At 61.2% G+C, this 56,401-nt stretch carries 54 protein-coding genes and 1 tRNA gene (1 of these 55 cut by a window edge); 23 read left to right on the plus strand and 32 right to left on the minus strand.

Annotated features, from left to right (window positions below; all coding sequences use genetic code 11):
- Positions 1–232 precede the first annotated feature (232 nt).
- The gene (locus tag EGN72_RS04345) at positions 233–1,321 is read left to right on the plus strand and encodes a calcium-binding protein (protein ID WP_127045429.1); all 1,089 of its coding nucleotides are present in this window, start codon (positions 233–235) and stop codon (positions 1,319–1,321) included.
- Positions 1,322–1,325: 4 nt separating this feature from the next.
- Here EGN72_RS04345 and EGN72_RS04350 read toward each other — a convergent pair whose 3' ends face one another.
- The 7 genes from EGN72_RS04350 to EGN72_RS04380 all read right to left on the minus strand — a co-directional run bounded on the left by EGN72_RS04350 (position 1,326) and on the right by EGN72_RS04380 (position 7,979).
- Positions 1,326–2,225 (minus strand): alpha/beta fold hydrolase, encoded by a 900-nt coding sequence (locus tag EGN72_RS04350; RefSeq protein WP_233587025.1) that lies wholly within the window; start codon positions 2,223–2,225, stop codon positions 1,326–1,328.
- Between the two features lie 33 nt (positions 2,226–2,258).
- Positions 2,259–2,765 carry a DUF1643 domain-containing protein gene (locus tag EGN72_RS04355; protein WP_127045430.1) on the minus strand — a complete coding sequence of 169 codons (507 nt, stop codon included), beginning with the start codon at positions 2,763–2,765 and terminating at the stop codon, positions 2,259–2,261.
- 228 nt (positions 2,766–2,993) lie between these two features.
- Entirely contained in the window at positions 2,994–5,126 is a 2,133-nt protein-coding gene (gene pnp / locus EGN72_RS04360; protein ID WP_127045431.1) for a polyribonucleotide nucleotidyltransferase, read from the minus strand.
- A 246-nt stretch (positions 5,127–5,372) separates the two neighbouring features.
- A complete protein-coding gene (locus EGN72_RS04365; RefSeq protein ID WP_127045432.1) occupies positions 5,373–5,711 on the minus strand; it encodes a hypothetical protein in 339 nt (112 codons plus the stop codon).
- 189 nt (positions 5,712–5,900) lie between these two features.
- Positions 5,901–6,272 carry a pyridoxamine 5'-phosphate oxidase family protein gene (locus EGN72_RS04370; RefSeq protein WP_233587026.1) on the minus strand — a complete coding sequence of 124 codons (372 nt, stop codon included), beginning with the start codon at positions 6,270–6,272 and terminating at the stop codon, positions 5,901–5,903.
- 78 nt (positions 6,273–6,350) lie between these two features.
- On the minus strand, positions 6,351–7,277 hold the full coding sequence (locus EGN72_RS04375; RefSeq protein ID WP_127045433.1) for an alpha/beta hydrolase: 927 nt from the start codon (positions 7,275–7,277) through the stop codon (positions 6,351–6,353).
- Positions 7,278–7,979, minus strand: a complete 702-nt coding sequence (locus EGN72_RS04380) for a DUF4336 domain-containing protein (protein WP_127045434.1) — start codon at positions 7,977–7,979, stop codon at positions 7,278–7,280.
- A 74-nt stretch (positions 7,980–8,053) separates the two neighbouring features.
- Between EGN72_RS04380 and EGN72_RS04385 the strand changes: the two genes are divergently transcribed.
- Entirely contained in the window at positions 8,054–8,722 is a 669-nt protein-coding gene (locus EGN72_RS04385) for a TetR/AcrR family transcriptional regulator (protein ID WP_233587027.1), read from the plus strand.
- A 38-nt stretch (positions 8,723–8,760) separates the two neighbouring features.
- Here the strand turns inward: EGN72_RS04385 and EGN72_RS04390 are convergent, their stop codons facing one another.
- Complete coding sequence (locus EGN72_RS04390; protein WP_127045435.1) at positions 8,761–9,417, minus strand: peroxiredoxin; 657 nt, start codon at positions 9,415–9,417, stop codon at positions 8,761–8,763.
- Between the two features lie 200 nt (positions 9,418–9,617).
- On the opposite strand from EGN72_RS04390, the gene EGN72_RS04395 reads away from it, so the two are divergent.
- The 3 genes from EGN72_RS04395 to EGN72_RS04405 all read left to right on the plus strand — a co-directional run bounded on the left by EGN72_RS04395 (position 9,618) and on the right by EGN72_RS04405 (position 14,105).
- Complete coding sequence (locus EGN72_RS04395; RefSeq protein ID WP_127045436.1) at positions 9,618–11,063, plus strand: aldehyde dehydrogenase family protein; 1,446 nt, start codon at positions 9,618–9,620, stop codon at positions 11,061–11,063.
- Positions 11,064–11,445: 382 nt separating this feature from the next.
- Complete coding sequence (locus EGN72_RS04400) at positions 11,446–13,416, plus strand: FAD-dependent oxidoreductase (RefSeq protein ID WP_127045437.1); 1,971 nt, start codon at positions 11,446–11,448, stop codon at positions 13,414–13,416.
- A gap of 71 nt (positions 13,417–13,487) precedes the next feature.
- Complete coding sequence (locus tag EGN72_RS04405; protein WP_127045438.1) at positions 13,488–14,105, plus strand: hypothetical protein; 618 nt, start codon at positions 13,488–13,490, stop codon at positions 14,103–14,105.
- A 66-nt stretch (positions 14,106–14,171) separates the two neighbouring features.
- Here the strand turns inward: EGN72_RS04405 and EGN72_RS04410 are convergent, their stop codons facing one another.
- The 3 genes from EGN72_RS04410 to EGN72_RS04420 form a co-directional block, all read right to left on the minus strand.
- Positions 14,172–14,627 carry a universal stress protein gene (locus EGN72_RS04410; protein ID WP_127045481.1) on the minus strand — a complete coding sequence of 152 codons (456 nt, stop codon included), beginning with the start codon at positions 14,625–14,627 and terminating at the stop codon, positions 14,172–14,174.
- 84 nt (positions 14,628–14,711) lie between these two features.
- Positions 14,712–15,404, minus strand: coding sequence for a site-2 protease family protein (locus tag EGN72_RS04415; RefSeq protein ID WP_127045439.1), 693 nt, complete (start codon positions 15,402–15,404; stop codon positions 14,712–14,714).
- A 17-nt stretch (positions 15,405–15,421) separates the two neighbouring features.
- Positions 15,422–16,288 (minus strand): branched-chain amino acid aminotransferase, encoded by an 867-nt coding sequence (locus tag EGN72_RS04420; RefSeq protein WP_127045440.1) that lies wholly within the window; start codon positions 16,286–16,288, stop codon positions 15,422–15,424.
- A gap of 263 nt (positions 16,289–16,551) precedes the next feature.
- Between EGN72_RS04420 and EGN72_RS04425 the strand changes: the two genes are divergently transcribed.
- On the plus strand, positions 16,552–16,866 hold the full coding sequence (locus EGN72_RS04425; RefSeq protein ID WP_127045441.1) for an antifreeze protein: 315 nt from the start codon (positions 16,552–16,554) through the stop codon (positions 16,864–16,866).
- On the opposite strand, the gene EGN72_RS04430 is transcribed toward EGN72_RS04425, so the two are convergent.
- From EGN72_RS04430 to trpS, 3 genes are all read right to left on the minus strand, one after another.
- Entirely contained in the window at positions 16,863–18,119 is a 1,257-nt protein-coding gene (locus EGN72_RS04430; RefSeq protein WP_127045442.1) for an Hsp70 family protein, read from the minus strand. The genes EGN72_RS04425 and EGN72_RS04430 overlap by 4 nt on opposite strands.
- 73 nt (positions 18,120–18,192) lie before the next feature.
- On the minus strand, positions 18,193–18,681 hold the full coding sequence (locus EGN72_RS04435) for a VOC family protein (RefSeq protein ID WP_127045443.1): 489 nt from the start codon (positions 18,679–18,681) through the stop codon (positions 18,193–18,195).
- Positions 18,682–19,156: 475 nt separating this feature from the next.
- Positions 19,157–20,203 (minus strand): tryptophan--tRNA ligase, encoded by a 1,047-nt coding sequence (gene trpS / locus EGN72_RS04440; protein WP_127045444.1) that lies wholly within the window; start codon positions 20,201–20,203, stop codon positions 19,157–19,159.
- An 88-nt stretch (positions 20,204–20,291) separates the two neighbouring features.
- Between trpS and EGN72_RS04445 the strand changes: the two genes are divergently transcribed.
- Entirely contained in the window at positions 20,292–20,978 is a 687-nt protein-coding gene (locus EGN72_RS04445; protein WP_127045445.1) for a rhomboid family intramembrane serine protease, read from the plus strand.
- 60 nt (positions 20,979–21,038) lie between these two features.
- Here EGN72_RS04445 and efp read toward each other — a convergent pair whose 3' ends face one another.
- Positions 21,039–21,605 carry an elongation factor P gene (efp, locus tag EGN72_RS04450; protein WP_127045446.1) on the minus strand — a complete coding sequence of 189 codons (567 nt, stop codon included), beginning with the start codon at positions 21,603–21,605 and terminating at the stop codon, positions 21,039–21,041.
- A gap of 103 nt (positions 21,606–21,708) precedes the next feature.
- On the opposite strand from efp, the gene epmA reads away from it, so the two are divergent.
- Entirely contained in the window at positions 21,709–22,755 is a 1,047-nt protein-coding gene (gene epmA / locus EGN72_RS04455) for an EF-P lysine aminoacylase EpmA (RefSeq protein ID WP_127045447.1), read from the plus strand.
- A 142-nt stretch (positions 22,756–22,897) separates the two neighbouring features.
- Here the strand turns inward: epmA and EGN72_RS04460 are convergent.
- Positions 22,898–22,973: transfer RNA gene (locus EGN72_RS04460), tRNA-Lys, on the minus strand.
- A gap of 103 nt (positions 22,974–23,076) precedes the next feature.
- Here EGN72_RS04460 and dapF point away from each other — a divergent pair.
- Together dapF and mtaB are read left to right on the plus strand one after the other, a co-directional pair.
- A complete protein-coding gene (dapF, locus tag EGN72_RS04465) occupies positions 23,077–23,916 on the plus strand; it encodes a diaminopimelate epimerase (RefSeq protein ID WP_127045482.1) in 840 nt (279 codons plus the stop codon).
- Positions 23,913–25,166, plus strand: coding sequence for a tRNA (N(6)-L-threonylcarbamoyladenosine(37)-C(2))-methylthiotransferase MtaB (gene mtaB / locus EGN72_RS04470; RefSeq protein ID WP_127045448.1), 1,254 nt, complete (start codon positions 23,913–23,915; stop codon positions 25,164–25,166). Before dapF ends, mtaB begins: the two co-directional genes overlap by 4 nt.
- A gap of 99 nt (positions 25,167–25,265) precedes the next feature.
- On the opposite strand, the gene EGN72_RS04475 is transcribed toward mtaB, so the two are convergent.
- The 3 genes from EGN72_RS04475 to EGN72_RS04485 all read right to left on the minus strand — a co-directional run bounded on the left by EGN72_RS04475 (position 25,266) and on the right by EGN72_RS04485 (position 28,804).
- A complete protein-coding gene (locus tag EGN72_RS04475; protein WP_255417415.1) occupies positions 25,266–26,297 on the minus strand; it encodes a LacI family DNA-binding transcriptional regulator in 1,032 nt (343 codons plus the stop codon).
- Positions 26,298–26,410: 113 nt separating this feature from the next.
- Positions 26,411–27,637, minus strand: a complete 1,227-nt coding sequence (gene manD / locus EGN72_RS04480) for a D-mannonate dehydratase ManD (RefSeq protein ID WP_127045449.1) — start codon at positions 27,635–27,637, stop codon at positions 26,411–26,413.
- A gap of 27 nt (positions 27,638–27,664) precedes the next feature.
- On the minus strand, positions 27,665–28,804 hold the full coding sequence (locus EGN72_RS04485) for a Gfo/Idh/MocA family protein (protein WP_127045450.1): 1,140 nt from the start codon (positions 28,802–28,804) through the stop codon (positions 27,665–27,667).
- A gap of 269 nt (positions 28,805–29,073) precedes the next feature.
- Between EGN72_RS04485 and EGN72_RS04490 the strand changes: the two genes are divergently transcribed.
- From EGN72_RS04490 to EGN72_RS04500, 3 genes are all read left to right on the plus strand, one after another.
- Positions 29,074–30,066, plus strand: a complete 993-nt coding sequence (locus EGN72_RS04490; protein ID WP_127045451.1) for a TRAP transporter substrate-binding protein — start codon at positions 29,074–29,076, stop codon at positions 30,064–30,066.
- A gap of 141 nt (positions 30,067–30,207) precedes the next feature.
- Positions 30,208–30,696: a TRAP transporter small permease gene (locus EGN72_RS04495; protein WP_233587028.1), complete on the plus strand. Its 489-nt coding sequence runs from the start codon at positions 30,208–30,210 to the stop codon at positions 30,694–30,696.
- 3 nt (positions 30,697–30,699) lie between these two features.
- Positions 30,700–31,980, plus strand: coding sequence for a TRAP transporter large permease (locus EGN72_RS04500; protein WP_127045453.1), 1,281 nt, complete (start codon positions 30,700–30,702; stop codon positions 31,978–31,980).
- A gap of 67 nt (positions 31,981–32,047) precedes the next feature.
- Here EGN72_RS04500 and EGN72_RS04505 read toward each other — a convergent pair whose 3' ends face one another.
- The 6 genes from EGN72_RS04505 to EGN72_RS04530 form a co-directional block, all read right to left on the minus strand.
- Positions 32,048–34,270 carry an NADP-dependent isocitrate dehydrogenase gene (locus EGN72_RS04505; protein WP_127045454.1) on the minus strand — a complete coding sequence of 741 codons (2,223 nt, stop codon included), beginning with the start codon at positions 34,268–34,270 and terminating at the stop codon, positions 32,048–32,050.
- A 137-nt stretch (positions 34,271–34,407) separates the two neighbouring features.
- On the minus strand, positions 34,408–35,091 hold the full coding sequence (locus EGN72_RS04510; RefSeq protein WP_127045455.1) for a fumarylacetoacetate hydrolase family protein: 684 nt from the start codon (positions 35,089–35,091) through the stop codon (positions 34,408–34,410).
- Positions 35,092–35,183: 92 nt separating this feature from the next.
- A complete protein-coding gene (locus tag EGN72_RS04515; protein WP_233587030.1) occupies positions 35,184–35,756 on the minus strand; it encodes an outer membrane lipoprotein carrier protein LolA in 573 nt (190 codons plus the stop codon).
- 260 nt (positions 35,757–36,016) lie between these two features.
- Complete coding sequence (locus tag EGN72_RS04520; protein WP_127045457.1) at positions 36,017–39,175, minus strand: DNA translocase FtsK; 3,159 nt, start codon at positions 39,173–39,175, stop codon at positions 36,017–36,019.
- Between the two features lie 3 nt (positions 39,176–39,178).
- Complete coding sequence (locus tag EGN72_RS04525) at positions 39,179–40,366, minus strand: aminotransferase class I/II-fold pyridoxal phosphate-dependent enzyme (RefSeq protein WP_127045458.1); 1,188 nt, start codon at positions 40,364–40,366, stop codon at positions 39,179–39,181.
- Between the two features lie 156 nt (positions 40,367–40,522).
- Positions 40,523–41,854, minus strand: coding sequence for an amidase (locus EGN72_RS04530; protein ID WP_127045459.1), 1,332 nt, complete (start codon positions 41,852–41,854; stop codon positions 40,523–40,525).
- A gap of 99 nt (positions 41,855–41,953) precedes the next feature.
- Here EGN72_RS04530 and EGN72_RS04535 point away from each other — a divergent pair, with 99 nt between their 5' ends.
- Complete coding sequence (locus EGN72_RS04535; RefSeq protein ID WP_127045460.1) at positions 41,954–43,180, plus strand: UbiH/UbiF/VisC/COQ6 family ubiquinone biosynthesis hydroxylase; 1,227 nt, start codon at positions 41,954–41,956, stop codon at positions 43,178–43,180.
- Positions 43,181–43,184: 4 nt separating this feature from the next.
- Here EGN72_RS04535 and EGN72_RS19280 read toward each other — a convergent pair whose 3' ends face one another.
- From EGN72_RS19280 to EGN72_RS04545, 3 genes are all read right to left on the minus strand, one after another.
- Entirely contained in the window at positions 43,185–43,352 is a 168-nt protein-coding gene (locus EGN72_RS19280; RefSeq protein WP_199743697.1) for a hypothetical protein, read from the minus strand.
- A 63-nt stretch (positions 43,353–43,415) separates the two neighbouring features.
- Entirely contained in the window at positions 43,416–44,033 is a 618-nt protein-coding gene (locus EGN72_RS04540) for an enoyl-CoA hydratase/isomerase family protein (protein WP_127045461.1), read from the minus strand.
- A complete protein-coding gene (locus EGN72_RS04545) occupies positions 44,030–44,776 on the minus strand; it encodes an SDR family oxidoreductase (protein ID WP_127045484.1) in 747 nt (248 codons plus the stop codon). The genes EGN72_RS04540 and EGN72_RS04545 overlap by 4 nt, the downstream gene beginning before the upstream one ends.
- Before the next feature lie 214 nt (positions 44,777–44,990).
- Here EGN72_RS04545 and EGN72_RS04550 point away from each other — a divergent pair, with 214 nt between their 5' ends.
- The 3 genes from EGN72_RS04550 to EGN72_RS04560 all read left to right on the plus strand — a co-directional run bounded on the left by EGN72_RS04550 (position 44,991) and on the right by EGN72_RS04560 (position 48,735).
- Positions 44,991–46,511 carry a DUF2125 domain-containing protein gene (locus EGN72_RS04550; protein ID WP_158623136.1) on the plus strand — a complete coding sequence of 507 codons (1,521 nt, stop codon included), beginning with the start codon at positions 44,991–44,993 and terminating at the stop codon, positions 46,509–46,511.
- 114 nt (positions 46,512–46,625) lie between these two features.
- Positions 46,626–47,969: a TldD/PmbA family protein gene (locus EGN72_RS04555; protein WP_127045463.1), complete on the plus strand. Its 1,344-nt coding sequence runs from the start codon at positions 46,626–46,628 to the stop codon at positions 47,967–47,969.
- Positions 47,956–48,735 carry a 3'(2'),5'-bisphosphate nucleotidase CysQ gene (locus tag EGN72_RS04560; protein ID WP_127045464.1) on the plus strand — a complete coding sequence of 260 codons (780 nt, stop codon included), beginning with the start codon at positions 47,956–47,958 and terminating at the stop codon, positions 48,733–48,735. Before EGN72_RS04555 ends, EGN72_RS04560 begins: the two co-directional genes overlap by 14 nt.
- An 81-nt stretch (positions 48,736–48,816) precedes the next feature.
- Here the strand turns inward: EGN72_RS04560 and EGN72_RS04565 are convergent, their stop codons facing one another.
- Complete coding sequence (locus EGN72_RS04565; protein WP_127045465.1) at positions 48,817–49,452, minus strand: GDSL-type esterase/lipase family protein; 636 nt, start codon at positions 49,450–49,452, stop codon at positions 48,817–48,819.
- Positions 49,453–49,595: 143 nt separating this feature from the next.
- Between EGN72_RS04565 and EGN72_RS04570 the strand changes: the two genes are divergently transcribed.
- The 4 genes from EGN72_RS04570 to EGN72_RS04585 all read left to right on the plus strand — a co-directional run bounded on the left by EGN72_RS04570 (position 49,596) and on the right by EGN72_RS04585 (position 51,881).
- On the plus strand, positions 49,596–50,507 hold the full coding sequence (locus tag EGN72_RS04570; RefSeq protein ID WP_127045466.1) for a co-chaperone YbbN: 912 nt from the start codon (positions 49,596–49,598) through the stop codon (positions 50,505–50,507).
- 26 nt (positions 50,508–50,533) lie between these two features.
- Positions 50,534–51,187 carry an LON peptidase substrate-binding domain-containing protein gene (locus EGN72_RS04575; protein ID WP_127045467.1) on the plus strand — a complete coding sequence of 218 codons (654 nt, stop codon included), beginning with the start codon at positions 50,534–50,536 and terminating at the stop codon, positions 51,185–51,187.
- Positions 51,184–51,369 (plus strand): Trm112 family protein, encoded by a 186-nt coding sequence (locus EGN72_RS04580; protein WP_127045468.1) that lies wholly within the window; start codon positions 51,184–51,186, stop codon positions 51,367–51,369. Before EGN72_RS04575 ends, EGN72_RS04580 begins: the two co-directional genes overlap by 4 nt.
- Positions 51,370–51,431: 62 nt before the next feature.
- Positions 51,432–51,881: a TspO/MBR family protein gene (locus EGN72_RS04585; RefSeq protein ID WP_127045469.1), complete on the plus strand. Its 450-nt coding sequence runs from the start codon at positions 51,432–51,434 to the stop codon at positions 51,879–51,881.
- A 174-nt stretch (positions 51,882–52,055) separates the two neighbouring features.
- On the opposite strand, the gene yaaA is transcribed toward EGN72_RS04585, so the two are convergent.
- From yaaA to EGN72_RS04600, 3 genes are read right to left on the minus strand one after another with little or no spacing between them, the layout of a single operon-like run.
- On the minus strand, positions 52,056–52,817 hold the full coding sequence (gene yaaA, locus EGN72_RS04590) for a peroxide stress protein YaaA (protein WP_127045470.1): 762 nt from the start codon (positions 52,815–52,817) through the stop codon (positions 52,056–52,058).
- Positions 52,818–52,848: 31 nt separating this feature from the next.
- On the minus strand, positions 52,849–54,894 hold the full coding sequence (recQ, locus tag EGN72_RS04595) for a DNA helicase RecQ (protein WP_127045471.1): 2,046 nt from the start codon (positions 54,892–54,894) through the stop codon (positions 52,849–52,851).
- A 6-nt stretch (positions 54,895–54,900) separates the two neighbouring features.
- The gene (locus EGN72_RS04600; protein WP_127045472.1) at positions 54,901–55,188 is read right to left on the minus strand and encodes a YggT family protein; all 288 of its coding nucleotides are present in this window, start codon (positions 55,186–55,188) and stop codon (positions 54,901–54,903) included.
- A 128-nt stretch (positions 55,189–55,316) separates the two neighbouring features.
- On the opposite strand from EGN72_RS04600, the gene EGN72_RS04605 reads away from it, so the two are divergent.
- The gene (locus EGN72_RS04605) at positions 55,317–55,850 is read left to right on the plus strand and encodes an acyl-CoA thioesterase (protein WP_127045473.1); all 534 of its coding nucleotides are present in this window, start codon (positions 55,317–55,319) and stop codon (positions 55,848–55,850) included.
- Between the two features lie 97 nt (positions 55,851–55,947).
- Positions 55,948–56,401: the start of an MFS transporter gene (locus EGN72_RS04610; protein WP_127045474.1), read on the plus strand. It continues 884 nt past the right edge of the window; 454 of the gene's 1,338 nt are visible here — the first part of the coding sequence; its start codon is at positions 55,948–55,950; the stop codon falls past the right edge of the window.

The raw sequence follows: 56,401 nt of genomic DNA on the forward strand, positions 1-56,401 counted from the left end.
TTCGTCTGGACAAAGTCGGCGCAAGACATCCTTACCCGCGAACGCCGCGCGCTGGACAAACTCGATGAAATTCGCGGAAATCGGTAACAAGCGTCAGACTCAGAACACTAGCTTTGGCAGCATTTTTGTGCCATGATAAAGGCGGATAAATACAATCACGTCAAATCGTTAACAGCAAAATTGGTTAACGCGCGAGACGAAGATTTTGTCTGTAATCGAAAGGGCAATCGCCGTGCTGGGACTTTTGGGTTTATTTGGTGCGCTTTTCGGCGGCTTTGTCGCAGATGGCTTTTTGGCAGCTACGCAAAAAGCAAACGGCGACGAAACTGACAATGAGGATGCGACGGATCAGACCACGGACGCGGATGGCGACGCCGAGGAGGCTGTCGACCTGCTGCATATGGTGATGCCGTCTTACATCCCCACCGCGCATGTTGACGTGCCAGACCCTTCTGCAACGCCCGATCCTGAAACCGAAAGCAGTGATATTCCGCCGCCTCCGCCAGTAGATATCGAGCTGACGGGTGAGGATGGCGATGATGTTTTGACTGGAAACGCCGGAGCAGATACCGTTGTTGGTGGTGCAGGTAATGATTTGCTTGGTGGGCGTGATGGTGACGATTTGATCGAAGGCGGTTCGGGCGAAGATTACATCGACGGCGGGGCGGGCAATGATACCGTTTCGGGCGGGGATGATAATGACGTCATGCGCGGCCATGATGGCGATGATGCCATGCGTGGCGGTGCCGGGAATGATTCACTCACCGGCCATATGGATGATGATGCCATTTACGGTGATGATGGAGACGACACACTTCTGGGCGGTTCCGGTGACGATACGCTGGATGGTGGTAATGGGGATGACTGGCTGGCAGGCGGTTTCGGCAATGATGCGCTGCACGGCGCGACCGGGTCAGACACGCTGGACGGCAACAACGGCAATGACACGCTTTGGGGGTTCGACCCGAACGATCCCAGCGGCGATGATGTCGACTTCCTGAATGGTGGCGAAGGTGACGATACCCTGATGATCGGCGCGGGCGATTATGCCCATGGCGGCATGGGTGCTGATACTTTCACCATCGGCGACTGGATCGGTGAAGGGGAATATGCACATATCACCGATTACAACCCGGACGAGGATGACATCGTGGTGCTTTATGATGCAGCCGCACATCCCAATCCGCTGGTGGAACTCGTGACGGAAGAAGGGTCGGATGATGCCACGGTGCTGCTGGACGGCATCGCTCTGGCCACCATTGCAAATGGGGCGGGCCTCAGCCTTGATGCGCTGACCTTGCTGCCGTCTAACAGCCTGTAAACCGCTAACCCCTGCCGTTTTGAAAAAACGGCAGAAAGGCCGAAAGAACTGCCGCCGGGTTTTCCTCCATGACGAAATGCCCACTTTCACAGACTGCAGAAGTCACCTCCGTGGCCCAGTTGCGCCAGATTTGCGCAGGGTCGCCGGTGCGCGCGGGAAAGCCATGGTGCCCATACAGAAAATGCAACGGGGCTGTAATGCGGCGGCCTGCATTGCGATCTTCTTCATCATGGCGCCGGTCGGTAAAGGCCCCGGCCCGGTAATCCGCGCACATGGCATGAACCCGCGCCGGGTCGCGCGCTTGGGCACGATAGCTTTCCAGCGCTTCCGCCGGAAAAACCTCCAGCGATTTGGACAGTGTCCAACTCGCCAAGGTCCAATCGACATAGGCAACCGGATCGGCATTGATCATCCGCTCTGGCAAAGGCGCAGGCTGGGCCAGAAAGGTCCAGTGATAGGCTGCCATCGCCATCTCTGCCCCCCATGCTGCCCAATAATCAGCCGTGGGTGCAATCTCGATGATCCCCAGCCGTGACACCAAAGCCGGATGATCCAACGCCAGCCGATAAGCCACGCGCGCACCCCGGTCATGCCCCAGAACCATGGCTTGCGGGATCGACAGCGCCGCCATCAAACCCGCAATATCGCGGGCCATCTGCCGCTTGGAATAGGCGTGATGCCCGGCATCATCGGCGGGCGCATCGCTTTGCCCATAGCCGCGCAAATCAGGGATGATGACCTGAAAGGCCTGCGCCAGTTGCGGGGCCACCTTGGCCCAACACATCCCGTTCTGCGGATAGCCGTGCAAACAGATCAACGGTTGCCCCTGCCCCGCCACCTGCACCGACAGGCGCAGATCACCACAGTCGACCATCATCCGCTTAAACCCGGCGATCTCGGCCATTCTAAACCTCCTCAGGGGTGCAGACCCAGGGCCTTAAACCCACGGCTCGGGTTGTCTGTCATAGGCAATATAAAGCGGATGCTTTGGCTGTCCAAATTTCGTCAGACCCAACTGATAGAGCGGCACCCCCAAGGGCCGCAACAAGCCCTCCACCGCCACACCCCGGTCTAGATGGGCACCATGGCTGCCCCATGCGCAAACCAACCGGTCCGCCCATGCCGCCGCCGCCAAAATCGCCGCATCATTGCCCGCGCCCACCGGGTCCGCCTGCGCCCGCATCACCCGCGGGTCCGTGGCCCGATAGGCAAAGATATTCACCACCCGAAACGCACCATAGCCCAAAGCCCGCGCCCGCCGCTCGCAGCGTTCCACCGTCGGGTCATTCTGCACCTCGGTCGCGGTCGAAGGGTTCAACATCACAAACGCAATCTTGCCCCCCTCCACATCCCAAACCCGCGTCAGGGCATAGCGATAGGCCTCACAGTCGGAATACTCGGCCACGCTTTCCGCATCGCCTTTGGTGAACCGCTTGATAATCATTCCCGCCCCCATCTTCCGCCTGCAACCCTACGAAATCCGCAACGCAAACAGAACCACCCTCATTTCATCTATTCAAAAATATCCCGGGGGTCATTGCATTGCAGCGCAATGCAATGTAGGGGGCAGCACCCCCCTTCTTACCAAAAAGGCTTATGCCGTAGGCATTCCGCCGGATACGAAAAAGGCCCCGGCGTTTCCACCGGGGCCTTTTCCATTAATCCCGAAAGATCACGCTTCGGCAGCAGCCTCGGTGATCTCTTCGCCGGTTTCCTGGTCCACCATCTTCATGCCCAGGCGAACCTTGCCGCGATCGTCAAAGCCCAGCAGCTTTACTTTCACTTCCTGACCTTCTTTCAGCGCCTCATTCGGGTGCTGCAAACGCTTGTTGGCGATTTGGGACACATGGACCAAACCGTCACGCTTGCCAAAGAAGTTCACGAAGGCGCCGAAATCGACCAGTTTCACAACCTTACCGGTGTAAACCTTGCCTTCTTCCGGCTCTGCCACGATCGACCAGATCATGTCATAGGCCTTCTTGATCGCATCGGCGTTGTTGGATGCGATCTTGATCACGCCATCATCGTTGATATCAACCTTGGCACCCGACACTTCGACGATCTCGCGGATCACCTTGCCACCCGAACCGATCACTTCACGGATCTTGTCGGTGGGCACGGTCATGGTTTCGATCTTCGGTGCATAAGCGCTGAACGCCTGTGCCGAGGTCAACGCCTTGGCCATTTCGCCAAGAATGTGCATCCGGCCATCCTTGGCCTGTGCCAGCGCTTTTTCCATGATCGCGGGTGTGATGCCTGCAACCTTGATGTCCATCTGAAGGCTGGTGATGCCGTTTTCGGTGCCAGCCACCTTGAAGTCCATATCGCCAAGGTGATCTTCGTCACCCAGGATATCGGACAGGATCGCGAACTTGCCATCCTCTTCCAGAATCAGACCCATCGCCACGCCAGCAACCGGGGCTTTCAGCGGCACGCCTGCATCCATCATGGACAAGGAGCCACCGCAAACCGATGCCATCGAGGAGGAACCGTTGGATTCCGTGATCTCGGACACCACGCGGATGGTGTAGGGGAAATCAGTTGCCGCAGGCAGAACGGCCTGAAGCGCGCGCCATGCCAGCTTGCCGTGACCAATCTCACGACGGCCGGGGGGGCCAAAGCGGCCCACTTCGCCCACCGAATAGGGGGGGAAGTTATAGTGCAGCAGGAAGTTCGACTTCGACGTGCCAGTCAGCGCGTCAATGAACTGCTCATCCTCGCCGGTGCCCAAAGTGGTGACAACCAGACCTTGGGTTTCGCCACGGGTGAAAAGCGCCGACCCATGGGTGCGCGGCAGGATACCGGTTTCCGACACGATCGGGCGGATGGTGGTGGTATCACGGCCATCAATGCGCGGTGCGCCGTTGATGATATCGCCGCGCAGCACGCTTGCTTCCAGCTTCTTGATCGCGGCGCCAAGGTTGTCGTCGGCAAGATCTTCTTCCGACAACGCGGCCTTGATCGCGTCAACAGCGGCAGAGATTGCGGTGGTGCGCTCTTGCTTGTCGCGGATGGCGAAGGCGGCGCGCATGTCTTTTTCACCAGCGGCTTTCACGCGGGCATAAAGCTCCGAGTAATCCGGCGGGGTGAAATCAAAGGGTTCTTCCGCGCACTCTTCTGCGAAATCCATGATCAGGTCGATCACGGGCTGGATGCTGTCATGCGCGAATTTCACCGCACCCAGCATTTCGGCTTCCGACAGCTCATAGGCTTCGGATTCCACCATCATCACGGCGTCTTTGGTGCCTGCCACAACCAGATCGAGCCGCTGCTCGGGGTTGTTGCGCAGGTTCATCATGTCGTCGCAGGACGGGTTCAGCACATATTCGCCATCGACAAAACCAACACGCGCACCGGCAATCGGGCCCATGAAGGGCGCGCCGGAAATCGTCAGCGCCGCAGAGGCTGCGATCATCGCCAGCACGTCCGGCTCATTTTCCAGATCGTGCGACAGAACCGTGCAGATCACCAGAACTTCGTTTTTAAACCCATCGACGAACAGCGGGCGGATCGGACGGTCGATCAGGCGCGAGGTCAGGGTTTCTTTTTCCGACGGCCGCGCTTCGCGCTTGAAGAAGCCACCCGGAACTTTACCAGCAGCGTAATACCGCTCTTGGTAGTGAACTGTCAGAGGGAAGAAGTCCTGGCCCGGCTTTTGCGATTTCGCAAAGGTCACGTTGGCCATGACAGAGGTTTCGCCCAGCGTGGCGATGACCGAACCATCAGCCTGACGGGCCACTTTACCCGTTTCCAGCGTGAGCGTTTCACCGCCCCATTCGATCGATTTTTTGGTTACATTAAACATTCATCGTTTCCTATATGGAGGCATCCCGGCGTTCCGGGCCCCCCGTTGCATAGCGGCCCCATTGCCGCCGCCCCCTATCCTTTGCATGTGGCCGGGGGCAGGCCTCACGTCACAGATGTGGCGCGCATACAGGAAAACGGGCCGTTTGGGAAGGGGCGCGCGATGGCTGGGGCTGCGGGCGCGGCGAACACGCGTTCCATCCCGCCAATTCCGCGTGCAAGGCGTGGCATCAACGGGGGCCTGCCTTTACAGCGTGATCTTGCCCGCGTGCCAGCCGGTCAGAAACGCCTCGATGCTGGGGGCGAGCAGACTGTGCCTATCTTCCATTCCGTAAAAGGCCCAAAGGCCCGCCTGCCCTTCGCGGAAACAAAAACAGATCCCATCCACGCCCGCGTAGCCGATCACCAGATCGGGGTGATCTTTGCTTTCGTATATGTCCTGAACCGGCAGAACCAATGGTGTGTAGCTTGCCGCATCAAAGACGCCGTCCTGATAAGACTGGAAATATTCGGTGCAGGCCGGAGCCCAGCGCTTGGCGGTTTCTGGCGTAAGCGCTGGCCGATTTTCGTAAGGGGAATGGGACATTCGCAGCCACTTTCTGACGGGTCTCGCAAGCGCTAAGGCTTGCGAGGATTTGCGTCAAGGCATTGGCCCCAAATGAACGGTTTAAAACACCACGACCCCCTGATCGCCCACATCCGGTTTTTCATCGCTCAGCTTTGCCTTGGCCAATTCGTAGAAAAAGCTCAGGCTGCTGGTGGTGGTCAGCGACAGTTATGCCTCACGCGGGGTGAAGCACAGAAGGCGGACATCGGGGTCGGCTTTGCCGCCTTCGAACCAGCTATCGGCGACAAAGCTCCACACCTCATCCAGCGCTTCGCGGTCGGCAGAAAGGGCCAGCGTGCCGTCAATATCGGCATAAAGGCCTTGGTCATTGTCGGCGATAACAAGCTGCGCCTCGCAGGGGCCTGCGGCGACACCTTGGGCCAGATCGGTGCCTTGCGCCGTGATGAACCAGATTTTCCCCGGTATATCATCATCGACACGGGGCGACATGGCGACAAGCCGCCCCTTGCCCTTGAGGCCAAGCATGCCGGTGCGCACGTCCTCCATCCGGTCCCAGAACTCTGCTTTCAGGTCTTTCATCGCGCTTACTCCTTTGCGTGGGCTTGCGGATATAACGCGACGGGGCGGGTTTCGTTCCCTTTGCGAAAGATGGTCGGCTTAGCCCAGCTTTCCATCCACCGCCTCTGCGAAACGGGCGCAGAGATAGGCCAAGGCACGTTGACCGGGTGCAGAGCGGGGGGCGAACACCTCTGCCCCGTGATAGGCACCGGGGGTGATCTGAAACGCGGTGGCGACACCAGCGGCGCGCAAACGGTCAAAATAAAGCGTATTCTCAGGGCAAAACAAATCGCAATCGCCCACCATGCCCACAGCGGGCGGCAGGCCAGACAAATCGGCGGCGCGGGCGGGCGCGGCATAGGCGCTGGCTGCGCCGCCCCCAAGATAAAGGCCCCACGCCAGACGGTTCTTGGCAAGGCTCCATGTCAGGGTAGACGGATCTGCGCCGGTGCCGGTGCAACGATCATCCAGCATCGCGGCAATCGGGAATTGGCAGGCAATGCGCGGCCCACCCTGATCGCGGACCAGAAGGCAGAGCGCGGCTGCCAACCCGCCCCCCGCGCTTTGGCCCATCACCATGATCTGGTCGGCGCTACCGCCAAGCTGTTCGGCATGTTGCGCAGCCCAGTGCAGGACATCGCGGCAATCGTCCAGCGCTGCGGAAAACGCGGCCTGCAACGCGCGGCGATAGTGGGGGGCAATGATCACGCAGGGCCGCGTGGCCATAAGCCGGGCAAAAAGCGCATAGTCCTGCTGCGGCGTGCCGATTGCATAGCCGCCACCGTGCAGATGCAGCAGGATGGGCAGGCGGCCCTCGGCCTGTTTGGGGCGCAGAACCTCGGTGCGGATGGTGCCGCCGCCGCGTCGCGGCACCTGAACCCGCTGATTGATCATGCCTTTCGGCACTTTCCAACCCGTGGCATAGGCCATCAGATGCATCATGCGCAGGCCCGTGACCGTATCGGGGATGGCTTTGACAAAGCGGTAAGCCGCCGTCTTTGCCGTGGGGTCGACCTGCGCCGCCATTCAGGCCAGACCCGCGCCAAGCCAGCGAAACGCCTGGCGCAAGACCGGCGTGGCCCCCGTTTGCAGCGGCGGGCCATGGGCGATAATCAAACGCTCTGGCTGCCATGCCAAAACCTGTGCCGCTGCTTTGCGAGCGGCGGGCCTGTCGCGAAAGGCCAGCCGGAATTTGCGCGGAACGGCAGGCGACGCTTCGGTCATCAGGTCCAGCCTGGCGACAAGGCGGCGCCACCCGCTGAACCAGTCGCGCGGCAATTGCTGTAGCAGGTCGGTGAAAATAGCCGTGCCGCTGGCGCGGTGGAAGAACACGACCTCGGTTGTGATGGCATTGCCCCAAAACACCACCTGATCCAGCGCCCCCTGCCAATCAGCAAGAGGCGCATCGGTCAATTCAGTCGCAAAGGGGATATCGGGGCGGGCCTGCGAAAGTTTTGGCGCGGCGTGAAAAGCAGCGCCCGGATAGGCCGTGCGCCATTCGGTCAGAAAGCTGTCATGTAGCGCATTGGGGGCCACCACATGCTGCAACGGCCCAAGTGCGGACAGCGCTGCTGCAAGCCCGTCCGAAAGCGCGACAGGCGACCAGATAAACAGCCCGCCCTGCGGCAAGCGGATCACGGCCATGCGGGTTGGATAGCAAAAACCCAGCGCCGCCGTCAGCTTTGGCCCCTCAGCCAGCCAGATCTCTGGCCCGAATTTGGTCAGCATCGCCGCCCCTTTCGATCACGCAACAGATTGCCGGATCAAATTTATACTCGTGTATAAATTATACAAGAGTGTAAATGCTTGCGGTTGCACCGGCAAAAGCGCAATCTGCCGAAATTGGGCCATGGCGGAACGGAGCGGCTTTGTCAGACGAAGGCCGAAAAGACAGATCGCGCAGCCAGATCCTTGATGCTGCCTATGCTGTGTTTGGGGATCTGGGCTATGACGCGACCCGCGTTGCCGATATCGCCAAACGTGCGGGGCTGACACGCAAGACGGTCTATAATCTGTTCACCTCAAAAGAGGCGCTTGCCGAAGACCTGATCGCCCGGAATGAAGCGATGGCCGAACCGCTTTACCGCGCCCGGATTGATGGCGGAGAGGATGCGCTGCACCTGCTTGAAACCATTTTGCTGGACAGTGCAGGCTGGTGTATCGCCAATCCCAATATCGCCCCCCTTGCCCTTGCCCCGAAAAAACGACCCGGATTGGCCCCGCCTGAGGGTAGGCCAAGCTTTCAGCGGATCGTGCGCGACACGATTGCGCTGGGGCAAATGCAAGGCTTTGTTCGCAACGATGAAGATGCCGATTTCATGTCGATGCTGCTGCTGGGCATTTATGCGCAAGCGATGATCACGGTTCTGGCGGGCCACCCCTATGACCCCGATCAAATCCGCCGCATCATCCGGTTGCTGGTGCAGGGCATCGGGCCAAGGGTGGGGCGACGGCACCTAACGCGCAAATAAAAAAGGCCCCCGCCTGTGTCGAGGGCCTTTTCGCTTCTTTACTTCGGCGCTTTGGCGTAGCGCAGATACGGCAGCTTGATATCCAGCTTGCCGAATTTTTCTTCGGCGGCTTTGTCGTCCAGCGACAGGGCCACGATCACATCTTCGCCCGGCATCCAGTTGGCCGGTGTGGCAATGGCAACACCATCTGTGGCTTGCACCGCATCCAATGCACGCAGAATTTCGGCAAAGTTGCGACCCACGCTCATCGGATAGGTCATGGTCAGGCGGACCTTCTTGTCCGGCCCGATGATATAGACGCTGCGCACGGTGGCCGTGTTGGCAGGCGTGCGGTTCGCGCCGGGCAGGTAGTAATCGGCGGGCAGCATGTCAAAGGCTTTGGACACGGTCAGCGAGGTATCGTCGATGATCGGGAAATCGGCAGGCGCACCGGCAACGGCGGCAATGTCTTTTTTCCATTTCACATGCTCTTCCACCGAATCGACCGATACACCCATCACCTTGGTGTTGCGCTTGGCAAATTCCGGGGCAAGTTGGGCGACCGCGCCAAATTCGGTTGTGCACACCGGGGTGAAATCGCGCGGATGGCTAAAGATGATGGCATAGCTGTCACCGACCCAGTCATGGAACTTGATGGTCCCTGCCGTGCTTTCGGCGGTAAAATCGGGGGCGAGATCGTTGATGCGCACTGACATTGTAGTCTCCGGTTTGTTTGCGTTGGCCTTGACATATGCGATGTTTCGCATGTTTGCACCCCCCTGCGACAGATTGGCCGCAAAAGAAAACCGCCTTCCGCAGCGTTGGGATAAGGCAAACCGTTTTCCCACACGCGCAGGCCTTGCAGGTCCGCCGTTCCGGTGCCACCTTGCACCCGAACCTGTATTCGGAGGCTAGCATGCTCGACAAACGCCAATTCTACATCAACGGCAAATGGGTCGCCCCTGCTGCGCCACGGGATTGCAATGTGATCAACCCCTCGAATGAGGAGGTTTGCGCCGTCATCTCGCTGGGCGACAAGGCCGATACCGATGCCGCCGTGGCCGCCGCAAAAGCGGCGTTTGACAGCTGGTCGGTGACACCCCCGGCAGAGCGGCGGCGTGTGGTCGCCGGTATTCTCGCGCAGTATGAGGCGCGGGCCGAAGAGATGGCGCAAGCGATCAGCATTGAAATGGGCGCCCCGATTGATATGGCGCGCAGCGATCAGGCGCCTTGCCTGCCGTGGCATTTGCAAAACTTTCTGACCGCCTTTGACGAAATGGAATGGGTGCGCCCGCTGGGCCCACACGCCCCCAATGACCGTATCGCGATGGAGCCGATTGGCGTCGTGGGGCTGATAACGCCGTGGAACTGGCCGATGAATCAGGTCACGCTGAAGGTGATCCCGGCGCTGCTGGCAGGCTGCACCTGCGTGCTGAAACCGTCAGAGGAAAGCCCGCTGTCCTCGATGCTCTTTGCCGAGTTTTGCCATGATGCAGGCGTGCCTGCCGGGGTATTCAACCTTGTGAACGGCGATGGCATGGGGGTCGGGTCGCAGCTTTCCAGCCACCCGGATGTGGAAATGATTTCCTTCACCGGGTCGACCCGCGCTGGCCGTGCGATTTCGGTCGCGGCGGCAGAGACGCTGAAACGGGTGACGCTGGAACTGGGCGGGAAAGGCGCGAACCTGATCTTTGCCGATGCCGATGAAAAGGCCGTAAAACGCGGCGTGCTGCATATGATGAACAACTCCGGCCAAAGCTGCAACGCGCCCAGCCGGATGCTGGTGGAACGCAGCATTTATGACAAGGCCGTGGAAATTGCGGCAGAGGTCGCAAATGGCATCAAGGTCGGCCCCGCAGACCAGGAAGGACGCCATATCGGCCCGGTGGTGAACCGCCGCCAATGGGATCAGATTCAAGGCTATATCCAGAAAGGCATTGATGAAGGTGCGCGGCTGGTCGCGGGTGGCCCCGGCCTGCCGGAGGGGATGAACAAGGGCTTCTATGTGCGCCCGACCGTGTTTGCCGATGTGAAACCCGGCATGACAATCGAACGCGAGGAAATCTTTGGCCCCGTGCTGTCGATCATCCCGTTTGAAACGGAAGAAGATGCAGTGCGTATCGCCAATGATACCCCCTACGGGCTGACGAATTACGTCCAGTCCGGCGACGGCCCACGCCGCAACCGCCTCGCCCGCCGCTTGCGGTCTGGCATGGTCGAGATGAACGGCAAAAGCCGCGGCGCGGGCTCGCCCTTCGGGGGCGTCAAAGCCTCGGGCCGAGCACGCGAAGGCGGGCATTGGGGGTTAGAGGAGTTCTTGGAAGCCAAAGCGATATCCGGCTGGGATTCTGACGCCGAGTGAAAAGGGGGGAGCTATTGAAAGGGGCATCGAACCCCTTTCAATAGCGCTGCCGCGGCGCTTGAACCGGCAAATTCTCCTCTGGCGAGGGTTGGAGCCTCCGGCGGGGATATTTTTGCCGAAAAGAAAGCGATGGCGCGCTGCCATTTTCATCTATTTCTAAATATCCTCGCCGAAGGCTTCCACAGCACCGCTTGGTGCCACTATGTGATTTGACGACCGATCTTAGCATTCCATGGAAATGCCGCCGGGGCGGGTTCGATGCCCGCCCCGGCGGCCCCGCCTTCCCGAAGGATGTGGCGCTATCTGACATTGAGTTGTCGCAAGGCCGACTCACCCATGATCACCGCTCAGGTCTAAGCTTGCCGGAACGTCGGAGGCTGCCATGACCCAACACCCAAAGCTTTTGTCCCCTTTGCAACTGCGAGGCCACAGCCTGCGCAATCGGATCGTTTTTGGGGCGCACACGGCGAATATGTCAAAGGATGGTTTGCCGGGCGCGCAATTCGGTGCGTATATGTTGGAACGCGCCCAAGGGGGGGCCGCGATGATCGTGGCGGAGCCGATGCCTGTGCATCGCACTGGGGTGCTGACACGTGGCAATTTCCGTCATGCGTCTGATGCCATCATCCCGCATTTCCGCGCCATAACCGAACCTGTCCGCGATGCGGGGGCCGTCATCTTGCAGCAACTTTACCACATCGGCGCGCATGGCGATTCCGATCTGTCATTCGCCCCGCATTGGTCGCCCTCGGGCCATCCGTCGTATCATGACAGTGACGGCTCTCATGCCGTGACAGAGGCCGAGATCGAGGAGTTGATCGCGGCCCATATCGCTGCCGCCCGCCGATGCCGGGAAGCCGGCTTTCAAGGCGTCGAGGTTTGGGCGGCCTATCACTCACTGCTCGATCAGTTCTGGACGCCTTGGTCCAACACCCGCACCGACCAATGGGGTGGTAGTTTGGAAAACCGCACCCGGCTGTCGCGCCGCATCATTGAGGGTATTCGCAAAACCTGCGGCGAAGATTTCATCATCGGGCTCGCGGTGTCCACCTCCGACAGTTACGATGTCATGCTCTCCACTGAATCCCTGTGCGAGATTGTGGCCCTGCATGATGCCAGCGGCGATGTCGATTATGTGACCTGCGGCCATGGTGGCTATCTGGATTTTGAACGCCTGATGCCGACCTTCCTGTTCCCGGAAAAGCTGACAGCGCCGGTGACAGAGCATCTGAAAGCCGCCGTCACCCATGCCAAGATCACGTCGGAGGCGCATATTCGCACGCCAGAGAACGCCGAAAATGTGATCGCTTCGGGGCAGGCGGATCTGGTGTCGATCGTGCGGGGGCAGATCGCCGATCCGCACTTGGCGCGAAAGACCGCCGAAGGGCGGGCCGAAGATGTGCGCGGCTGCATTTCCTGCAATCAGATGTGTTGGGGGCGGCGGTCGCGGGACTACTGGATTTCCTGCCTCATCAATCCCTCGGCGGGGCGCGAATGGGAATGGGGCTCGGAACCCTTTGCCAAGGCTGAAAGCCCCAAGGACATCCTTATCATCGGCGCAGGACCGGCCGGGTTGGAGGCCGCGCGGGTGGCGGCAGAACGTGGCCACCGCGTCCATATCCATGAGGCCAGCGCGCAGATCGGTGGGCAGTTCCGACTGGCCGGGATGCAGCCGCGCCGCGCGCAGATCCTTGACCTGATGGATTGGTACGAACGCCAGTTCACCAAACTCGGCGTGACGCTGCATCTGAATTCATACGTTGAGGCCGAAGACCTGCCCGCCGCCGATCATACGATCATCGCCACAGGCTCCTTACCCGACGAGTCTGGCCGCCAGCGGTGGAACCCCGCGCCTACGACCTTGCCGGGGGTGGAAAACGGCCATGTTTACGCCCCGGAACAGGTGATGCGGCGCGAGGCCAAGCTGGGCGATACGGTTGTGGTCTATGACGAAGGCGGCAATTGGCGCGGGGTCGGCACAAGCTGGCATCTGGCCGAACAGGGAAAGCGGGTGATCCATGTGACGCCGGATGCCTTTGTCGGCAAGGAAATCGCCCGCACTTCGGCCGATATGCCCGCGCGGCAGCGGTTGGCCAAGGCGGGCGCGCGCCTGATCACCGAACATTGCATCATACGCTGGCATGGCAATGGCATCACCCTGCGCAGCTTTCTGACGGGAGAGGAGGAAACCATCGCCGCATCCGCGCTTGTGATGGCAACCACCAATCAGGCCTTTGACCCTTTCCCCGAAACCTTGCCGGGCCACAGCCTGCACCGGATCGGCGATTGCACCGCCCCGCGCACAGCACCCTATGCCTTTCATGATGGGCGCAAGCTGGGTTTGATGCTGTAACGGTCGCGACCCTGTTGCCAGTGCCGGGCGCGCGAGATTAGGCTGCGGCTATTGAGCCAAAGGACTATGCCATGCGCGCCACGTTTTTGACCTGCCTCGCCCTTGCCTTGCCGGGGTTCGGGCTTGCCGATTGCCCGACCAGCAAAGCCGACCTGACAAGCGGGGTATATCTCACCTCGGACAGCAGCGAATCCATCCGCTACCGCAGCGACCCGCAGGGACATGTGCTGGTGGAAAGCTTTCCGATGAAGGACTTTGTGTTCAGCTATCTGGCGACAACCATGTTCGGCATTTACCAGTTGCAAGAGGGCACCGCCTATCAAGGCGAAACCATGCCCGACAGCCTTGCCCGCATGACCTATGCGCTGCCAACCGGCAACCTGCCAGAGCCCAGCGCCGGGCTTGCCTTTCACAGCCCGGTGCAGGTGAATGACGACCCCGAGCAACCTGTGATGTTTGTCAGCGTGGGCCTGCCGCGCCCGGTGGCCTTTGGCGATTGCAGCTACGATACCTTGCCGGTTCTGGCCCGCATGGTCAGCAACACCGAGGATTACATCGCAAAGTTCGACTATATCCCGCAGCTTGGCTTTGCGGTGGAATGGGCCAGCGGCAGCTTTGCCGAAGGCGTCACCGTCAAACCCGGCCTGAAGCTGAGCCTGACAGCCCCTGAAGGCATGCCGCCGCCCTGAACCATCCCTGCGCCGCGCCTGATTTCATCTTGGCAAAAATACCTAAAGCGCTTGGCCACAAGCGGATCAGGTGATCTTTTCAAGCCGTTCCTTGGACATATCGCCCGGCACAATCGTGATCGGCACCGGCAACCCGCCCGAACTGCGGCTAAGCGCTGTCACCAGCGGGCCGGGGCCGGATTTGTCATTGCCTGCACCCAGAACCAGAATCCCGATTTCGGGGTCGTCGCGCACCTGCGCCAAGATCTCGACCAGCGGGTCCCCTTCGCGGATTACCAGTTCGGGGTTCACCCCTTGCTTGTCGCGCATCCATTTGGCGAACACCTCAAAATGCGCCTCGATCCGCTCCCGCGCCTCGGCCCGCATCAGATCGGCCACGCCCATCCAATGCTGATACTCCTCTGGCGGGATAACCGACAGAATCTGCACCCCTGCCCCGGTATGCGCCGCCCGTAGCGCGGCAAAACGCATTGCGTTCAGACATTCGCGGCTGTCATCCAGCACCACCATAAACTTGCGCATCATATCCCCCGCATTTGCCCGCAGATCATGGCGTATCTGGCCCCCGATTGGCAAGCGCTCTGGCCCGCCCTGCCCGTGGGGAAATCAGGCCGTCCGTTCACCGCGCATCATCGCCAGATGCTGTTTGAAGGACGGGATAAAGAACAAAAGCCAGCCGGTTGTCATGAACAAGAATACCAGACCGGGCCACCACAGCACCGAAAACACCAAGCCCACGGCCCCGGTGATCCGCAGCGCGGCCAAAGGTGGCATCAGACGGCGCAGCAAAAGGTGAAACAATTTGCCGCCATCCAACGGCTGCACCGGCACCATGTTGAAAAAGAACAGGGCAAGGTTCAGAAATCCGAATGTATCGACCCAATAGGCCAGCTCATACTGCCAAAACTGCGCGGTGTCGTCCAAGGTCGCTGCCGCCCAGTTTGACGCCATCGAGGCCAGCGCCCACAGCACAAGGTTCACAATCGGGCCCATCGCCACGATCAGCTCATCCTGCTTATAGCTGCTGGGGCGGTGTTCGCAAAACCCGCCGCCACCAAAGATCACCACGCGGCGCACCTGCACGCCTTGCACGCGGCACCCCCAGGCGTGGCCCATTTCATGCAGGAAAATTGACAGCAGGATCAGCGCGACCATGACCAGCGCATCAATCGCGCCCTGCACCGTGCCCAAGGAAAACAGCACAAAGAACATCGCCAGCATGACGATGGATTGCCGGATCTCCACCGGAAAGCCGAAGCGGGTGTGAAACACGAAAACCGGGCGATCGTTCTGGAACATCGGGGGGCCTCTGGCGGTTAGGAACCTGCGCTATGCGCCCAATCCCAATACAGGCTGCGGGCCCTGCGTGTCACGGGGCCAATTGCATATTGCGTGTCATCAAAGGCTTTTACAGGTGTTACCTTGGCAAAGTTGCCGGAAAGAAACACCTCATCCGCCGCATGGAAATCCTCAAAGCTCAGGACGGTTTCCACCACCTCCAGCCCGTCGGCGCGCAGGTTGGCGATGTGGCGGGCGCGGGTGATGCCGGACAGAAAGGTGCCATTGGCGATGGGCGTGAACAGCACGCCATCGCGCACCATGAACACATTGGCCGTTGCGGTTTCGGCCACATTGCCCATCGCATCAGCGACCAAGGCATTGCCAAAGCCCTTGGAATTCGCCTCTACCAGCATCCGGGCATTGTTGGGGTAAAGGCAGCCTGCCTTGGCGTTGCATACGTTATCTTCCAGCACCGGGCGGCGGAAACGGGTGCGCGTCAGCGTGGTCGCGGCCTCGGGGTCTGGCATCGGCACCTCCTCCAGCGCGATGGCAAAGCCGGTGGCGCCGATTTTCGGCGCGACCCCAAGGTCAGACCCGTCCAGCGCCCAATACATCGGGCGCACATAGACCGCCTGCCCCGCGCCATAGGCGCGCAAGCCGTCGCGGATGATCGCTTCCATCTCGGCGGGGTCCAGCGTTGGGGTAATCATCAGCGCCTGGGCCGAGGCATTGGCCCGCGCGCAGTGTTTTGCCAGATCGGGCACCACGCCATCAAACTGCCGCGCCCCGTCAAAGATGGAAGAGCCTTGCCACATGCCATGATCCGATGCGCGCATCACCGGCACATCGCCGTCATGCCATTTGCCCTCAAAATAGGTGCGGATATTCTTGCCGAATGCCATGGACTGCCCTTTCCTGCCCGATAGCGCAGAGTTAACCACCGCGCCCGCCCATGGTCCAGCCCTTGCAAGCCGATCTGGCCGGGTGGCGCGGGATATGGCCTTCAACCAGCGGCGGAAATGCCGAACGCAAAATTCCCCGCCGCGGTCGTCATTCTGTGAACCGGTGGTTTATTTGTCGCGGAGGGGGCAATTTACCTTTATATTCCCCTTTTCTGCGGTGCAGCATGTTATAGGCTTTCCTGAACCGACACAGGAATCCCACTATGGCCAAGCGCAGCTCTTCCGCCGACCCGATCAAGAATGTGATGCAAATGAGCATGATGCTGATGGAGGCGCAGGCCGTCATCTCCATGCGGCTGATGGGCATGATGGGGCTTTGGCAGGTCTCGCCGCAAGAAAATACCCGGATGGTCACCGAAAAGGTCGAAGCGATGGTGCGGTCTGCCACGGATGCGGGCCGCGTGACGATGCGCGGCGGATCCCCCGATGAGATTACCGCCGCCGCGATTGCACCGATGCGCCGCGCCACCCGCGCCAATTCCAAACGGTTGAAAAAGGGCGGGCTGAAAACGCCTTAAGCAAAGCGCCTGGCGGCATCCAGCGCAAGCCCGGTGCCAACGCTGCCCAGCATATCGCCTGTGGCAACCCGTGCAGCTGGCAGATGCGCGCGCACAAGCTGGTGCAACACGGGCAAGCTGGACGACCCGCCGGTCATGAACACGGTGCCGATTTGATCGGGGCGCAACCCGGCTTGGGCCAGAACGACATCAATCGCCCCGGCAATCCGGTCCACCGGCTTTTCCACTGCGGCTTCGAACATCGCGCGGCTGGCCCCGCTGTCCACCCCGATCACATCGGCCAGATGGATGGGCGTAGCAAGCGTGTCGGTCAGCATGATCTTGGCCGCCTCTACCGCCATGGCGATGGAGTGGCCGCGCCGTTCCTCAAGCACCCGGATCAGGCGATCCAGCAGCGCAGGCTCTGCCGCGTCATAGCGGATTTGCCGCAACTCGGTCAGCGCGCGTCCGGCATAGAGGAAGTTGATGCGGTGCCATGTGGCAAGGTCATGGTAGTAATGCAAAGGCATCGGCGTCTTGCCCTTGTTGATCAAGGAGCCCAGCCCCAGAACCGGCATCACCTGCGCCAGCGACAACAACCTGTCAAAATCCGTGCCGCCGACGCGGATACCGTGGCTTGCCAAAATGTCGCTGTCGCGTTCGGCGCGGCTGCGCTGTTTCGGCGACACCCGCAGGATCGAAAAATCCGAAGTGCCGCCGCCGATATCGACGATCAGCACAAGTTCTTCGGTTTGAACCGTGGCCTCATAATGCAGCGCGGCGGCGACGGGTTCATATTGAAATTCGACGTGATCGAAACCGACACTGCGCGCGATGTCGGCCAGCACATCTTGCGCGGCGCGGTCGCCTTCGGGGTCGTCATCGACAAAATGCACGGGCCGGCCCAGAACGGCGTGGCGGGTGCCGGGCTGCGCTACCTCCAGCTTGGCGCGCATATGGCCGAAAAAGCGGCCCAAAATCTCGGTAAAGGCCAAGGCGCGATTGCCGACGCGGGTTTTCTCATGGATCAGGGAGGAGCCGAGCGTGCTTTTCAACCCGCGCATCAGGCGGCCATCTTCGCCCCCGATATAGGCCGCAATCGCTGCGCGTCCGAACAGCGGCGCGGCACCGTCACTGTCCCAGAACACCGCAGAGGGCAAGGTGACAGCGCTGCCTTCCAGCGGGATCAGACGGGATTGGCCTGCGTCCAGCACCGAAACGGTGGAATTTGAGGTGCCGAAATCGACGCCACAGACCTGCGCGTTCTGTTTCATTGGGTGCCCCGTGCCATGCTGCAAAGCCGCGGTGGTTAGGCGGGCTGGCCGCTTGTGTCAAGGCACCCTTGGCTCAGCCCGCCTCGGCCAGCAGGGCTGCAAGGTCCAGCCGCCAGTTTCCCATCTTCAACGCGCCGTTTGCATCCCGTGGCCAGTCAGCGCGGGGGCGGTCGCGGTAAAGTTCGACGCCGTTGCCATCGGGGTCTGTGAGATAGACGGCTTCTGACACGCCATGATCGGCCGCACCGTCCAGCGTGATCCCGGCGGCCAGCACCCGTTTGACAGCAGCGGCAAGGCTGGCGCGGTCGGGCAGCAGAATGGCGGTGTGATACAGCCCGGTATGGCCGGGGGGTGGCGGGTCGCCGCCAAGGCTTTCCCATGTGTTCAGCGCGATATGGTGGTGATACCCGCCCGCGCCCAGAAACACCGCCTGATCGCCATAGCGTTGCTGCACCTCAAAGCCCAGAACCCCGTGGTAAAAGGCCAAGGCGCGGTCAATATCCGCCACTTTCAGGTGGATATGGCCGATCTGGGTTGTGGCGGGCAATTGGGTATCGGTCATCGGAGCCTCCGTTTCAGAAGGCCAAGATAAGCGCCAAAGCAGGCTGTGCATAGCAGCGCCCGCCGCACAGCTTTGGTGCGAAGGCGCAGAACCCCCGCCGCCGAGCGGCCATGAAAAAACCCTTTCCCGGCGAGGGGAAAGGGGGGAACAGGTCAAGCACACCGGCAACTGCCGCAGGTATGAGAGCGCAACAACACACGCATCCCAGTGGCATCAGGGTCCGGTCACACCAATAAAATTACCGGGGACCATGATACCGGGTAAAAACCCCCTTGGGCCCAGCTGGACCCAAGGGGGAGAAAGGGAAGCCGGCTCAACCTGCTTGCGCAGGGGGGACCGAACCGGCACGGCCCAAAATTTGCCGTAAGTTCAAGATAACTTGCGCCCATTCGCTTTGCCTGTGCAAAATGTGCAAGCCTGACAACTTTAACGATTTTTTAACGCAAAGCCGCCACGGGCCCGGCTTTGCGTGCCGTCACAGCATGCGCGAGCGGATCATCCCGACGATATCATACACCTCATCGACGATCGGGCGGGCGATGGCATTGGCGCGGACGGAGCCTTCGCCCAGAATCCGGTCAATCTCGGCCGTGTCTTGCATCAGGCGATTCATCTCGGTGGTGATCGGGCCCATGACAGACACCGCCAGATCGGCCAACGCGGGTTTGAAGCTGCCAAACTGCGCGCCGCCATGGTCGGCCAGAACCTGCGCGGGGGTGATATTGGCCAGCGCGGCATAGATATTCACCAGATTGCGTGCGTCAGGGCGGTCTTTCAGCCCGTCCAACTCGCTGGGCAGCGGTTCCGGATCGGTCTTGGCCTTGCGGATTTTCTTGGCAATCGTGTCGGCATCATCCGTCAGGTTGATGCGGCTTTGATCCGATGGGTCGGATTTCGACATTTTCTTGGTGCCGTCCCGCAGGCTCATGACGCGGGTTGCCGCCCCTTCGATCACCGGTTCGGTGATGGGAAAGAAATTCACGCCGAAATCATTGTTGAACTTGGCGGCGATGTCGCGGCACAGCTCCAGATGCTGTTTCTGATCTTCGCCCACCGGCACATGCGTGGCCTTATAGGCCAGAATATCAGCAGCCATCAGCGCGGGGTAAGCAAACAGCCCCAAGGAGGCATTTTCCGAGTTCTGACCCGCCGTCTTGTCTTTCCACTGGGTCATCCGCCCCATCCAGCCCATCCGCGCCACGCAGTTGAAAATCCACGCCAATTCGGCATGGGCGCTGACCTGACTTTGGTTGAACAGGATAGAGCGCGCGGGGTCGATGCCCGCCGCGATGAAACCTGCCGCCGCTTCGCGCGTTTGTTGGCGCAGCTTGACCGGGTCTTGCCAGACGGTGATCGCGTGCATATCGACGAGGCAGTAAATCGTCTCGATCCCCTCATCCTGCTTTTCCACGAACCGCTTCAGCGCGCCAAGGTAATTGCCAAGGGTCAAACCGCCTGAAGGCTGGATGCCCGAAAAGATGCGCGTTGCGAAGGCGTGAGGCGTTTGGACCGGCTCGGCCATGGGGAATACTCCATCTGGAAACTTTGCTGCTTCTCGCTTACCCTTGGCGCAAAGGGGCGTCAATCAACTGCCCCAAGCTTGAGGCCCTATGCAGACTGATCCAAACGCCGCCCCGCTGAACCCGCTGCCGCCCGTTGTCTGGCTGCTGGCCCTGCCGATCATCGCGATGGAGGTGGTGTTCAACCTTGCCAGCGCCGGCTTTGTGGGCGGGGCCACCGGGGTTGGCTGGCGGCTGGATGCGATGCAACGCTTTGCCTTCGCGCCCGATTTCATGCGCGAGATGATCGCGAACGGCTATTACCCGCCGGAACATCTGATGCGGCTGATCAGCTATCCGCTGGTGCATGGCAACTTTACCCATGCGCTGTTTGTCGTGGTGTTCCTGCTGGCGCTTGGCAAGATGGTGGGCGAGGTGTTTCGCGCCTGGGCCGTGCTGGTGGTGTTTTTCGGCGCGGCTTTGGCGGGGGCGCTGGCCTACACCGCGCTGCCGATGATCCATACCGCGCTTTTGGGCGGCTATCCGGCGGTTTATGGCTTGATTGGCGCCTTCACCTTTTTGCTGTGGACCAACCTTGCTGGCTCCGGCAGCAGCCAATACCGGGCCTTTTCCCTGATCGGGTTTTTGATGGGCATCCAGTTGCTGTTTGGTCTACTGTTCGGCGGCGGATGGGATTGGGTTGCGGAACTGGCCGGGTTCTTTACCGGCTTTTTGCTGTCATTTGTGGTCAGCCCCGGCGGCTGGGCGCGGGTGCGGCAGAAAATCCAGCAGCGCTAAGGGGCCAAAACGCAAAAGGCCCCGCCGGATGGCAGGGCCTGTGCAGGGGTTCAACCAGTATCAATCCTTGGCGCGTTCGACGTAGGAATTGTCTTCGGTGTTGATCACGATACGGGTGCCAACACCGATATGCGGCGGCACCATCACGCGAATCGATTCATCACAGGTGGCGGGCTTGTAGGAGGACGAGGCCGTCTGGCCCTTCACCACCGGTTCCGTCTCGGTCACTTCGACCACCAGCTTTTGCGGCAATTCAATCGCGATGCAGACGCCGTTGAAGGTTTTCAGGAACACTTCCAACCCGTCTTTCAGGAACACGGCGGTATCGCCAATCACGTCCTCTTGCACGGTGATCTGGTCATAGCTTTCCGGCTCCATGAAATGGTAGCCCTCGCCATCGGCATAAAGGAAGTTGTATTTCCGCTCATCCACATGGGCGCGTTCCACCTGCTCGGTCGTGCGCCAACGCTCTGTCACCTTCACCCCATCCGAGATGCAACGCATGTTGACGGAGGTGGTCGGCGTGCCTTTGCCGGGGTGGAAGTTTTCAGCAGTCAGAACGACATACAGCTTGTCGTTCATTTCAACGACATTGCCCTTACGCAGCGAGGAGGCGATGACTTTCACGCGAATTTCCTTGTAGTTATGGCACCATGCGCCTAATGCGCTGGCCGTTGGCGACAGGCCTTAGCCTATCTTGGCCGAAATCTCCAGATGAAAGGCGCAAAACATGACGAATCCGCAGAATTGGTGGCATCCGGCACGGCATGAGGGCCGCCGCCCCGCGCTGCTGGCGCGCAACCGGATTCAGGCGGCGCTGCGCGGCTGGATGGCCGAACAGGATTTCGTGGAGGTCGACCCCTGCGCCCTTGTCATCAGCCCCGGAAATGAGACGCATCTGCATGCCTTTGAAACCGATGCCATCGGCAATGATGGTGTGGCACAGCGGATGTATCTGCACACCTCACCGGAATTTGCGATGAAAAAGCTGCTGGCGGCGGGGGAGCAACGGATTGCAGCCTTTGCCCATGTCTGGCGCAACCGCGAGCGTGGCGCGCGGCACAGCCCGGAATTCACCATGCTGGAGTGGTATCGCGTCGGCGAAGCCTATGATCAGTTGATGCAGGATTGCGCCGATTTCGCGCGGCTGGCGGTGCAGGCTGCGGGCAGCAGGGTGCTGCACTACAAAGGCCACACCTGTGACCCGGCCTTGCCCTTTGAACGCCTGTCGGTGGCGGATGCGTTTCAGCGCCATGCGCAGATCGACCTGTTGCCGACGCTTGGCCCCGATGGCGCGACAGACCGCGCGGGCCTTGCAGATCAGGTGGCGGCGCAAGGCATCCGCTTTGCCCCCGATGACACTTGGTCGGACCTGTTTTCGCGCGTACTGGCGGAACGGATCGAACCCAAGCTAGGTCAAGGCCGCCTGACCATGCTGGACCGTTACCCGATTGCCGAAGCCGCCCTCGCCCGCCCCTGCGCCGATGACCCGCGCTGCGCCGAACGGTTCGAGGTGTATGCCTGCGGGGTGGAACTGGCCAACGGCTTTGGCGAATTGACGAATGCAGCCGAACAGCGCCGCCGCTTCATCGCGGAAATGGATGCGAAAGAACGGCTCTATGCGACCCGCTACCCGCTGGATGAGGCATTTCTGGACGCGCTGGCGCTGATGCCCGATGCCTCGGGAATCGCTTTGGGCTTTGACCGGCTGGTGATGCTGGCCACCGCCGCCCCGCATATTGATGATGTGATCTGGGCCCCGGTGGCGCAAGGCTGACACTGCGGCAGGTTTGGCTTGGGGGGCGAATCCCCCTTGGCAGACAGGCCGGGCTACCATGCCACATAAAAGAAAAACCCTTTGGGCCGCCGCTTGAAAAAAAAAACGGGCTAGCAGTTTCCTGCCAACCCGTTGAATCTTATGGTGAGCCGGTCGGGATCCGAACCCGAGACCTACTGATTAAAAGTCAGTTGCTCTACCAGCTGAGCTACCGGCCCACGATGGGTGCTACCTAGAAACTCTCGCGCTGGGGGTCAAGCGCAAAAAAGCATAATTTCTGACTCTCTGGCAAAAACTTCTCAAGCGGCGTATATGCGCGGAATGAATCGGAAAACCATCTCTCACGGTCTCGCATTCCTGAAGATGCACGGACTGGGCAATGATTTCGTTGTGATCGACTCGCGCGGGGGCGAGCCGGTGGTGACGCCTGCGCTGGCGCGCGCGCTGGGGGATCGTAATCGCGGTGTCGGGTTCGACCAGCTTGCCGAAATCCGCGATGCCGATGGTGCCGATTTCACCTTGGATTTCTGGAACGCCGATGGCAGCCGCGCCGGGGCCTGCGGCAATGCTACGCGCTGCGTGTCCGATCTGGTGATGCGGCAGACCGGGGCGGATGGCGTAAGCCTGCTGACCACGCGCGGCGGGCTTTCGGCCCTGCGCCGTGCCGATGGTCTGGTGTCTGTCAACATGGGCCCGCCGCAACTGGACTGGGCCGATATTCCCCTGTCCCATGCCGCGGACCCTTTGCACCTGCCGCTGCCCGGCGATCCGGTCGGCGTCGGCATGGGCAACCCGCATTGCGTGTTCTTCGTCCCCGATGCCGAGGCTGTGGCGCTGGAAACAGACGGCGCACGGTTTGAGGTGGACCCGCTGTTCCCGCAAAAAACCAATGTCGAGTTTGTCTCGGTGGTCGGCCCTGACCATCTGCGCATGCGGGTCTGGGAACGCGGCGCAGGCGTCACGCTGGCTTGCGGGTCCGGTGCCTGCGCGGTCGCCGTGGCCGCCCATCTGCGCGGGATCACGGGGCGCCGCGTTCGTCTTGATGTGGATGGCGGCACGCTGGAAATCGACTGGCGCGACGATGGCGTCTGGATGACAGGCCCTGTCGCCCATGTGTTCGATGGCACCCTCACCCCCGAATTTCTGGCCGCCCACGCATGAGCGCGCCTGTCTTTTCTACCCTTGGCTGCCGCCTGAACGCCTATGAAACCGAGGCGATGAAGGAACTTGCCGCCGCCGCTGGCTTGGAAGGTGCCGTGATCGTCAACACCTGCGCGGTGACTGCCGAAGCGGTGCGCAAGGCCAAACAGGAAATCCGCAAACTCGCGCGTGAAAACCCCGGCGCTGCGGTCATCGTGACAGGCTGTGCGGCGCAAACCGAACCCGAAACCTTTGCCGCCATGCCCGAAGTCACCCGCGTGGTGGGCAATACCGAAAAGATGCAGCCCGAAACCTGGGCCACCCTGCGCGCGCCCGATCTGATTGGCCAAACCGAAAAGGTGATGGTTGATGACATCATGTCAGTGCGCGAAACCGCGGGCCACCTGATCGACGGCTTTGGCCGTCACCGCGCTTATGTGCAGGTGCAAAACGGCTGCGATCACCGCTGCACCTTCTGTATCATTCCTTACGGGCGCGGTAATTCCCGCTCTGTCCCCGCAGGTGTGGTGATCGATCAGATCAAACGGCTGGTCGACAAGGGCTTTCATGAGGTGGTGCTGACGGGGGTAGACCTGACCTCCTGGGGCGCCGATCTGCCCGCAACCCCGCGGCTGGGCGATCTGGTGATGCGCATCCTGCGCCTTGTGCCAGACCTGCCACGCCTGCGCATCAGCTCCATCGATTCGATTGAGGCCGATGACAATCTGATGGCCGCCATCGCGACCGAGCCCCGCCTGATGCCGCATCTGCACCTCAGCTTGCAGGCCGGTGATGACATGATCCTCAAACGCATGAAACGCCGCCACCTGCGCGACGATGCCATCCGCTTTTGCCAAGAGGCCCGCAACCTCCGCCCCAATATGATCTTCGGGGCCGATATCATCGCAGGCTTCCCGACAGAAACCGAAGACATGTTCGAAAACTCGCTGAAACTGGTCACTGATTGCGACCTGACCTTCCTGCATGTCTTTCCCTATTCAGCCCGCAAAGGCACCCCCGCCGCCCGCATGCCCGCCGTCGAAGGCCCCGAGATAAAATCACGCGCCGCCCGCCTGCGCGCCGCTGGCGATGCGGCCTTGCAGCGCCACCTCACGGCGCAAATCGGCTCATCACACCGCATCTTGATGGAATCGCCTCGCATGGGCCGCACCGAACAATTCACCGAAGTGCAGTTCACCTCCGATCACCCCGAAGGCCAGATCGTCACAGCCCGGATCACCGGCAAAACCGATACCAGCCTCACAGCCTGATCCCGTTCACCTATTTGAAAATATCCTCGGGGGGTCAGCTTTGCGACAGCAAAGCTGTTCGGGGGGCAGACAGCCCCCCGCCCCCGGCGGCAGCTGGCCCTAAACCCGGATCGTATCGCCCAATTGCAACGTGGGGGTCAGTTCCACCCGTTCGCCACCCACCACACCACCGGGGCGCAAACCTGCGATGATCTGGGCCGCTGTGGTGCCAATCTCCAACCGGCAGGCATCCATCGTCGCCAAACGGCGCGGCAGGCCTTGCAGCAATTCCACCCCGTTGAATCCGGCCAGCCCAAGGCGGTTGGGCACGTCGATGCCCTGATCAAGGCAGTAAAGCAAGCCACCCGCCCCGATCATATCATTAGAATAATACAGAAAATCGAGGTCCGGGTTGCGTGCCAGAATCGCTTCTGTCATCTCGCGGCCCTTCAGCAATGCCGAGCCGCCGGAATAAAACTCGCGATCCGCCAAAGTGATGCCCGCGGCGGCAAGCCCTTCTTCCAGGCCTTCCAGCCGTTTGCGGGCGCGGTGGTCATAGGGCATCATCGTGCCTAGGAATCCGATCTTCTTATACCCGGCTTTCAAGATCGCTTCGGCCATCTGCAAGCCTGCGCGCCGATGCGAGATGCCGACCACGCTATCCACCGCCTCGCCATCGACATCCATCGCCTCGACAATCGGAATGCCCGCATTCTCCAGCATCGCGCGCGCGGCGTCAGAATGTTCCAACCCGGCCAAAATCACGCCCGAGGGCCGCCAGGACAGCATTTCATACAGCACGGATTCCTCGCGCTCTGGCTGGTAATGCGTCACCCCGACAACAGGCTGCAAACCGGTGTCTTCCAACACGCGGCTGATCCCTGTCATAACTTCCGGATAGACCATGTTGGACAAGGACGGAATGATCACCGCCACCAGATTGACGCGCTGGCTGGCCAAGGCCCCTGCAATCTTGTTGGGCACATACCCCAGTCTACGCGCCGCTTCCAACACCCGCTCACGCGTGGGTTCGGACACATCGCCCCGGCTGCGCAGCACCCGGCTGACGGTCATTTCCGAAACGCCCGACGCCTCGGATACATCGCGCAGTGTCAGAGGGCGTTTTTGGTCTGGATTGGACGATTGGGTCAAAGTCGGAAAGCCTTGTGATATCTGCCTTGTTTAACTGTTACCGCTAAATTTTCGGCTTGTCCAAGCTTCCGTTCTTTGTGCCCCCGCCCCGCTTTGCACCGGCTTTGACCGGCCTAATAGTTCCACAGCGTGCCATCGCCCAGACGCACAACCGGGTGGCTGCCGGGTTTGTAGCTGTATCGCGCGGCCTCGGCCTCATCAAAATCCACACCCAGACCGGGCGCATCGCTGACATAGACCATTCCGTTTTCCATCCGGTGGTTTGAGGGAAACAGCGCATCGCATTCCGGCGTGCCCAGCACCAGATACTCCTGAATCCCGAAATTCGGCGCCCATGCGTTCAGATGGGCCTGCGCGGCCATGCAAAGCGGCGAATGACTGGGCGCGCCGTGAAACCCGGTGCGCACATGGTGCAGCCCTGCCAGATCGACGATCCGCTTCACATGGGTAATCCCGCCCGCATAGGTCACGGCGACACGGATGAAGTCGATCAGTTCTTGCTCGATCAGCTTGTTACACTCCCAGATAGAGTTGAACACTTCGCCAATCGCGATCGGCACGGTGGAATGCTGACGCAGCAGGCGCAGTGCGTCCTGATCTTCGGCCGGGGTCGGATCTTCCAGCCAATACAGGCCCACGGGTTCCACCGCCTTGGCGAATTCCGCAGCCTCACGCGGCAACAAGCGGTGATGCACATCATGCAGGATTTTCAGATCGGGGCCAAAACGCGCCCGTATCTCGGCCAGCGCGCCGGGCATGTAGCGCATGTAGCGGTCGGTATCCCAAACCTCGACCTTGGGTCGGATGCCGCCGAAATCGGTGATGTAATGCTTCCCCTCGCCCTTGGTTTCGGGCACCGCATAACTGGCAGAGGCCATGCCCGGAATACCGCATTGCACGCGCACGGCCTTGTAACCCTGTTCGACATAATGGGCGATGCTGTCCATCAGATCGTCCAGATCAGACCCGGTGGCATGGGCATAGACCAGCGCGCCGTCGCGGCTTTTGCCCCCGAAAAGCTGATAGACCGGCATATTCGCCAGCTTGCCCTTGATATCCCACAGCGCCATGTCGATGGCCCCGAACGCCGCCATCGCGATGGGGCCACGGCGGAAATAGGCACCGCGATAGAAAAACTGCCAGATGTCTTCGCTGTTGCGCGGGTCCATCCCGATCAGGTTCGGGATCAGGTAATCTTGCAAATAGGCCGCAGGCAGGGTTTCGCGATTGTTCAGCGTGGCATCGCCCAGCCCGTAAACCCCCTGATCGGTCATGATTTTCAGGGTGACGTAATTCTTGCCGGGGCCGCCGACAAAGACCTTTGCATCGGTGATTTTCATGGGCCTGCTCCTGTCTGACTGGGTTTGCTAGGCAAGGTGGGAAATATCGGTCCCGGCATTGCCCTGGCGCAGAATGTCGATGATCTGTTGGTATTGGCTGCCTTCCTTGAAGGTCGGATAGGGTGCCACTGGCTTGCCCTGAATATCTTGCACAAAATCGCGGGCGAGGATGTGCCAGCATTGCTCTGTCTCACCTGCGACCTGTGGCACGCTGTCGGCAATTTCCTGCGGCAGAGGCAAGGCCTGCCAGTCTTTGCCCGCACCCCAATGGTAAAGCTGCCCGCTGCCATAATGGCCCTTGAGGTAGATCGCGCCTTTGGTGCCGTAAAACACGATATGATCTTCGTGAAAACGCGGCACCAACCCGCCATGTTTGAACAGCACCGACACCGGCTGTTCGGCCAACGGGCTCTCTATCCGGGCGAGGACGCTATAGGACCATTCGACATCGCTTTCGCCCCATTGCAGCGCCGGGTCTGTCAGGTCTTTGGGGATATGGTTGCGGCGGGTGGCAAAATTATGAACCCCGTCAACAATCGGGGCGCGGCGCAGATCATCGCGCAAATCGCCCGCAATCGTCAAAATCTTGTCGCCGACCACCGAGGCGACGATTGACAGGGTATGCGTGAAGTTGTTGTTCAACCGCCCGCCGCCATCGGCGCGGCGATGCGACCAGCCAAAGGGAATCTCGCGCTCCAGATTGAAATGCGAGATGCATTCCACCTCGGTCGGCTGGCCAATGGCACCTGCGGCCACAAGTTGTTTTGCGTGCAAAACGCTGGGCGTATAGCGGAAGCTGGCGGCATAGGCGGTTTTGACACCACGCGCCTGCGCCAGTTGATAAAGCTCTGCCGCGGTTTCGCCGCTATGGGTCATCGGCTTGTCGCAGAACACATGCGCGCCAAAGGCGATCGCCTGTTTGATCGGCGCGTAATGCGCACCGCCGGGCGTCGCGATGGAGACGATATCGGGGCGGCAATGATCCAATGCGGCTTGCCAATCGGTGCCGGCGAAAGGAATGCCCGACCTTGCGGCAACCTCTTGCACCACATGCGGCGTGCGCCCGACCAGCCCCACCACCTGCGCCCCCGCCGCACGAAAGGCGGCGACATGGCCTTCGCCGGCAAAGCCTGTGCCGTAAACAAGGGTCTTTAGGCCTGCGGTCATGGCATGCTCCGAAATAGTGGTCTACTAGTATGCTACTTTCAGCCAACCTGTTTGACAATTGGCTAAATGCGGCGCGGCTGGCCGCAGGCAATTCACAAGGGCCGCGCGCGAAAAGCTTGACTCAGTGAAATGCCCTGAATACTAGTATACCAATTGACCGCGTTTTTCAGCCCCTGCCGTTCCGGCCCGCTGCAAGCCCGGTCAAGAAAAACGTCCTGCGCCGCACGAGGGGGCCAAGCGCAGGCATATCTGATCGGGAGGGATCACCTATGAAACATATGAATTTCCGCGACAATCTTCTGTGCGCTGCTGTTGGCGGCACGATGCTGCTGGCAGGCACGACCGCTTCGGCGCTGGACCTGCGCGGCTGGAACATCCACGTCGAGGATTATCCGGTCTCCATCGCGATGGAATCCTTTTTGGCCGAAGTGACCGAGAAAACCGGTGGCGAGATCACGGGCACCATCTATCACAACGGCGTTCTGGGCGACCAGCCGGACGCGATTGAACAGGTGCGCCTTGGCGCGATTGATTTCGGTGAATTCAGCCTTGGGCCGATGGGTCAGGCTATTCCGGAAACCAACGTGGTTTCCCTGCCGTTCATTTTCAGCTCTATCCCCGAAATGTATAAGCTGATGGACGGCGAAGTCGGTGAGGCAATCGGCAAAGGCATGATCGCCAAGGGCATGGTGCCCTTGGGTTGGTATGATGCTGGTGCGCGGTCCTTCTATAACTCCGTGCGTCCGATCAACACGCCTGCGGATGTTGAAGGCCTGAAAGTGCGGGTCATGAGCAACGATCTGTTCGTCGGCATGGTCGAATCCATGGCGGGCAACGCAACGCCGATGGCTTTTGGCGAAGTGTATCAGTCGATCAAGACGGGGGTTGTCGATGGTGCGGAAAACAACCCGCCGTCTTACGAATCGACCAACCACTTTGAGGTCGCGAAATACTACTCCCTGACCGAGCATCTGATCATCCCGGAATGCCTGTGCATGAGCTTGGCGACCTGGGAAAAACTGACGCCGGAACAGCAGGCCATCGTGAAAGAAGCAGGCCACGCCAGCGCATTGAAGCAGCGCGAACTGTGGCAGGCACGCGAAGCGGCCAGCATGGAAAAAGTTGTGGCCGGTGGCACCATCGTCAACACCATCGCTGACAAGGGCCCGTTCCAGCAAGCCATGGCCCCGGTTTACGACAAGTTCCTTGCCGCGAACCCGGATCTGGTTGGCCTTGTGGATATGATCCGCAACGCAAAATAAGCTTGACTTGACGATCCGAAGGTCCGCCCCTGTCAGGGCGGGCCTTTGCCGCAAAACTGCTGTTTTCTGCCGATCATCCCCGAAAAATAGGAGCCTATGATTGTGGTGCAGTCTGTGAAGGTCACAAGGCTTGAAGCTGCCGTGACAGTGTTAAGCAATATCTGCATCGGGGTTGCCTCGGTCGCGATGGTTGTCTTGGTCGTGACCTTTGGCTGGCTGGTGTTTGGCCGCTATGTGCTGAACGTCACGCCGACATGGGTCGAACAACTCGCGCTTTTGCTGATTTGCTATATCGCCTTTCTGGGGGCCGCCGCCGGGATCAAGGAAGATACCCATCTGGGGGTGTCCCTGTTCCGTGACATGATGCCCAAGAAGGTGCAAAAATACCTGATGGTCATCATTGACCTGATGCTTGCGATTTTTGGGGCGGTGATGCTTTACGCAGGCATCACCCTGATGATTTTTGGCTGGGACACGCTTTTGCCCATGCTTGAAATTCCCGAAAGCTTCCGCACCCTTGCGATCACCAGCTGTGGCGGGTTGATCTTTCTGTTTGCTGGCAGTCGCGGTGTTCTGCGCATTCTGCGTTTCCAGAACTGGCAACCTGACCCCCAAGAATTGGATATCTGACCCATGGGCCTATTGATCCTTATGTGTGTCTTCGGCCTCCTTGTGGTGGTCGGAATGCCCGTGGCCTTTGCGATGGGCATCGCTGCGGCTTCGGCCTTCTGGTATGAAGGCTTCCCCATGCTGATCACCTTTCAGCGCGCGACAGCCGGAGTGTCGGTGTTTTCGCTGCTGGCGATTCCCTTCTTCGTCTTTGCGGGCGAAATCATGCTGCATGGCGGGATAGCAAAGCGGCTGGTCAAGCTGGCCGCGGCGCTGGTCGGGCACCTGAAAGGGGGCCTTGCCATGGTCAACATCTTCTCATCCATGCTGTTTGGCGGGATTTCCGGCTCTGCCGTGGCCGATATTTCGGCGCTTGGTTCGCTGCTGATCCCGGTGATGAAAGAGCGCGGCTATCGCCCGGATTTCGCGGTGAACGTGACGGTTACATCCTCGATCGCGGGGATTGTGATTCCGCCCAGCCATAACATGATCATCTTTGCGGTGGCGGCAGGGGGCGGGATTTCGGTGTCCAAGCTGTTCCTTGCGGGGGTTATTCCCGGCATCCTGATGTGTGTTTGCTTGGCGGTGGCGGCCTATATCCTGTCGATCAAGCACAAATACCCGGCAGAGCCGTTCCCCGGCTGGGGCGAGGTGGGGCGCAGTGCCGCCGATGCCATCCCCGGCTTTATCACCGCTGTCATCATTGTGGGCGGCACGCTGTCGGGTGTGTTCACGGTTACCGAATCCGGGGCCTTTGGCGCGCTTTATGCCTTGTTCCTGACCAAGTTCTACTATCGCTCGCTGACATGGGAGGCGTTCAAGCTGTCGGTTACGGGGGCGGTGCGCACCACGGCGATGGTGATGATCCTGATCGCCTTTGCCTCGTCCTTTGCCTATTTGCTGGCGCTGTATCAGGTTCCGGCAAAGCTGAGCGCGGTGCTGATCACGATTTCGGATAACCCGATCATGATCTTGCTGATGATCAACGTCATCTTGCTGATCCTTGGCATGATCATGGATATGGCCGCACTGATCCTGATCTGCACGCCGATCTTCCTGCCCATCGCCAAAGGGTTGGGCATGGACCCGACGCAATTCGGCATCATGATGCTGGTGAACCTGGGTCTGGGCCTGTGCACGCCGCCGGTTGGCACCTGCCTGTTTGTCGGCTGTGCCGTGGGGCGCATCAAGATCGAAGAAGCGCTAAAGACGATCTGGCCGTTCTATCTGGCTATTCTGGTGGCGCTGATTCTGGTGACTTATGTGCCCGCAGTCTCGCTCTGGCTGCCTTCGGTTCTGGGCTAAGCCCGAACGTAAGACAAAAAAACACCCGGCCCTGATCGCTCAGGACCGGGTGTTTTGTTTTCGGGGCTTAGCCCAGAATACGGCGCATGGTGGCCGAGGGGCGCATCACGCTGTCGGTTTTCTGTGCATCGGTCAGGAAATAGCCGCCCAGATCGGCGGGGCTGCCCTCTGCCGCTTTGATTTCAGCCAAAATCGTGTCTTCGTTTTCTTCCAGCGCCTTGGCGATGGGGGCGAAATGGGCGGTCAGGGCCGCGTCCTCGTTCTGGCTGGCCAGTGCCTGCGCCCAATACAGCGCAAAGTAGTAGTGGCTGGCGCGGTTGTCGGTTTGGCCAACCTTGGGCGCGGGGGATTTGTTGTTATCCAGCACGCCTTGGGTTGCCCGGTCCACCGCAATGCCCAAGATGCGGGCTTTGTCATTCGCCTTGGTTTCGGCCAGAAACTTCAGGCTTTCCCCCAGCGCGCAGAATTCGCCAAGGCTATCCCAGCGCAGGTGGTTTTCTTCGGCCAATTGCTGCACATGCTTGGGCGCAGAGCCACCGGCCCCGGTTTCAAACATGCCGCCGCCCTGCATCAGTTTCACGATCGACAGCATCTTGGCCGAGGTGCCGAGTTCAAGAATCGGGAACAGATCGGTCAGGTAGTCGCGCAGCACGTTGCCGGTGATGGCGATGGAATCCTTGCCCGCACGGATGGTTTCCAGCGACAGACGGGTCGCGGCGCGCGGGGTCATGATCTGGAATTTGTCGGCCACGCCTGCTTTGGCAAGAATCGGGCGGACATATTTCAGCAGTTCCGCATCATGGGCACGGCTTTCATCCAGCCAGAAGATCGCTTGGCAGCCTTCGGCCTTTTGACGGCTGATCGCAAGCTGCACCCAATCCTCGATCGGGGCCTGTTTGGTAGAGGCAGAGCGCCAGATGTCACCCGCTTCGACGCTGTGCTCATGCAGAATGTCGCCATTCGCCAGCACGATGCGCACGGTCCCGGCGTGGGGAACTTCAAACGTGGTGGGGTGGCTGCCGTATTCTTCGGCCTTTTGCGCCATCAGGCCGACGTTTTGCACAGTGCCTGCGGTGCGCGGGTCCAGCGCGCCGGTTTCTTTGAAATACTTGACCGACTCATCATAGACCGGCGCGTAAGAGCTGTCGGGGATGACGCAATTGGTATCGGCCGCCTTGCCATCCGGGCCCCAGCCCTTGCCGCCCGCACGGATCAGCGCGGGCATGGAGGCGTCGATGATCACATCAGAGGGCACATGCAGGTTGGTGATGCCCTTGTCGGAATTCACCATATACATCGGCGGGCGGTCTGCCATCACCGCATCAATCGCGGCCTGAATTTCGGCGCCGCCGTCCATCTCGGCCACTTGCGCCAGCAAGGCCCCAAGGCCGGAATTCGGGTTCACGCCAGCGGCGGCCAGCTTGTCACCGTATTTGTCAAACACCGGTTGCAGGAACACCTTGACCGCATGGCCAAAGATGATCGGGTCCGACACCTTCATCATCGTGGCTTTCAGGTGGATGGAGAACAGCGTGCCTGCGGCTTTGGTCGCGGCGACCTGTTCGGCCAGAAACGCGTCCAGCGCGCGGGCCGACATGAAGGTCGCATCGACCACGGTGCCTGCGGTATATTTCACGCCGTCTTTCAGCACAGTGATGCTGCCATCGGCAGCCACCAGTTCAATACGGGCCGCACCTGCCTGATCGGCGGAAAGCGTGGCGGATTTTTCGTTCGAGAAGAAATCATTGGCCGACATGGTGGACACAACGGTCTTGCTGTCTTTGGCCCAGGCGCCCATCGAATGGGGATTGGCCTTGGCGTAGTTCTTCACCGCCACCGCGGCACGACGGTCCGAGTTGCCTTCGCGCAGAACCGGGTTCACCGCCGAGCCCTTGATCGCGTCAAACCGCGCGCGGATGGCTTTCTCGGCATCGGTGCTGGGGTCTGCCGGATAGTCGGGGATGGCATAGCCCTTGGCCTGCAATTCCTTGACCGCCGCCACAAGCTGCGGCACCGAGGCCGAGATATTCGGCAGTTTGATCACATTGGCGGTGGGCTGTTTCACCAACTCGCCCAGTTCGGCCAGATGATCCTCCTGACGCTGTGCTGCGGTCAGGTTTTCGGGAAAGGCCGCAATGATACGCCCTGCAAGCGAGATATCCTTGACCCCGACCGACACGCCTGCCGCCGCTGCGAAAGACTGGATGATCGGCAAAAGCGAAGCAGAGGCAAGTTGCGGGGCCTCGTCAACCTTGGTGTAAATGATATCGGGCGTTGCTGTGTCAGTCATGGGTCCGGCCTATCTTTCATCTGGATTACGTGAGGTCATGAATTGGGCTTGCGATGCCCGAATTTCGCCGAAAAAGCAAGCAGCGCCCCCGGTTTGGGCCGTGTTATTTCCGCGCAGGCAAAAGGCGCGCTGCGCGGTCAGACCACTTTGACGGTCAAGGCGTCCAGCCCGGCGATGGTGGCCTGCATCACATCACCGCGTTGCACCGGCCCAACACCCGCAGGCGTGCCCGACAGGATGACATCGCCAGCCTGCAATTCGAAATACATCGACAGATAGGCAATCATTTCCGGCACTTTCCAGATCATCTGGTTCAGATCGCCTGTCTGGCGCAGCGCATCATTCACCGTCAGCGCCACCTGGCCTTCGGCCATGGGGCCAGTGACGGCAATGGGAACCAAGGGGCCAACCGGAGCCGAGTGTTCAAATGCTTTGCCAATCTCCCACGGGCGGCCCACCTTTTTCGCCTCGCCCTGAAGGTCGCGGCGCGTCATGTCCAAGGCCACGGCATAGCCCCAGACATGGCCCAGCGCATCCTCTACGCGGATATCGGCGCCACCCGATTTCAGCGCGACCAGAAGCTCAACCTCGTGATGCACATCGGCGCTGCGGGAGGGGTAGGGAAACTGGCCGGAGGCATCCAGATTGTCAGGGTTCTTCTGGAAAAAGAACGGCGCCTCGCGGGTCGGGTCATGGCCCATTTCAACGGCATGGGCAGCATAATTGCGCCCGATGCAATAGACCCTGCGCACCGGAAAGGCCCCGCCGTTTTTGGTTGGAATAGCAGCCTGTTCCGGCGCTGGAATCACATAATCAGCCATGGTGCCCCCCTTTGGTCCGCGTCAGATTGGGCGAGCGCCTTGCCGAAAGCAAGGGCGCGCCTGACCGCTAGGGGAATGGTTTGACGCGCAGCCTATTTGCGCTGATTTGTGGCGATGGTGATGTTGAACAGCGAGGATTTCAACTTCGCGCCCTTCTTCATCTCACCCAAGATCACCGTGGTTTCCGCGCCGCTGTCATCGCGGATGACCCATTGGCGCAATTCGGTTGGCCCGGCGGTGAACACCAGTTCAATCGAGCCATATTCCGGGTGTTCCGGGTCTTGGGCGCGAACGCGGGTGGTGTTGCCATCCTGCTTGTGGCCCACCACCATCTTGGCGCGGGTCAGATCGACGTTCTTGTCAAGAATGATGGACAAAGGCGTGCGCGACAGCGGGTATTGTTCGGGCGGCTGGTTGGATTTTGCGTCGAAAATCGCCACCTGCCCGCCGCCTGCCAGAACAAGGTTGCGATCTGGCGGGGCATATTCAAACCGCACGCGACCGGGGCGGTGGATGAAAATCTTGCCGGTGGAAATGGAACCGTCAGAGTTGATCTGCGTAAACTCCGCCTCGGCGGTTGTCAGCCCGTTCAGATAGCGCGACAGATCCTGAAGCGAGATTTTCTCGGCCGCGGCAGGCACGGCCAGCGCGGTAAAGAAGGCCATCGACGCGAAAGGCAGTGCCAGCGTTTTCAAAAAAGATCTGCGATTCATCTGGTGGTTCCCACTCGTTGTGCTCTGACAGTCATATAAGCATGACGCGCCCAGCCTGCACCCCTTTTGACGCAAACGACACAAGGATGTGAGCGGTTCCCTGCCCATGACAGCATTTGTCATCACGACGAAAGCAGCGAAAGCGGCGCGCCAAAGCACAACCGCCCCCTGCCGCGTAGGGTGGGTGCCAACCCACCGCCCCCTGTCACACATCAATGCTCGGGCAACAAAATCTCGCGTTTGCCGACATGGTTGGCAGCGGTGATAACCTGATTTTCTTCCATCTGTTCCACCAGTTTCGCGGCCTTGTTATAGCCGATCCCCAGTTTGCGCTGGATGTAGGAGGTAGAACATTTGCGATCTTTGGCGACCACGGCGACCGCTTGGTCATAAAGCTCATTCTCGCTGCTGTCGCCGGACCCAAGGCCCAGAACAAGGTCGATATCGCCTTCCTTGTCCTCGTCCACGCCTTCAACCACGCCCGACATATAGGCGGGCGGGCCAAAGGATTTCAGGTGGTTCACAACCTCCTCAACCTCTTCATCCGACACGAAGGGCCCGTGAATACGGGTAATTTTTGCCCCGCCTGCCATATAAAGCATATCGCCCATGCCCAGCAGTTGTTCGGCCCCCATTTCGCCCAGAATGGTGCGGCTGTCGATTTTCGACGTGACCTGAAAGGAAATCCGGGTCGGGAAGTTTGCCTTGATCGTGCCCGTAATCACGTCCACAGACGGGCGCTGTGTGGCCATAATCAGGTGGATGCCCGAGGCACGTGCCATTTGGGCAAGTCGCTGAATACAGGCTTCTATCTCTTTGCCGGCGACCATCATCAGGTCGGCCATCTCGTCGACGATGACGACGATATAGGGCAGGGATACGGGTGTATCCTCTTCGGTTTCAAACACTGGCTCGCCGGTATCTTCGTCAAACCCGGTCTGGATGGTGCGCTTGAACATCTCGCCCTTGGCCAGTGCTTCGCGCACACGGCCGTTATAGCCTTCGATATTGCGCACGCCCATCTTGGACATCTTGCGATAGCGTTCCTCCATCTCGCCGACGACCCATTTCAAGGCGACAACGGCCTTTTTCGGGTCGGTCACAACCGGCGAGAGCAGGTGCGGGATACCGTCATAAACCGACAATTCCAGCATCTTGGGGTCGATCATGATCAGGCGACATTCTTCGGGCGACAGCTTATACAGCAGCGACAGGATCATGGTGTTGATCGCCACCGATTTCCCGGAACCCGTGGTCCCCGCGATCAGCAGGTGGGGCATTTTGGCAAGATTGGCGACGATGGGTTCACCGCCGATATCCTTGCCCAAGGCCAGCGGCAGGCGCATGTTGCTGTCGCCAAAGTCGCGCGCGGCAAGGATTTCACGCAGCACAACCTTTTCGCGCCATGAATTCGGCAGTTCGATCCCGATGACGGAACGGCCCGGCACGGTGGACACCCGCGCCGACAGTGCCGACATTGACCGCGCGATATCGTCGGCCAAGCCGATCACCCGGCTGGCCTTCAGGCCCGGCGCGGGTTCCAGTTCATATTGCGTGACCACGGGGCCGGGGCGCACGGCGACAATCTCGCCCTTCACGCCGTAATCATCCAGCACCGATTCCAGCATCCGGGCGTTTTCTTCCAGCGCTTCTTCGGACAGGGTGTGGCGCTGCACGGTGTCGGCGCTGGCCAACAGGCCAAGCGGCGGCAGTTCATAGGCCGGGTGCTGTTCTTCGAATTTCAGGCGCGGCTGTGCTTCGGCCATTGCCTGACGCGACGGGGTCACGGGCTTTTTGACCACCGGCTGCACGATGCGGCGCTGTTCGGGGGCGCTGGCGCGCTGCACAGGGGCCGAAACGCGGATGATTTCCGGCTCGGGTGCCGACGCATCGTCGAAATCATCCTCGGCATAGTGGTTTTCATAGGTGTCATCGCCCTGCGCCCAAGGGCCTTGGGTATCGGTAAAGACATTGCCATCGTCAGAGCTTTCCGGCTGCCAGTCCATCGCAGGCTCTGGCATCGGGGGGGCGGGTGGCAGTGCGGTGCGCGTGGCCGAAGTCACGGCCAGACGGGCCATGTTGCTGCCTGTGGCCGGGGCCATGACGGGCGGCTCTGGCGGCAAGGCCATGGTTTGCTTGTTGCGCGGCGTCGCAATCAGCGGCACCGGGCCGCGGCGGCCCATCACGGGCGGCTCTCGCCGGGCCAAGGCCGCTTGCACAGCGGTTTGCACCGACGGTTGTTGTTGCGCAGGTGTGCGCACGCGCGACCGGATCACATCATTGATCCGCGCCTTGATGCGATCTTCCGAAGGGGCCTCGGCTGCGTGCTGCATCGGCATTTCGGGTTCCGGCTGGCCCACGGCGGCGCGGCGGATCATTTGCGGCACGCGCGACAGCAGGCTTGGCTTTTCAACCGGCCGTTCGGTTGCCCGTTCCATCGGCGGCTCGGCATAGCGGGCGGCGACCAAGGGCTGGGCGGCCATATGGTCCGGCGCGGCATGAAGTTTCGGTTCCGGCATCCGGCGCTGATTGGGGCGCAGGGCCTCGGGGCGGCCAAAGCCACCGGCACCGGGCTGAACCCGTTCGGCGCGCAGCGGGGCGGGGTTCATATCATCGGCAGCATAGACAACCGCATCATGGTCGCGCGCGCTCACGGCCATTTCGCGGCGATTGCGGTTCTTTTCGGCCAGATCCTGCGCCGCACGGGCGGCCCCGGCGGCGGATTTCCCGGCCAGCGACATCGCAAAAGCATAGGTGGTTACAGTGCCCAGCGCCACAAAGCGCCCGATCTTGCGCAATTCGCGCATGTCAAACCCGGTGACATAAAGCGCCATCGCCAGCAGGGCCGCGCCAAACAGAACCGACAGCAGCTTCAGGCCAAACCCCGCCCCAATCGGCAAAATCGCCAGCAGCGCGCCCAGAATGGTGTCACCAAACAGCCCACCCAGACCGATTGCGCTATGCGGCCAGTTCGGCCCCGGCACATGGGTCGCGGCAAAGACCGACCCCAGCGCCACAGCGATCACGGCAAAGACCACACGGCTAAGCGCGCGTTCCTCGCCCCGGTGGCTGACAAAGCGGATGCCCCAAGCGCCAAGGATCAACGGAATCCCCCAACTGCCCAAGCCCCCGATGATGAACAGCGTCGAGGCGATAGAGGCCCCGAAACGCCCAAGCCAGTTGTTCACCGGATCATCGGTCGCCACCATCCAGCCCGGATCATTCGCGGAATAGGTGCCCAGCATCACCGCAAACAGCAACGCCAACACAATCAGCCCGATCCCCAGAAGCTCTCGGCCACGCCGTTCCAGCATTGCTGCGGTGTTCTGATCGACCAGCGGATCGCGTTGCCTGACCTGATAGGATGCCATGATTTACCGTCCTTGCCCGTAGAGACAGTCGCGAAGCTGGGTCAGCCCGCGCTGCGTTTCTTCTTTTGGGGCGACCAAAGCCACCCGGATATAACCTGCGCCGGGGTTTTCCCCCGCGACATCGCGCGACAGGTAAGCGCCGGGCAAAACCCGGACCCCCGTTTCACGCCACAGTTTCAGCGCGGCCTGTTCACCGTCTTGCACCGGAAGCCACAGGAAGAACCCGGCTTGCGGCGGCTGATAGCCTTGCATGCCGTCAAAGATGCGGTCGGCAAGGGCGAATTTCTCGACATAGAGCGCGCGTGAGGCTTGCACATGCGCCTCATCACTCCACGCAGCCTCTGATACTTTCTGAATCGGCAGCGGCAGCGGCGCACCGGCAAACGCGCGCAACTGCCGGATGCGGGTGATGGATTGGGGGCCACCGGCCACAAAACCAGACCGCAGGCCCGGCAGGTTGGACCGTTTGGACAGCGAATGGAACGTCAGCGCGCGCTCGGGGTCGGCACCGGTGGCCTTGGCCACGGCCAGCACACCGGGGGGCGGCGTGTCGCGATACACTTCGGCATAGCATTCATCGGCGAAAATCTGGAAATCATGTTTTTCGGCCAAGGCCAGAAGGTCGGCCCAGTAGTCACTGCTGGCCACGGCCCCTTGCGGATTGGCAGGTGAGCAGAGGTAAGCAATCGCCGTGCGGTCCAGAATGTCACGCGGCAGGCTGGCATAGTCGGGCAAAAAGCCGCTGGCGGCAGTGGCAGGCACATACACCGGTTCTGCCCCCATTGCCAAAGCGGCCACGGCATAAACCTGATAAAACGGGTTTGGCATCAGCACGACAGGGCGCTTGCCGCCTTTGGTTTCGGGGCACAGCGCCACGGCGGCATTGAACAGCCCTTCGCGTGTGCCATTCAGCACCATGATCTGACCGGGGGTCAGCGCCACGTCATAGCGCCTTTGCACCCAGCCTGCGATGGCGGCCAACAGCTCTGGCGTGCCGTCATTGGGCGGATAGATCGCAAAACCATTCAGGTTTTCAGCCAAAATCGGGCCGACGAAATCGGGCATGGCGTGGCGCGGCTCGCCAATGGTCATGGCAATGGGCGTCCCACCCGAAGGATGGGAATCCAGAAGCGCCCGCAAGCGCGGAAACGCGTATTCTGGCAGGTTCGAAAACCGCTCAGGAAATGCCATTACTGCCTCATATCGTCAGGGTCATCTCGCCCTGTTTGTCCCTAGGATAGCGAGGCTTTGCGCGCGGGTCCAGAAAAACGCTTTGTTTCAGTGCGTTTGGCGGCGGGGATTGTGTCTTTTTCGTCCCTCCCCCACCACCCATAGGCGCGATATGGCTTACCCCAAGGCGCGTTCTGCTGCGAAACACAGGCGCAAAAGCTGCTCTTCTTGCCCCGGCCCGGCCATAAAGGTGATCCCGCATGAAGGTTGCCCCGTTGGCATTGTGACAGCGCAGCCGCCGAACAGGTTGCCGATGCGGGTGTTGCGCAGGGCCATCAGGTTTTCGGTGACGTAATAATCGTCATCCTCCATCAAACGCTGTGCATCGGGCGGCAGAATGGGCGAGGTGGGCAGGATGACCGCATCATAAGCGGCGGTTTTGCGCGCCCAGATTTGCCGCAGATCCAACAGCTTGCGCCATGCCGAGACATAATCGGGGGCGGAAAACTGCGCGCCCATGCGGAACCGGTCAAGGATGGGGCGGAACATCTTGTCGGGGTTCTGTTCGATCACCGCGCCCCAGATGCCATAGGCCTCGGCGGCATAAAGGATGGGGGCCAGCGACATGGCTTCGACCACTTCACCAATCTTGGCGGTTTCGATGCGCGCACCGGCGCGGGCCAGACGATCAACCGCGCCGTCAAAGCCGCGCGCGGGTTCTTCGCGCAGATCATCCATCGCCATGGTGTCCAGCACCATCACCCGCGCGCCTTTCAGGCTGGTGCCCGTCAGGTCTGCGGGTTTTCCGCCTTCCATTGCGGCCAATAGCAGCGCGCAATCTTCGACGCTGCGGGCCAGCGGGCCAACCGTATCAAACCGGTCACACAGCGGCACCACACCTTTCAGCGACAAACGCCCCGAGGTGGTTTTCAACCCCACCAGATCATTCCACGCCGCCGGAATACGCACCGAACCGCCCGTATCCGACCCGATGCCCGCAGGCGCCAGCCCAAAGGCAACCGAGGCCGCCGCCCCCGACGACGACCCGCCCGGCACCGCCTTGGGGTCATTCACATTTGGCGGCGTTGCGGTGATCGGGTTCAGGCCCAGCCCCGAAAAGGCAAGTTCCGACAAATGGGTTTTGCCCAAGCAGACCAAGCCCTGCGCGGTTGCGGTTGTCAGCACTTCGGCATCGGTTTCAGGCACGCGCCCTGCCAGCAGCGCAGACCCCGCCTCGCAAGGCGCGCCAGAAGCGTCGAACAGGTCTTTCCACGAGATTGGCACGCCATCCAGCAAGCCGATGCGCTGCCCCGCCTTGGCCCTGTCGGCGGCGGCCATGGACATGGTGCGCGCGCGGCGGGGCGTGGTGCGGGAATAGATGCGCTTGGCCTCGGGGTGGCGTTCGATGGCGTCCAGAAACGCCTCGGTCAATTCAACCGGGTGTATCTTGCCCGCCTCGATCCCCCGGCCCAAATCCGCTGCCGTCATCCAAAGCCAATTGCCTGCCATTGTCCGCCTCTTTGCTTCCTTTGGCAAACGGTAGCGGCAAGCCTGCGACTGGACAATGGGGCGCATGGACAAACCGCTGCGAAAGGCCATATTTGCGCCATGGAACATGATGCAGATATCTTGATCGTGGGCGGCGGGCTGAACGGGCCCGCTTTGGCCTTGGCTTTGGCGCAGAACGGTTTGTCGGTGGTGGTGGTCGATGCCCGCCTTGCCCCGGCCCGCGCCACCCCCGGCTTTGATGGTCGCGCCTATTCGCTGGCGATTGCCTCCAAGCGGCTGTTGTCGGCCATTGGCGTCTGGCCGCGGATCGCCGATCAGGTGCAACCGATCCTGGAAATCAAGGCCTCCGACGGGCATGCAGGCGAAGGGGCCGCGCCCTATTTCCTGCATTTCGACCATGCCGAGATTGAGGAAGGCCCGATGGGCTTCATGGCCGAAGATCGCCATCTTTATGCGGCGTTTCTGGCTGTGATGGCAGAGGCCCCGAATATCACCTTGCTGTCGGGCGAAACCGTTGTGGCGCAACGCCATGATGAGGCCAGCGTCTCGGTCACTTTGGCTTCGGGGCGTCTGCTTTCGGCGCGTTTGCTGGTGGGGTGCGATGGCCGCAGCAGCGGCACCGCCCAGCGCGCAGGCATTTCGCGCAGCGGTTGGGGCTATGGCCAGACTGCGCTGGTCACGGCGGTGGAACATGCGCTGCCACATCACGGCATCGCGCATCAGTTTTTCATGCCTGAAGGCCCGCTTGCCATTCTGCCGCTTCCCGGCAACCGTTCCTCGATCGTCTGGAGCGAGACTGACAGCCGCGCGGCCGCGATACATGCGCTGAATGATGCCGATTTTCTGGACGCGCTGCGCCCGCGTTTCGGGGATTTTCTGGGCCCGATCACGCTGGCGGGCACGCGGTTCACCTATCCGCTGTCGCTGACGCTTGCCAATAGTTTCATCGCGCCGCGTCTGGCGCTGGTGGGTGATGCCGCGCATGGCGTGCATCCGATTGCGGGGCAAGGGTTGAACCTTGGGCTGCGCGATGTGGGGGCCTTGGCGCAGGTGCTGGTCGAGGCCGCGCGCCGGGGCGAGGATATCGGGGCCAGCAATGTGCTGGCGCGGTATCAGCAGTGGCGCCGGTTTGATACGACCAGCCTTGCGCTGGGGATGGATACCGTCAACCGGCTGTTTTCCAACGATAACCCGCTGCTGCGGCTGGGGCGTGACCTTGGCATGGGGGCGGTGAACGCGCTGCCGGGTCTGCGCCGCCGTTTCATCCGCACCGCCGCCGGGCTAGAGGGTGAATTGCCCCGTCTGTTGCAAGGGCAAGCGATCTGACAGCTTATTTGGCGGCTTTCTTGGCCTCGGCGGCGGCTTTCATCCGGGCGAGCAGTTCTGCCTTTGGGGCCGGGGCGCCATAGGGGTTCTTGGCGGTGCCTTTGGCATTATGTTCGGAATGGCGCGGCGCGTTCTTGCCTTTTTTCACAGCGCCTGATGCGTTGTAATCCATGATGATCTCCTGTTAGGGCTTTTTCGCTTCTGCCTGAAAGCGGGCAGCGCCGCAAGCGCGCAGCTACGCCCAGATCATGCGTTTGATCGCTGTGGCATGGGCAGGGCTTGCCCCAACACTATCGGCGGCCAAGGCGTGCACAGTGTCAGGCAGCGCCTCGGCGTCGACCACGCGGTCGATCAGACCCCAAGACATTGCCTCCTCTGCCGTGATCTTTTGGCCCGCCATCAAGATCATCGCCGCCCGCGACGGGCCGACAAGGCTGCGCAAGCGGGGCACATCGGATGGCTGCGGCAGGAACCCCAGCTTCATCACCGGATAAAACACCTTGCCCCCCGCCACCATCACTCGCAGGTCGCAGGCCAGCACCATGCCCATCGCCCCGCCCGCCACAGTGCCGTTCAGCGCCGCAATCGTCAGGCAAGGCAGCGCGGCAATCGCACCGGATAGCCGTTCCCAGACCGGGTTGGTCGCCAGCCCGGCATGCGCCTCTTCCAAATCCGCCCCGGCGGAAAAGACGCGGCCTGCACCTGTCAGCACCAGCGCCCGCGCGCCTTCGTGCCCGGCGCGTTCGGCAATCTCGGCCAGTTCTGTCAACATGGCGGCGGTCAGCGAATTCGCCTTTTCGGGGCGGTTAATGGTCGCCTTCCAGATGCCGCCCGAAACCTCTAGCCCGATCATGCGATCAGCCCGACGGCGCGGCGAACCGCTTCATCGCGCAAGGAAACCTCTTGGCCCAGCCAATCATCCCCCCCCGGCCCGCACATCCACAGCATCAGCCGCGCGGGCCAATCGGCGGGGATATGCACAGCCGGGTCAAGCTGGCTGACCGGGTTGATACCGCTTGCCTTGATCTTCACCTGCATGTCGGTGGCCACCGTGCCCGGTGACATGCCCATGATCCGCAGGCCATGCGCGCCTTCCTCCAGATGGGCCGCGCGGGTCAGCATCGCAGCCCCTGCCTTGGAGGCGCAATAGGCGCTCCACCCTTCCAGCGGGTTATGGGCCGCCCCAGAGGACACGGTGATGATCGTCCCGCCACCGCGCGCGCGCATCATCGGGATCGCGGCGCGCATGCCATAGAAAACCCCTTTCAGGTTGATGTCGATGGCGCGCGACCAATCCTCTACCCCGGCATCCGTCAGGCGGGCAATCGGTTCAATCGCGCCTGCGTTGCCGATCAGCACATCCAGCCCGTCGCAGGTTTTCGCGATCTGGGCAAAGGCCGCATCAACGGCCCCGGCATCGCCGATATCGCAAGGGATCGCCAAAGCGCCGCGCCCGATCTTTGCGGCCAAGGCGTCAATCTCGGCCCCCGAGCGCGCCAGCAACACGACCCGCGCGCCTGCATCGGCGAAAATCCGCGCTGTGGCGGCACCAATGCCCCGGCTGGCCCCAGTAATCGCTACGATCTTGCCTTGCATCATCTCTGTGCCCCTATTGCTTTCACATTGGATTTTCGCGGCATTACAGGCCGAAAACGGCACCCTGACAACCACAAATCGCAACGGCCCAATACACAGGCCCAACACACAGGCCCAGCACACAGGATCGTGGCGGCTATCTGCCACCTGCCCCCTTGACCCCGCGCGGCGGCGGCCCGATGCTACCGCCAAGGATTTCAACGGAGGCACTTCCATGACGATGCATATTTTACGGACCACGTCCATTTCGGCGCTGGCCGCCTTTGCCTTTTCCCCGGCTTTCGCCGATGTCACCGCCGAACAGGTCTGGCAGAACTGGCAAACACTTGGCACGGCGTATGGCCAAACCTATACCACCGGGTCGGAATCCCGGTCCGGCGACACGCTGAAAATCACCGATATGACGATTGACATGACCGAGGGCGAAAACAAGGTTTCCGGCGTGATCCCAGAGGTGAATTTCCGCGAACTGGGCGATGGCCGGGTCGAGATTACCATGTCGGACGAGTATCTGATGAAGATGCAAACCGTCGGTGAGATGGGCAAGATGATGAGCAACAGCGTCAACATCGGCCAGAACGGCCTGACGATGATTGCCAGCGGCAGCCCCGATGCCATCAGCTATGACATGAAGGCGGATTCCATCGTGGTGAACGCGCTTGATTTCATCATCGACGGCAAACCGCGCGAAATGGATATTGATCTCAACCTGTCCAAGCTGGCCGCTGTCTATCAGGTTACGCCCGGCGAACTGACAAATACCACCTCTACCTTCTCGGCAGAGGCGTTGTCGTTTCAGGCCATCGGTCAGGATGAAGAGGGGAAGGGCAAGTTTGATATCACCGGGCAGATGAACAACCTTGCCGGGGCATCCTCGAGCGTGCTGCCGAAAGCGGTGCCGGGTGCGGATTTTGCGGCCAAGATGATGCAGGGCATGGTGACAGAAGGGTCGTTCACCTATGACAGCGGCAATTTCACGCTGAGCGGGAACGGCGATGACGGCAAGACCACGACGATTGACAGCCGGTCGAACGGCGGCAGCCTGAACATCTCGATGGACAAGGACCGCATCGCCTATGGGGCCGCGGGCAAGGCTGTGCAGCTCAAGGCGTCTGGCACCGCGATCCCCTTCCCGGAAGTGACCGCCGCCTATGACGAAGCGGGGTTCAACCTGCTGATGCCGATTTCCAAATCCGACGAGGCGAAGGATTTTGCGCTGGAAACCCGTCTGCAAGGGCTGACCGTATCAGACATGCTGTGGAGCATGATCGACCCCGGTGCCACCTTGCCGCGTGATCCCGCAACGCTGATCGTTTCGCTGAAAGGCAAGGCCAAGCCGCTTGCCGATATGATGGCAGGCGACCCCACCGCGATGATAGGCGGCAAGCCCCCGTTTGAGGTGGAAAAGCTTGATATCAGCGCGCTGCAACTGACCGTTGCCGGGGCCGAATTCAAAGGCGATGGCGCGCTGGCCTTCGACAATTCGCAACCGCCGATGCTGGGCGGTGTGGCCCCGATGCCAACGGGCAAGCTGAACCTGTCCTTGACGGGGGCAAATGGGCTGTTGGGCAAGTTGCAGGCGCTGGGTCTGGTCGATCCGCAGATCACCATGACCTTTGGCATGATGTCGGGCATGTTGGCAAAACCCGGCCCGACCCCGGACAGCCTGATTTCCGAAGTGGAGTTCAAGGAAGGTGGGCAGATCCTGACCAATGGCAATCCGTTGCCGTTCTGACCGGATGTGAAATTGCGCGCGGGGCGGTCTTTGGGCCGCCCTCTTGCGTTCTGACTGCTTGCCTTGCGGGGCGTGGCGGATTACCTGCCGATACATAGCAACAAGGAGACCGCGATGACCCGCTCGCTTGAAACGCTGACCGAGGCGCTGTTGACCGCCGCCAAACGCGCCGGGGCCGATGCCGCCGATGCCATCGCGGTGGACGGGGTTGCCACGGCCATCGACATTCGCGCGGGCAAGCTGGAACAGGCGGAACGGTCCGAAGGGGTGGAGCTGGGGCTGCGGGTGCTGGTGGGGCAACGTCAGGCCTGCGTGTCGGTGTCCGATATCACCCCCGCCACGATTGCCGCCGTGGCGGAACGCGCGGTCGCCATGGCGCGGGAAGCGCCAGAGGACCCCTATGCCGGGTTGGCCGACCCATCGCAGCTTGCCCGCAACTGGGATATCGCCGCGCTGGAACTGTGCGACAACGCGCCCGAAGCCAGCGCCGCCGCGTTGGAAGCAGACGCCCGCCAAGCCGAAGCCGCCGCGATGGCGGTGCAAGGTATCGTGCAGGTCGAAGCCTCGGCCAGCCAGTCGCGCCGCCAGATCCATATGGCCGCCAGCAATGGCTTTGCGGGGGGCTATGCGCGGTCGTCGCGGTCGGTTTCGGCGGTGGCCTTTACCGGGACAGGCATAGGGATGGAGCGGGACTGGGCCGCCGAAGGCCGTATCTTTGCCGCCGATCTGCCCGGCGCGGAGGAGATTGGCGCGCTTGCTGCGGCCCGCGCGCTGGAGCGTGTGGGCGCGCGCAAACCAAAAACGGGCGCGTTTCCCGTGCTCTATGATGAACGGATTTCCTCGGGGTTGATCGGGCATTTGCTGGGCGCGATCAACGGCTCCACCATTGCGCGGGGGTCGGGCTGGTTGCGCGATGCTTTGGGTCAGCAAATTCTGCCCAAGGGCCTGTCGGTGATCGAAGACCCGCATCGCCCGCGTATCGCAGGCAGCCGCGCCTTTGATGGCGAAGGTCTGCCGACCGCGCGCCGCGCCATTGTGCAGGACGGAGTGTTGATGGGCTGGGTGCTGGACCTTGCCACCGGGCGCAAGCTGGGGATGGACAGCACCGCCAATGCCGCGCGCGGCACGTCCTCGCCCCCATCGCCCGGCACGTCGAATATTGATCTGACCCAAGGGGTGAAAAGCCGCGCGGATTTGGTGGCCGAGATGGGGACGGGCTTGCTTGTCACCTCGTTGATCGGGTCGTCGATCAACCCCACCACGGGGGATTATTCGCGCGGGGCCTCGGGGTTCTGGGTGGAAAACGGGCAGATTGCCTATGCGGTGAATGAATGCACCATCGCGGGCAATCTGCGCGATATGCTGATGCGGATGACGCCAGCCAATGATGCGCGGACGCATATGTCGACCCGCGTGCCGTCCTTGCTGGTCGAAGGGCTGACGATTGCCGGGGCATGACGCAGACCGTGACCTGCTGGTAGGGGCGGCGCGCGAAGCAGGGGCGATTGCCCTGCGCTATTTCAAGCGCGACCCGCAGACATGGGACAAAGGGGATGGCGCAGGCCCGGTGACAGAGGCCGATCTGGCGGTGAATGACATGCTGGCCCAGCGCCTGCGTGCCGCGCGGCCCGAGTATGGCTGGCTGTCCGAGGAAACCCCGGACGATACCGCCCGGCTGTCAGCGCGCCGGGTGTTCATTGTCGACCCGATCGACGGCACCCGCGCCTTTATCGACGGGCAAGACAGTTTCGCACATTCACTGGCGATTGTGGAGGATGGCACCGTGATCGCGGCGGCGGTGTATCTGCCTGCCAAGGACCGGATGTATAGCGCCGGGGGCACGAACGGCGCAGAGGTGAACGGGCGGCCCTTGCAGGCCAGTCTGGCCGCCAGCGCCACGGGGGCCACGGTGCTGACCTCCAAGCCCAATATGGCCCCGGCGCATTGGCCCGGCGGCGTGCCGGATATGCAGCGGTCTTTCCGCCCCTCGCTTGCCTATCGGCTGTGCCTTGTTGCCGAAGGGCGGTTTGACGCGATGCTGGCCTTTCGACCGACATGGGAATGGGACATTGCGGCGGGGGCGTTGATTGCGGCACAGGCGGGGGCCATGGTCAGCGATGGTGCGGGCGCGCCGCTGCGTTTCAACGCGCCCGACCCGCGGACGGCAGGGGTGATTGTGGCAGGTGCTGCGGTGCATGCGCAATTGCTGGCGCAGCGCGGCTAAGGCGTGTTTTGACGGTTTGCGCAAAGCGGGAACCATCGGTGCGTGTGCCTGACGGTTTCAGGTATTTTTGCCAAGATGAAATCAAAGCGCGCGCAGGGCGTCCGCCACGGCGATGGCCAAGGCGGCATGGCCTTCGGGCGCGTAGTGGATACCATCGACCGGGCTGGTTTGCAGCACGGTGCCTGCATCCAGAAAGCCAAGGCCGCGCGCCTGAGCATAGCTGTGCAGCAGCCCTGCGAGCGCGCGGCTTTTCGCGGCCCCGCCGATAAATTCTGCTGTCAGTGGCCCAAGTTCCTGCACCGGGGGCGGCGCGATAAGCAGAAGTTTCAAGCCGGGGTGGCGGCTGGCCATCTCTGGCCCCAAGGCCATATCGACCAAGCCCGCTATGCCTGCGACGATCCGGTCTGCCGAGGCCCCGAAGCGGGTTTTCACATCATTGGTGCCCAGCATCAGCACCATATAATCCAGCGGGCCGTGGCTGTTGAGCGCAAGGCGCAGGCCGATGGTGGCATTCATGTGATCGCCCATCATCGGATCGTCAAAGCACGTGGTGCGGCCGGGCAGCCCTTCCTCGACCAGATGCCAATCGGGGCCGAGCAGCGATGCCGCGCGGGTGGGCCAGCGGGTCGCGGCATCATAGCGCTGATAGACCCCGCGCGTGGTGATGGGGGGCGTGCCATGGGTGTTGCTGTCGCCGAAGGTCATCAAGATGGGCATGGGGCGGCTCCGTTCGCTTGCCTTGTCACGCTAATCGCGGGCGCGGGGCTTGCAAAGCCCCCTTGCAGCTTTGCTTTGCCCCTTGGCCTTTTGCCCCGCGATGCGCATATATGGGGCAACGGATTTGACCAAAGAGGGACGACATGCTGACATTTGGCGAGCAACTGGGCGGGGCAGAGGCCCAAGCGGATCTGATCATCGACGGGTCGGAGGCCACTTTCATGACGGATGTCATTGAAGGCAGCGCCGAAGTGCCCGTGATCGTGGATTTCTGGGCCCCGTGGTGCGGCCCTTGCAAGCAGCTTGGCCCAGCGCTGGAGGCGGCGGTGACAGCGGCCAAGGGCAAGGTGCGGATGGTCAAGATCAATGTGGACGAAAGCCCCAATATCTCGGCCCAGTTGCGCATCCAGTCCATTCCCACGGTTTACGCCTTTTTTCAGGGCAAGCCGGTGGACGGGTTTCAGGGCGCGCTGCCTGCGTCTGAGTTGAAGGCCTTTGTAGAAAAGGTTGGCGCCTTGGCAGGCGATGGTGGTTTGGCCGAAGCGATTGAGGCGGCGGAAGCAATGCTGGCCGAAGGCGCTGCCGCAGATGCCGCCGAAACCTTTGCCGCCATTCTGGGCGAAGAGCCGGAGAACCCGGTCGCCTTTGGCGGATTGCTGCGCGCGCATCTGGCCTTGGGTGAGGTGGAACAGGCCGAAGCACTGCTGGCCGCCGTTCCGGCCAAGATTGCAGGTGCCAAAGAGGTGGAAGCCGTGCGCGCCCAGATTGCCCTGTTGCATCAGGCGGCCAGCGCAGGCCCGGTGGCCGAATTGCGCGCCGTGGTAGAAGCAGAGCCCGACAACCACCAAGCGCGTTTCGACCTTGCGCAGGCGCTGCATGCAGCGGGCAAGGTCGAGGAGGCAGTGGAGATGTTGCTGGAGCTGTTCCGCCGCGATCGGGAGTGGAATGATGGTGCCGCAAAGGCGCAGCTTTTCACCATTTTCGATGCCTTGACGCCGAAAGACCCGGTTGCGATCAAAGGGCGGCGCAGACTCTCGTCGATGATATTTGTCTAAATGAAAACGCGGCCTAGCTGCTTGTCATGAAACACATCCGCGACCTGCCCGACACCATCCCGATCTTTCCGCTGCCCGGCGCCTTGCTGCTGCCGCGCGCGCGTTTGCCGCTGCATCTGTTTGAGCCGCGCTATCTGCAAATGCTGGAAGATTGCATGAAAACGCCCGAGCGTCTGATCGGTATGATCCAGACGCGCGATGTGCCTGCCTCTGTGGCCAAGCCCGAGGCGCGGCTGCACAGTATCGGCTGCGCGGGGCGGCTGACCGGGTTTTCGGAAACCGAGGACGGGCGTTATATGATCACGCTGGCAGGTGTGTCGCGTTTTCGTCTGCGCGAGGAGGTAACGGGCTTTACCCCCTATCGCCGCGCACGGGTGGAGTGGAAAGGGTTTGAGCGGGATCAAGGCGGCAGCGAAGATGATCCGGGCTTTGACCGTGCGGCCTTTATGGACCTGCTGCACCGCTTCTTTGACTCATTGGAACTGTCGACCGATTGGGGCAGCCTGAAAGAGGCAGACAGCGAGTTGCTGATCAATTCTCTGTCGATGCTGTGCCCGTTTTCGCCCGAAGACAAACAGGCGCTGCTGGAAGCGCCGACGCTGACGACCCGTCGCGAAACCATGGTAACCCTGATCGAGTTCGCCTTGCGCGGCGGATCGGGTGAGGAGACGATACAATGACCCAAGACGCCCCTGTGATCGACCGCCGGATGCTGGAGGCGCTGGTTTGCCCGGTCAGCCAGACCACGCTGAGCTATGATGCCGAGGCGCAGGAATTGGTGTCAAAGCCGGCCAAGCTGGCCTTTCCCATTCGCAATGGTATTCCGATCATGTTGGTATCCGAGGCGCGCAAGCTGGAGTGACGGGCAAGCTTGGGAACCTTTCGGCGCCTTGCGCGTTATAACATGCGGTGATGGGGCAAAGGATGGATATGACCAAAGCGCTGACCTATGCGATTTTCATCATTGGCGTGGCCGCCTTGGGCGGGTTGATCGGCGTATCCACCTTGCCGGGCGAATGGTATGCGGGGTTGCAAAAGCCAGCGTTCACCCCGCCGAACTGGGTGTTTGGCCCGGTTTGGACCACGCTTTATGTCATGATCGGTTGGGTGGGTGCGCGCAAATGGCTTTACGGCGGCGCTGCCCTGCTGTGGTGGGCGCAGATGGCGCTGAATTTCATCTGGTCGCCCGTGTTCTTTGGCTTGCAGATGCCCGGCGTGGCGCTGGTGATTATTGCGCTGATGTGGATTTTGATTGCGGTGTTCATCCAGCGTGAATGGGTGCGGGATCGGTTGTCGGCGCTGTTGTTTGTGCCGTATTTGGCTTGGGTGACGCTGGCCTCGGCCTTGAACGCAGGGATTGTGGTTTTGAACTGAGGCGATGACTTGGGGCGCTGGTGGGGAGCCCGCAAGCTGCGGGCAACGCCGGGAGTTGCAAACCCCCAGACCCACGCCAAAAGCTGGGGGCTTCACACCCCCAGACCCACACCAAAGCTGGGGGTTTCACACCCCCAGACCCCCGTGGGATATTTTTGCCGAAAAGAAAGCTGGTCAGGCTTTGCGGAGGAATACCGGGTTGTCCGGGGTGGAGCGGTGTGGCTGATAGGTGTAGCCGCCGGTTTTGAAATCCTTAAGGCTTTCCGGGTCGCTCAGGTGGTTTTCTGCGATGAAGCGGGCCATCGCGCCACGCGCTTTCTTGGCGAAGAAGCTGACGATTTTAGCCTCCCCGTTCTTGTCTTCCAGAAAGGTCGGGGTGATGACGGGCAGGGCCAGCGCCTTGGTATCGACCGCGCCGAAATATTCCACGGACGCGCAATTGACCAAGGCGCGCGCGTCTGTTTGGGCAGCGGCGGCGTTCAGGGCTGGGGCGAGCGTGGCGCGCCAATAGGCATAGAGATCAGCGCCGCGCGGGTTTTTCAACTTGCTGCCCATTTCCAGACGGTAAGCCTTTATCGCGTCCAAGGGGCGGAGCAGGCCGTAGAGGCCCGAAAGGATGCGCAGGTGATCTTGTGCCCATGTCAGGGCATCGGGGTCGAGCGTCTTTGCTTCCAGCCCCGCATAGGTATCGCCTGCAAAGAACAGGGCGGCAGGTTTTTCGGGCGCGTCGGCAAAGCTGGCAAAGCGGTTGGCGTTCAGCTCTGCCAAGGGTTGCGAGATATCCATCAATTTGCGCAACCGATTGGCCGATAGCTTTTGCGCCACGCCTGCCAGAACCACCGCATCGGCGGCGAATTCCGGTTGGGTCGTGGTGAAGCCGGCGGGAAGGCTGGCCTTGTCATCAAGCCGTTTGGCGGGGGAAATCACTGTCAGCATGCGGTTCTATCTATGTTTGGGCGGCGAAAGGTCAATCGCCCGCAATCACGGCCAGAAAGGCGGCGCCAAAGCGATCGGTCTTGGGGCCGCCCATGCCGGGAATACGGTCGAGATCGGCCAGAGAGCCGGGGCGTTTTTCGGCGATATGGCGCAGCGTGGTTTGGGTGCAGGACAGCGGCTTGTCGATGCCATCGGGGCCGCGCTGCAATTGCAGTTGCACCTCTGCCAGCCGGTCGAAGATACTGCCCGCGTCGCGCCCGGCAAGGCGCATGCGCTGGGGGTGCAACTGTTCGGTCGCAGCCCCGGTGATCACCGCCAGAAAGGCCGCGCCGTAGCTTTCCAGCTTTTTCGCGCCAATGCCGTTGATGCGGGCCATACCGTCCAGATCGGTGGGGCGCTGTTCGGCCATTTCGATCAGCGTGCGGTCGGGAAAGATGACATAGGCGGGCACGCGCGCGGCCTCGGCCAAGGCGCGGCGCTTGGCTTTCAGCGCCGAAAGCAGCGGCGCATCCTCCTCTGACACAAGGGTTTTGACCACGGGGCGGGCGGTGGCGGCCTCAATCGTATCCTTGCGCAGGGTGATGCTTTCTTCGCCGCGCAGAATGGGGCGGGCGGCATCTGTCATGCGCAGCGCGCCATAGCGTTCGGTATCGGGGCGCACGAGATCGCGGCCCATCATCTGGCGGAACACCGCGCCCCAAGCGGGCTTTGACAGCTCACGCCCGACGGCGAAGGTGGGCAGTTGGTCATGCCCGCGCTGCACGACCTTGGCGGTGGCATTGCCGGTCAGAATGTCGATCAGATGGCCGGCGCCAAAGCTTTCGCCCGTGCGCAGGATGGCCGACAGCGCCTTGCGCACCGCATCGGTGGCATCAAACACCAAGGCGGGGCGGTCGCAGATATCGCAATTGCCGCAGGGCTTTGAGGTTTCGCCAAAATAGCGCAGCAGCACTTCGCGGCGACAGCCGGTCGCCTCGGCCAGCCCCAGCAGCGCGTTCAGCCGGGCATGGTCGGCGTCTTTGCGTTCCGGCGGGGCAAGGCCTTCGTCAATCTGGGAACGCCGCAGGCGGATATCATCGGGGCCGTAAAGGGTCAGCGTTTCGGCGGGGGCGGAATCGCGGCCCGCGCGGCCGATTTCCTGATAATAGCCTTCGATGCTTTTGGGCAGATCAGCATGAGCGACCCAGCGGATATCGGGCTTGTCGATCCCCATCCCGAAGGCCACGGTGGCAACCACGATCAAGCCATCCTCACGCTGAAATCGCGCCTCGGTTGCGCGGCGGTCTTCGGCATCCATGCCACCGTGATAGGCGGTGGCGGGGTGGCCTGCCTCACGCAGGCCTTGGGCCAGCGTTTCGGTTTTGGCCCGTGTGCCGCAATAGACAATGCCGGATTGGCCTTTGCGCGCGGCGGCAAAGGCGAGGATTTGCTTGCGCGGATTGTCCTTCACCTGAAAGGCAAGGTGGATGTTCGGGCGATCGAAGCCGCGCAGAAAGGTGGCGGGGGCTTCGCCATCGAACAGGCGTTCGATGATCTCGGTCCGGGTTTCTTCATCGGCGGTGGCAGTGAAGGCGGCTAGCGGCACGCCAAGCGTTCGGCGCAATTCCCCGATGCGCAGATAATCGGGGCGGAAATCATGGCCCCATTGCGACACGCAATGCGCCTCATCCACCGCAATCGCGGAAACCCCCACGCGGCGCAGCATTTGCACCGCCGAAGCCGAGGCCAGCCGTTCCGGCGCGAGGTAAAGCAGTTTCAGCCGCCCTTCATCCAAGGCGGCGAATACCTCTTCGGTTTCTTCATCGGTATTGCCAGAGGTCAGCGCGCCCGCCTCAACCCCTGCTGCGCGCAGCGCGCGCACCTGATCGCGCATCAGGGCGATCAGCGGGGAAATAACAACCGTCACCCCTTCGCGGCACAGCGCGGGAAGTTGGAAGCACAGCGATTTGCCGCCGCCCGTGGGCATGATGGCCAAAGTGTTGCGGCCTGCCAGCACGGCATCCACAATTTCGGCCTGTCCGGGGCGAAACGCGGAAAACCCAAAGACAGAGGCAAGAAGATCGGCGGGGGCGGGCATCAGCGATCAGTAAAAGGCAGCGGCGTTATTGACCAGAATGATGCGCAATCCGTAAACCACCAGCAGCACGATCAGCGGTGCAAAATCAATGCCAAGCCCTTGGGGCAGAAACGCCCGCACGCGGCTGTAAACGGGTTCCAGCGTCCGGTTCAAGCCATCCCAGATTTGCGCGACAAGGGGCTGACGCAGGTTCAAGACCTGAAAGTTGATCAGCCAGCTCATGATGATATGGGCAAAGATGATGAATTGCGCGACTTGCAGGATCAGCATCAGGATCTGGAACAAAGAGGTCATGAATTGGGCTCCGGCCACTAGGGATAGTAGATAGGTAGTCTGCGCGCACACAAAGGGCAACCGTTTCCGCAGCGTTTCGCTTGACGCGCCTGCCGCGCTGCGGCATCCGGGCGCGGAAGGAGCCCGCCATGTATCCCTATCTGCGTATGTTCAAAGAGTTGTGGAAATTCCGCAACGCCCCTGCCCTGTCTATTCTGGATGCCCATATCAGCCACCATCGCTGCTGGCCGCAAGATATCGACCCTTGGCGCGAGTTGAACAATGGCCGCACGCTGACGCTATATGATCTGGGGCGCATTCCTTTGGGGCAGCGCACAGGGTTGCACAAGGTTTTGCAGCGCAATCGTTGGGGCATGACGGTGGCCGGAAACAGCACCCGCTATCGTCGGCGGGTCCGGCTGTTTGACCGGGTGGAAATGCACAGCCGCTGCATCGGCTGGGATGACCGCTTCATCTATATGGAGCAAAGCATGTGGAAAGATGGCGATTGCACCAGCCATATCCTTATCCGCTCTGCCATCACCTCCAAATCCGGGATCGTGCCGCCGCAAGAGGCGCTGAAAGCCCTTGGCGCGCCACTTGAAAGCCCGGCCCTGCCTGAATGGGTGAAAAACTGGGTGGATGCGGATGCCGGGCGGCCTTGGCCCCCTGTCAAAGGGTAATAGGCGCAGAAATCGCGTCTCGTTGCGTTACAACCCCGATGCGCGCTTGCGTCATGGGGCGGTTTCAGGCTTGATCGCCGAAAGCGGGGGGGTTGTGATGACAAGCGCTAAGAAACGCATCTGGGGCTGGTATTTCTTTGATTGGGCCAGTCAGCCTTATAATACGCTGCTGATCACCTTTATCTTTGCCCCCTATATCAAGGATTTGCTGGGCGATGGCAGCCAGGCGCAGGCCGCGTGGGGCTATGGCATCGGCGCGGCGGGCCTGTTCATCGCGATTTGCGCGCCCTTGCTGGGGGTGATTGCCGACAAGGCAGGCGGACGGATGCGGTTTATCTGGCTGTTCTCACTGCTTTATGTCGTTGGTGCTTGGGGGCTGTGGTATGCGGCGCCCGACAATTTCAACCTGACGCTGGTGATGCTGTCCTTTGCCATCGGCATGATCGGGATGGAGTTTGCGACCATCTTTACCAACGCCATGCTGCCCGATCTTGGTGCCCCGAATGAGATTGGCAAGATCTCTGGCTCTGGTTGGGCCTTTGGCTATATCG

Origin of the sequence: Pseudorhodobacter sp. E13 (assembly GCF_003991405.1) — a bacterium.
Taxonomy (GTDB): Bacteria; Pseudomonadota; Alphaproteobacteria; order Rhodobacterales; family Rhodobacteraceae; genus Pseudorhodobacter.

Bases quoted from the DNA above. Each gene is read 5' to 3' on its own strand.
- EGN72_RS04550 (WP_158623136.1), top strand. From the start codon at position 44,991: ATGACGATGCATATTTTACGGACCACGTCCATTTCGGCGCTGGCCGCC.
- EGN72_RS04520 (WP_127045457.1), bottom strand. From the start codon at position 39,175: ATGGCATCCTATCAGGTCAGGCAACGCGATCCGCTGGTCGATCAGAAC.
- EGN72_RS04515 (WP_233587030.1), bottom strand. From the start codon at position 35,756: ATGGCCTTCTTTACCGCGCTGGCCGTGCCTGCCGCGGCCGAGAAAATC.
- epmA (WP_127045447.1), top strand. From the start codon at position 21,709: ATGACGAATCCGCAGAATTGGTGGCATCCGGCACGGCATGAGGGCCGC.
- EGN72_RS04410 (WP_127045481.1), bottom strand. From the start codon at position 14,627: ATGCGCAAGTTTATGGTGGTGCTGGATGACAGCCGCGAATGTCTGAAC.
- EGN72_RS04575 (WP_127045467.1), top strand. From the start codon at position 50,534: ATGAAACACATCCGCGACCTGCCCGACACCATCCCGATCTTTCCGCTG.
- EGN72_RS04350 (WP_233587025.1), bottom strand. From the start codon at position 2,225: ATGGCCGAGATCGCCGGGTTTAAGCGGATGATGGTCGACTGTGGTGAT.
- EGN72_RS04355 (WP_127045430.1), bottom strand. From the start codon at position 2,765: ATGATTATCAAGCGGTTCACCAAAGGCGATGCGGAAAGCGTGGCCGAG.
- EGN72_RS04600 (WP_127045472.1), bottom strand. From the start codon at position 55,188: ATGACCTCTTTGTTCCAGATCCTGATGCTGATCCTGCAAGTCGCGCAA.
- yaaA (WP_127045470.1), bottom strand. From the start codon at position 52,817: ATGCTGACAGTGATTTCCCCCGCCAAACGGCTTGATGACAAGGCCAGC.
- mtaB (WP_127045448.1), top strand. From the start codon at position 23,913: ATGAGCGCGCCTGTCTTTTCTACCCTTGGCTGCCGCCTGAACGCCTAT.
- EGN72_RS04395 (WP_127045436.1), top strand. From the start codon at position 9,618: ATGCTCGACAAACGCCAATTCTACATCAACGGCAAATGGGTCGCCCCT.
- EGN72_RS04530 (WP_127045459.1), bottom strand. From the start codon at position 41,854: ATGGCAGGCAATTGGCTTTGGATGACGGCAGCGGATTTGGGCCGGGGG.
- EGN72_RS04370 (WP_233587026.1), bottom strand. From the start codon at position 6,272: ATGAAAGACCTGAAAGCAGAGTTCTGGGACCGGATGGAGGACGTGCGC.
- EGN72_RS04420 (WP_127045440.1), bottom strand. From the start codon at position 16,288: ATGGCATTCGGCAAGAATATCCGCACCTATTTTGAGGGCAAATGGCAT.
- EGN72_RS04585 (WP_127045469.1), top strand. From the start codon at position 51,432: ATGGATATGACCAAAGCGCTGACCTATGCGATTTTCATCATTGGCGTG.
- EGN72_RS04565 (WP_127045465.1), bottom strand. From the start codon at position 49,452: ATGCCCATCTTGATGACCTTCGGCGACAGCAACACCCATGGCACGCCC.
- trpS (WP_127045444.1), bottom strand. From the start codon at position 20,203: ATGGCCGAGCCGGTCCAAACGCCTCACGCCTTCGCAACGCGCATCTTT.
- EGN72_RS04485 (WP_127045450.1), bottom strand. From the start codon at position 28,804: ATGACCGCAGGCCTAAAGACCCTTGTTTACGGCACAGGCTTTGCCGGC.
- EGN72_RS04540 (WP_127045461.1), bottom strand. From the start codon at position 44,033: ATGATCGGGCTAGAGGTTTCGGGCGGCATCTGGAAGGCGACCATTAAC.
- EGN72_RS04430 (WP_127045442.1), bottom strand. From the start codon at position 18,119: ATGAAACAGAACGCGCAGGTCTGTGGCGTCGATTTCGGCACCTCAAAT.
- EGN72_RS04365 (WP_127045432.1), bottom strand. From the start codon at position 5,711: ATGTCCCATTCCCCTTACGAAAATCGGCCAGCGCTTACGCCAGAAACC.
- EGN72_RS04425 (WP_127045441.1), top strand. From the start codon at position 16,552: ATGGCCAAGCGCAGCTCTTCCGCCGACCCGATCAAGAATGTGATGCAA.
- EGN72_RS04435 (WP_127045443.1), bottom strand. From the start codon at position 18,681: ATGACCGATACCCAATTGCCCGCCACAACCCAGATCGGCCATATCCAC.
- EGN72_RS04580 (WP_127045468.1), top strand. From the start codon at position 51,184: ATGACCCAAGACGCCCCTGTGATCGACCGCCGGATGCTGGAGGCGCTG.
- EGN72_RS04415 (WP_127045439.1), bottom strand. From the start codon at position 15,404: ATGTTCCAGAACGATCGCCCGGTTTTCGTGTTTCACACCCGCTTCGGC.
- EGN72_RS04385 (WP_233587027.1), top strand. From the start codon at position 8,054: ATGCTTGCGGTTGCACCGGCAAAAGCGCAATCTGCCGAAATTGGGCCA.
- EGN72_RS04405 (WP_127045438.1), top strand. From the start codon at position 13,488: ATGCGCGCCACGTTTTTGACCTGCCTCGCCCTTGCCTTGCCGGGGTTC.
- EGN72_RS04400 (WP_127045437.1), top strand. From the start codon at position 11,446: ATGACCCAACACCCAAAGCTTTTGTCCCCTTTGCAACTGCGAGGCCAC.
- EGN72_RS04605 (WP_127045473.1), top strand. From the start codon at position 55,317: ATGTATCCCTATCTGCGTATGTTCAAAGAGTTGTGGAAATTCCGCAAC.
- EGN72_RS04510 (WP_127045455.1), bottom strand. From the start codon at position 35,091: ATGGCTGATTATGTGATTCCAGCGCCGGAACAGGCTGCTATTCCAACC.
- EGN72_RS04490 (WP_127045451.1), top strand. From the start codon at position 29,074: ATGAAACATATGAATTTCCGCGACAATCTTCTGTGCGCTGCTGTTGGC.
- dapF (WP_127045482.1), top strand. From the start codon at position 23,077: ATGAATCGGAAAACCATCTCTCACGGTCTCGCATTCCTGAAGATGCAC.
- EGN72_RS04545 (WP_127045484.1), bottom strand. From the start codon at position 44,776: ATGCAAGGCAAGATCGTAGCGATTACTGGGGCCAGCCGGGGCATTGGT.
- EGN72_RS04375 (WP_127045433.1), bottom strand. From the start codon at position 7,277: ATGGCGGCGCAGGTCGACCCCACGGCAAAGACGGCGGCTTACCGCTTT.
- EGN72_RS04505 (WP_127045454.1), bottom strand. From the start codon at position 34,270: ATGACTGACACAGCAACGCCCGATATCATTTACACCAAGGTTGACGAG.
- EGN72_RS04380 (WP_127045434.1), bottom strand. From the start codon at position 7,979: ATGCTGACCAAATTCGGGCCAGAGATCTGGCTGGCTGAGGGGCCAAAG.
- EGN72_RS19280 (WP_199743697.1), bottom strand. From the start codon at position 43,352: ATGGATTACAACGCATCAGGCGCTGTGAAAAAAGGCAAGAACGCGCCG.
- EGN72_RS04500 (WP_127045453.1), top strand. From the start codon at position 30,700: ATGGGCCTATTGATCCTTATGTGTGTCTTCGGCCTCCTTGTGGTGGTC.
- pnp (WP_127045431.1), bottom strand. From the start codon at position 5,126: ATGTTTAATGTAACCAAAAAATCGATCGAATGGGGCGGTGAAACGCTC.
- EGN72_RS04390 (WP_127045435.1), bottom strand. From the start codon at position 9,417: ATGTCAGTGCGCATCAACGATCTCGCCCCCGATTTTACCGCCGAAAGC.
- EGN72_RS04525 (WP_127045458.1), bottom strand. From the start codon at position 40,366: ATGGCATTTCCTGAGCGGTTTTCGAACCTGCCAGAATACGCGTTTCCG.
- recQ (WP_127045471.1), bottom strand. From the start codon at position 54,894: ATGCCCGCCCCCGCCGATCTTCTTGCCTCTGTCTTTGGGTTTTCCGCG.
- EGN72_RS04445 (WP_127045445.1), top strand. From the start codon at position 20,292: ATGCAGACTGATCCAAACGCCGCCCCGCTGAACCCGCTGCCGCCCGTT.
- manD (WP_127045449.1), bottom strand. From the start codon at position 27,637: ATGAAAATCACCGATGCAAAGGTCTTTGTCGGCGGCCCCGGCAAGAAT.
- EGN72_RS04535 (WP_127045460.1), top strand. From the start codon at position 41,954: ATGGAACATGATGCAGATATCTTGATCGTGGGCGGCGGGCTGAACGGG.
- EGN72_RS04555 (WP_127045463.1), top strand. From the start codon at position 46,626: ATGACCCGCTCGCTTGAAACGCTGACCGAGGCGCTGTTGACCGCCGCC.
- EGN72_RS04570 (WP_127045466.1), top strand. From the start codon at position 49,596: ATGCTGACATTTGGCGAGCAACTGGGCGGGGCAGAGGCCCAAGCGGAT.